Here is a 55,786-nt window from a genome sequence, read left to right as displayed (position 1 = left end):
GAGGCCGAGCCACGTTGCGGTCCGGCGGGTTTGCGACTGTCGCTTGCGCGGCGCAGGGCGTTTCCTGAACTGTCTGCCGTGCTGAAGCGGCAGCGCCCGAAATCGCCTCCTGTTGGACATCGCTTCCCCGCCCCCGTTTGCCCAACCCGGGCTGCGTGTTCGTGGGCCTTGGCCCCGCGAACACGCCGGTTGTGCCTTCAACAGTCTAAACGATCGCTAAAGGCCCGCATGCCGCGCCTTCGCCACAGCGTCAGTGCCTGATCGCGATCTTCGCCGCGCAGCTTCGCCGCTGCTTCGACGAGCAGACCGAGGATCACTGCGCGGTCATCCCCGGTCAGTTCGACCAGTTCGGCCTTCGCGATCAGCCCGCCCAGTTCGATGAGCTGGCGGGTGCGTTCGCGCCGCTTCACTTGCCACGCGCGGGCATCATGCCGCGCCCGGCTCGCCAAGTGGCAGTTGCGCGCTGCCTGGTTCCGCCGCAGCGCTGCCCAAGTTGCTGTGATGCTCGCTGCCAGTTCCTGCGCGAGCGCCTTTGCCGTGCCCTGAAAAGAACGCGGCGCCCCGCTTGCGCCACGCCTCCTTCTTTGCTGCATCGTTGGAGGTGGCAGCATCAAGGAGTGCGCCGGCCAGCACTTCGGCGGAAAGCGCATCGGCACCTGTCGCGTTCACCAGTTCGCCGAGCTGGCTGGTCTTGCGCGTTTTGAGTTGCCGCGCCTTATCGGTAAGCGCTTTGAGTTCGGCGTCATAGTCACGGGGCTTGCGCATCGTCCGTCCTTTCTTTGATCGAGGCGGACGTTTCAGCTATCGGGAGTCTCAGCGCCGAACAATAGCGTGAAATCTTCTGGGATTTCGCGTTCCCGAGTGCGATGAAATCGTTCGAGGGCGCGCTTATACGTCGTGCCGACGTGCTGCTTGAAGTGTAAATGGTTGGCCGTCATGGCGATCTACCACTTCTCGGCCAAAGTCATTTCTCGCGCTACCGGCTCCTCGGCGGTGGCCGCCGCCGCCTATCGTTCCGCCTCCCGGCTGCACGATGAGCGGCTGGGGCGCGATCATGACTTTTCCAACAAGGCGGGCGTCGTCCACTCGGAAGTCATGCTCCCCGAGAACGCGCCCGAGGAGTGGCACAATCGCGAGCGGCTGTGGAACGATGTCGAGGCGGCCGAGAAGCGCAAGGACGCACAGCTCTGCCGTGAGGTCGAGTTCGCCATTCCGCGCGAGCTCGACCAAGTCGAGGGCATTCGCCTCGCAAGGGACTTCGTGAGCCGTGAATTCGTGGCGCGGGGCATGGTCGCCGATCTCAATGTGCACTGGGATATCGGCGAGGACGGCCAGCCCAAGCCCCATGCCCATGTGATGCTCGGCATGCGCGAAGTGACCGAGGAAGGGTTCGGTCCCAAGGTTCGCGACTGGAACCGCACCGAACTGCTCACCCATTGGCGCGAGGCCTGGGCCGATCACGTCAACCAGCGCTTGGCCGAACTCGATATCGATGCGCGGATCGATCACCGCTCGCTGGAAGCGCAGGGCATCGAGCTCGAGCCGCAACACAAGATCGGTCCTGCCGCCTCGCGCATGGCGGGGCATGGGCTGGAAAGTGAAAGGCTCGAAGAGCACCACGCGATTGCCCGCGCCAATGGCGAGAAGATCCTCGCCAATCCGGCAATCGCGCTTGATGCGATCACCCACCAACAGGCGACGTTCACCGCGCGCGATCTCGCCAAGTTCGTGCACCGGCACAGCGATGGGAAGGAGCAGTTCGATCAGGTGCTGGGCGCGGTCCGCGCCTCGCCCGAGCTGATCGCGCTCGGCAAGGACGGGCGCGGCGAGGATCGCTTCACCTCGCGGTCGATGATCGAGACCGAGAGGCGGCTCGAGAAGGCCACGATCAAACTCGATGCCGGGCGGCGTCACGGCGTCAGCCGTGCCATGCAGGAAAAGGCGCTCGCCCGTGCAGAGGCGAGGGGCCTCTCGCTATCGGGAGAGCAGCGCGGCGCGCTCGAACATGTGACCAATGGCCGTGGGCTCTCATCGGTGATTGGCTATGCCGGCACTGGCAAGAGCGCGATGCTCGGCGTGGCCCATGATGCCTGGCACTCGGCAGGCTATGAGGTGCGCGGCGCTGCGCTCTCCGGCATCGCCGCCGAGAACCTCGAAAGCGGGTCGGGTATTTCAAGCCGCACGATTGCCAGCATGGAGCGGCAATGGGCGCAGGATCGCGAGCTTCTGACTGACCGCTCGGTCCTCGTCATCGACGAGGCCGGGATGGTCGGCACCCGGCAGATGGAGCGCGTGCTCTCCGAGGCTGAGAAGCGCGGGGCCAAGGTCGTGCTGGTAGGCGATCCCGAACAGTTGCAGGCGATCGAGGCCGGTGCAGCATTCCGCAGCATTGCCGAGCGCCATGGCAGCGTCGAGATCATGCAGGTGCGGCGCCAGAGCGAAGAGTGGCAGCGCGAGGCCACCCGCGATCTTGCCACCGGACGCACCGGCGAGGCGGTGCTGGCCTATGAGCAGGCTGGGCATGTCCATGTGGCGCCGACCCGCGAGGCTGCGCGCGAAGCGCTGGTCGGACAGTGGGATCGCGATCGGCAGCGCAATCCCGAGGCAAGCCGGATCATTCTCACCCACACCAATGACGAGGTTGGCGAACTGAATACGGCGGCGCGCGGGAAGATGCGCGAGGCTGGAGAGCTCGGCGAGGATATGGCGCTCAAGGTCGAGCGCGGCGAGCGGGCCTTTGCCGTGGGCGACCGGGTGATGTTCTTCCGCAACGAGCGCAGCATGGGGGTGAAGAATGGATCGCTGGGCACCCTGCGCAGCGTCTCGCCCTTCAGCATGGCGGTCATGCTCGATGATGGCCGGTCGGTCGCCTTCGACCTCAAGGACTATGCCAATGTGGATCACGGCTATGCCGCGACGATCCACAAGGCGCAGGGCATGACGGTGGACCGGGTGCAAGTGCTCGCCACGCCGGGGCTCGACCGGCATGGCGCCTATGTGGCGTTGTCGCGCCACCGGGCGCAGGTCGATCTTCATTATGGCAAGGACGACTTTGCCGATCGCTCGAAGCTGGTTCGTGTGCTGAGCCGGGATCGGTCGAAGGATATGGCTTCCGACTACAGCCCGGCCTTCGAGCTGAAGCGTGAGCCGCAAGCCGAAATCGCCATCAAGCGCGATCCTTTTGCCGGGCTCAAGCTAAAGGCGCCGACGATTGCCGCGCCGCCGAAGCCGCTGGAGGTGGCGGTGCAGGCCTACGGGCGCGCGGTGCAGGAAATCCGTCGCATGCAGGCGATGGGGCTCAAACCCATCGGCATGCAGAACCAGGCGTTGGATCAAGCGGCCGACAATCTGGACCGCGTGCGGGAGCATGGTGCCCGCGATCTTCAGGAGGCGATGCGAAAGGAGCCCGATCTCGCCGACGAAGCCGGGAAGGGGCAGACCCGCCGCGCGATCCAGGCGATGATGGCCGAGAGCGAGATCCGCATCGATGCCGACTTGCGTGCCGACCGCTTCGTCAACGAGTTCCAGACCCAGACCCGGCTCCTCATGCGGATGCGCAGGGAGGGTAATGAACTCGGCATGGAACGGGCGGCAGAGCGAATCGATCAGTTCGCCAAAAGTCTCCATCGCGACCCCGAACTCGAGTCGCGGCTGAAGGCGAGATCGTTTGAGCTGGGAATCCCGGTGCGTGAGAATGCTTCGTTATCTCACAATATCCAGAACTGGCTCGGCCGCTCGCGCGATCGTGGAATCGGGATAAGCTGATCGGATGCCCGACATCCACACCCCCCAAGAGCTTGATCCTGCCGCTGCGTTCGAGGCCATGGGCCAGCGTCTCGCAGGACTTACTGCCGCCATCGACGGCCTCGCCGTCAAGTTTCAGGAGATGCATGCCCGCGATTACAGTCCCGAGCTGGCGAAGATCGAAGAGCGTTTCGAGGCGGTGCGCGGGGTCGTCGAAAAACTCAACCATCATCCGGCTATGGCGCTGACGCCCGACAAGATCGCCGGGCAAATTAAGGAGGCAGGCAGGGAGGGGCGTCTGGCCGATCAGCAGGCGTGGGAGCGGGCGCGGAGCGACCTTTGCGTCGGTGTTGCTTCCATCGACAGTGTGGTCACCAAGGCCCGCGATGGGCAGGTGCAGAACAAGTGGATGGCGATCACCGCCAGCGTGACGCTTATTGTTGGGCTCTTCCTAGGGGGTGTCGGTAAGGACGCCATTTCATGGATGGCTCCTGCGAGCTGGCATTGGCCGGAGGAACGGGCGGCGGCGATCCTTGGGCGCGATAAATGGGCTGCCGGAGAACGGCTTTTAGAGGTTTCCGATGCGGACAGGTGGTTGAAAATGCAGGCCACTTTGCGTTCGGGCGAGGACCAAGAGGTCGGATCCGCAAAATCTGCCAACCCCAAAGCAAACCGCAAAGCCAATCGCGTTGGGAGTGGGCGCGCGAACATGCAGCGACTTCACACGTCGGAATGACTGGCTCTGGCCGTGACGAGACTGACCGCTTTCGCCGACTTTGTGGTCGCCTGTGCTGGTTGCCTATCGCGTATTGCGACCGCTTCTAATTGAAGGCAGACAGGTGGCATGAAGCATGACTTATCAGCCGAGCTACGTCGCGAGCGCCGCGCTGTCCTGCGATCATACTCGACATCTTTCATGTCGAATACAAAATGGCGGTCTGTCTTCGATACCTTAGAGGACGATAGCCTCGGCATACGACAGCTTGTAGTCAAGTTTATCGAGACCGAGGACGCAAAGGTTATCAGTTTACCATGGCTCCATGCGCCCCATGTTTTTGCGGACAGCTTTGAATTTGGCCCATTTCCACTTGTCGGGATCGAATGGATTGAGATTCCAGCGGTAGCTGTTTTTCCTCGCAAAAATAATGTACCTGCGGCACACTACACACACGATCTTGCGGCCGTCCGTTCTGCGCTTTTGGCGCTCGGCAGGAAACTTCCCTTGGAAGACATCTCGACTGGCTTACGGGTTGTTGGTCACGTCCGCTGAAGCCTCCAAGCTGCCTGTCGGCTATCCACCCTCGCCGGTCATAGAACTGCCATCGCGGCCACTCTGGATCCAGGTCGGCCGGATTGCGCGATTTTAATCCGAAACTTGCCCTTCCGGACACGCTGACATAGCGGACTTTCCAAAGCCGGTTTAGAAGAGGCTCATGGGACCAATCGTGTTTCTTATATGTTACCTAGTTGCCGCCGGGGTAATTGGCTTCTTCGGAGCGCAATCAACACGTTTTTGGGTGCGCGCAGTCGCGGTTGGTATCGCGGCCAGCTTGCCGATTTTGCTTTGGCTAATGCTAGGCATCAGAGATGCCCTTCTCTTCGGCAATCCCGTTTTTGAGCGTGTTACCGAAGCCGGTCGTTTCTGGTTCTATGCGGGTAGCGGACTTGCTCTTGTCGCGACACCCGTGTGGTTGCTCGTTGGGCTTTGCGGACTTTGGGTTGGTGTTCGCAAGCAGAGGCGGCATGTCAGCTGACCCAACAAAGCGGAATGGCCGATTTTCAGAGTTTTAATCTGATACCTGCCGTTCCGGACGCGCCGACGATGCGGACATAGCCTTGTGGCTCTTGCAGCATCCACAGATGCTTCGCTTCAGCGGACCAAGTCGCCTGAGAGGACTTGCCCATGCTCGAGTGCCACAATCGGTTGCTTCCCACCTGGCAGAGGAGGAATTAAGCGAATCTGTCCTCGTAGCCGTACATTGGGGAGCACAACCTGCTTGCCCTGTAATCGAATAGGGCCAACGCGATCTGGATTCTGAATGTTGTTCGGAATGAGGATCGACTGCTGCTCGCATGTTGGATCAACCAGATAGGCAATTTCGATATCTTGCCGCCAAAGACCCGACAGATTTACCGAGCGCCCTTCAAAGTCGATTGGATGGGCTGTCACTTGGCAAACAGTGAACTCGCCTATGGCTTTAGCTGGGGCGCTCGACGCGCAACCAGCACTCGAAATGGCAAGCGAGCATGAAACAAGCAATTTCCGCATCGATGCTGGATATACCGTCGTAATGAATGCGACAATGTCCGCTTGCCCGACCAAAGGGACGTTCGCTGCCCCATTCGCGCGCCCTGAAAGACGACCTTCGTTCACCAAGCTGATAGCGACGGTGAACGGCTAACTTTGGGACATTTCGCTCGGTCCGGTTCCGAGCAGGTAGCCCAAGAAAGCTGACGCTCCGGGCATAGAAATTGCCATCAGTGCTTTGGCTGCAATGCGCCCATTCCGGTCGCTCGGCGGTTGATTTGACGATAATGGAAGCCGCCCGTCCGCTTTCCTTGTACCGAATGGCCAATGGTAGAACCCGGAGTGGTGCTGGCGCGCTCTTAGCTCAGCTAGAAGTTGGCCTATTGTTTGCTTAAGGCTATTCTCTCGGGAACACGATAGAGCCGGACGCGAGCGGCTCCCATGACACTACGCTCAAGGGTAGCGCTTGAAAGTGTCGCAGTTATGCGCGTGCGAGGGATGTAATCGGGATCTCGGCTAGCTTTGCGCATGAAGTAGACCGCAACGCTTGGAGACAACCGCTCACGCGCCATCTGCGGTTTGCCGAATGTCAGGGTTAGCCCCTCCATTCCAGAGCGAAATTCCCGGGATCTGCCTGCGTAGCGAGTCTGCTAAGCTCGCCTGAGGTTCATGGTTGGGAATTCAAATCATGCGGAGAGCCTGGACTTTAATAGCGCTCGCACTTGGGCTCACTGGACGCCCGGCTTTTGCCGATGAAGCCTATGTGGAGGCCACAGGCGGTGTAAATTGGACAGCCGACGAGACCGATGCGATCGCAGGAGTCGCCGTCGGATACGATGTCGATCTCAACGAGACTTTTTTCGTGGGCGTCGAGGGTACCGCAGAAAAGCTTCTAACGGATGGCACCCGCGTAGCGTGGGGAATCGGCGGACGTTTCGGAGCCGCGGTGCTGCCACGAAGCAAAATCTTCACCGGCGTGAACTGGCAGTCGAAAGATTGTCGAGAATGCGGAAACGCGGTCGGGCTCGGAGCGGGCTGGGAGCAAAGCCTCAACGAAAAGATATATGCGAAAATCGAGTTCAAACACCTTTTCGTGCAACGCGGTGAGCCGAATGCAAATGTCGGGATCGTCGGAATTGGTGTAATGTTCTAATGGCTGTCCGCTCGGCGGGCCTGGATCCATAAGGCCGTCAATGCGCGCCCATCGGGTCGGATGCGACTAAACGAATGCCCGGGATTTCCCTGATTGCAACGCGGGCGGTGTCGAGCAGAATTCGTCCGATGAGCGATAGGAAGTCAGGCAATGGAAGAAGCTTTACATAGGCTAGCGGAGTACATTGCAGCAGCAGTCAACCTGTTTGCAATTCTTTCGATCGCCATTGGCGCTTTGCAAGGTGCGTTTGGGCTTTCGAGGTTACTGATTTTCCACGCCAGTGAAGAGCAGCTAAGGCCAGTGTGGCTGTCTCTCGCGAGATGGCTCGTTGCGGGCCTCACGTTCCAGCTCGCCGCAGATATAGTCGAGACGACTATTGCACCGACGTGGGATGATATCGGCAAGTTGGCCGCGATAGCCGTGCTCCGGACATTCCTGAACTTCTTCCTGGATCGCGATCTTGACGGTTTGCGGGAGAGGGAAGCCAAAGAGATAGAAGCAAAACGTGTCGCACAAGCGCAAATGTCCGATGCCAGCATTTCAAAGTTGTGATGGCAGATATGAGCCCACAGGAATGGTCACTGCAGGTGGCGGCTATATGAGGATTAAGGTGGCCACAACCAGTTCCATGTCGAATGCTAAGTTTGACGCCGTGTGACACGAGGAGGACAGCTCTTCAGCTTGGACCGATAAGCCATACGTCCTTTTTGACCTGCGATGGCACGGCCGTGGCGGCGGTAAATAAGAGCCCGCCAGGCAAAGCCGCCCGATTAGGAAAATGGTTGAACCTCCGGTCCAACCCCGCCCCGCTCACACCCAAAGCGTTCGGCTCGGGCTGTTCTGCCGACTACCGATCGACGGCATGTTCCAAGACCCGTCGGAAAGGTATTGATCTCCGCAATATCGCTGCAGCCGCCAAGCCTACGCTGCGAAACGCATTCTGACAGCGAGACGCGAAAAAATGACCCGGCAGACGAGGCTGCCGGGTCAGTGTCAGGCTTAACTCAAATCGAGTCGCCCTTGGGTCGCGCCGGCATAGTATCCCATTACGGTTATGAAAATGTGACGAATATCACGCTATCACGCCTTGATCATTAATGAACTTCAGCATTTTAACCTGCACTGGATGCAGAATCGTTCATCATAGTGAGCGCCAACGCCGACGAGGCGCACTTCAGAAACAACGGCGAAACTCTGCTACATATTTAAACGCAGCGTAAGGTAACAAGGGAGGCCGATGATTTTTCAGCTTGTCGCAACTCTTGCTGCGTGGGCCGGACTCGGGTGGGTTTGCTCAAAGTTGGTCGGCATTTTTGTGGGCGGAATGACATCAGTAAAGACGTTGCAGTGTATCGCGAGTGCGCGCTCGGAGGTTCTTGCACAGGGCGCCCGGCGCGATCTTGCGAAGCAGCGCCTATCTAAAGGGGTCGGGCTCGCGATGTGCGTATGCACGCTGCTATCGCTTGTCCATTTTTGGAATTGGCGCTTAGCGTTTGTCGGAGCGGCGATTATGCTGTCGCACCTGGCCGATATGCTTTGGAAAGTGTATGGCCAGAGCACTTCCCAGATATTTGCTTTACCAAGGCCTAGTTTCTATCGCGCCTCGACCTTCCTTCGATTAGCAGCGCTGCCAGCGCTTTGGCTAGCGATCCGTTGAAAGCGGGTTTGAGGCCGTGCAACTAGAGCGTGCGGCGGGCCGAAAACGCCAAGCGACTGTCCAAAAGGACTTAGCAGGTTCGATCATGCTCGATTCGCCGTAAGCGGGGCCGCGCACCCACCTTGCGGGTCTGAAGCACAGCGCCGAGTCTGCGCGCCCTGACCGGATAAAGGGCGTTGGTGCTATGACGATGCCATGTGATGATGCTGGCACTAGCCGGGTAACCCGTTTCGAAGTGTTCACTGGTGCGGGGCGGCGGCGGGATTGGCCGCCGGAGGTCAAGGCTTCGATCCTGGCCGAGAGCTTTTCCGGGCAGGAGACGGTTTGCTCGGTTGCGCGGCGGCATGGCATGAGCCCGTCGCAGCTGTTCACCTGGCGCCGGCAACTCCGCAAGCAGTTGGAGAGCCAGGGCGCGGCCGTGCCGGCTTTTGTTCCTGCCGTCGTCGATGCCGTTGCCGCAGAGGAGTTCACGCCTGCGATCCAGCGGCCGAAGAAGCGACGGCGCTCGAAGGCGAGCGCAGTGGAACTGGAGATCGACGGCGTTGCGGTGAAGATCAGCAGCGGCGCCGATGCCGGGGTGATTGCCGCGGTGATCGAAGCGCTCCGGGTCACCCGATGATCGGACCCGGCGCAGGTGCCAAGGTCATGGTGGCCACACGCCCGGTCGATTTCCGCAAGGGGCCCGACGCGTTGGCCGCGCTGGTCGGTGTCGAGTACGGCGGTGATCCCTATTCTGGCGTAATTTACGTGTTTCGGGCCAAACGCAGTGATCGGATCAAGCTTGTCTGGTGGGATGGTACGGGGCTGTGTCTGATGGCCAAGAGGCTGGAGTCCGGCGGGTTCAAGTGGCCGGCCATCCAGGACGGCGTGATGCGCCTGACGGCGGCGCAGTTGGGCGCCTTGCTTGAGGGTCTGGACTGGCGCCGTGTGCATGGCGGACGCCGCCCGATCGCTCCGCAGATTGCCGGTTGACGATGGTTCCTCCTACTGATTCACTCCTTCCATGCTCATGGAAGCGGATCTCCCCAACGACGTCGAAGCGCTCCGCGCGCTCGTCCTCGAGCAGGCCCGTGAGCTTGATGTTCTGAAGGTTTTCCAGGCCGAAGTTGAACGCCTGAAGGCGATCATCGAGGCCCTGCAGCGGCACCGGTTTGGCCGCCGTTCCGAGCAACTCGATCCCGATCAGTTCGAGCTTGCCCTGGAAGAGGTCGAGATGGCCTTGGCCCAGGCCCAGCACGCCGTGGACAAGGCGAGCCGGGCATCGGCGGATCGCCCGCGCAAGGTCAACCGGGGCTCGCTTCCCGCCCATCTCGAGCGGATCGAGCAGGTCGTCGATGTCGAGGATAAGGCCTGCCCCTGCTGCGGCGGCGCGCTCCACCAGATCGGTGAAGACGTGGCTGAGCGTCTCGACGTGGTGCCTACCACCTTCCGCGTCCTGGTCACGCGCCGTCCGCGCTATGGCTGCCGCTCATGCGAGGGCGCGATCGTCCAGGCACCGGCTCCGGCGCGGATCGTCGAGGGCGGCATCCCCACCGAGGCGCTGATCGCGCAGGTGCTGGTCGCCAAGTACGCCGATCATCTGCCGTTATACCGGCAGGCCCAGATCTACGCGCGGCAAGGTGTCCAGCTCGACCGCTCGACCCTGGCGGACTGGGTCGGCCGGGCAGCCTGGTATCTGCGCCCCTTGCGCGATCACATCCTCGAGCGATTGCGACGATCCGGGCGGCTGTTCGCCGATGAAACCACGGCGCCGGTGCTCGATCCAGGGCGTGGTCGGACCAAGACGGGCCAGCTCTGGGCCTATGCTCGCGACGATCGACCATGGGGCGGCGAAGATCCGCCGATGATGGCCTACGTCTATGCCGCTGACCGCAAGGGTGAGCGGGCGGAGGCGCATCTAGGCGACTTCGTCGGCATCCTGCAGGTCGATGGCTTTGGCGGCTACGCTGCTCTGGCCAAGCGCCGGCAGCAAGTGAGCCTGGCCTTCTGCTGGGCGCACGTGCGGCGCAAGTTCTACGAACTGGCCGACAGCTCGCCGGTCGCGACCGAGGTGCTGCGCCGGATCGCAGTGCTCTACGCGATCGAGGAAGAGGTTCGCGGCACTTCGGCGGAGCAGCGCCGCACCGTGCGCGCCGAACAGGCCCGCGTCATCGTGGATGACCTGCACATCTACCTCGAGGCACGACTTCGTCAGGTTAGCGCCAAGAGCAAGCTCGCCGATGCTATCCGCTACGCGCTCACCCGCTGGTCCGGGCTGTCGCTGTTCCTCGAAGACGGCCGCGTCGAGCTGGATTCCAACACTGTCGAGCGATCAATCCGTCCGCTGGCCCTCAATCGCAAGAACGCCCTCTTCGCAGGCTCTGACGAAGGCGGCGACAACTGGGCGGTCATCGCCACGCTGATCGAGAACTGCAAGATCTCAGCCATCAACCCGCATGCCTGGCTCGCCGAGACCCTCTCCAGGCTCGCCGCAGGTCATCCCGCCAACGCCGTTGGTGAACTCATGCCTTGGACCGCCGTGGCCTGAGCACAGCGCTTACGATTCGCCGAAGTGGCATCGGTATTAAATAGATGCGATGATCGGGCACCGCAGCCGCGGTTGGATGGTATTTCCCACCATGACTCATTTCTATACCAGGGGCGACTGGCAATCCGGCTGTGCCTTCCTACACGGCTACAAGATTGTTTCGAATAGCATAGCGGACCAATTGACCAACCGAAGCCAACTGTAATTTTGCCATCACCGCTGCCCGATGAGTTTCTACCGTTTTGGTGGTGATCCCCAAGTTGGCAGCCACCTGCTTATTCAATTTTCCTTCAGAAATCAGCTGAACGATCTGTCTCTCACGCGGTGTCAATGCGGATGGTTCGCTTTCCTGCGGATGCGTAAGCTTTTCAACCAATACATCGGATATCGAGGAGGAGAAATAAGCCTTTCCAAGCTGGACCTTTTTGGCTGCCCTAAGCAGTTCATCATTCTCGTCAGTTTTTAGTACAATACCACGAGCGCCGCATTTGATATAGTCAACTATCATTTCATCGGTGAAACACGACGTATAAGAAATGATCTTGGTGTTTGGAAGTTTGCTCCTTAGCCTGAGCGTAAGGTCAAGGCCGTTTAGCGAAGGCATAGCGTGCTCCACTATGACAATATCTGGCTGTACGTCATACGACACCTCAATTGCCTCGAGGCCATCAGAGGCCTCGGCAACTATGTCGAATCCGTGGTGGGTGGATAGTATGTTGCGAATCCCCAGCCGAAGGACTTCGTAGGGTTCAGCAAGTAAAATTCGTGCCAGCCTTTGAGCCATGAACCACCTTGAATAATTGCTAATTGCAATATCTTGGACGATTATGGCGACCCGATTTCTTAGGGAAACTACCTAAGGGATTGGAGTAGGGGCGCTCCATAGGTAAAAACCCTGACAGGGTTTCGCGGGGGTCCTGACGGGGCGTGCCGCTCGCCACTCAACAGGATCGTTGGGCCGTTCGCTCTACACTCAGTGCCACCCTAGCTGAGACTCGGGGTTTCACCCGATCCCGCTAACAGCGGCAGCTTGGTAACCGTAGCGCTCCCAAAAGCCTATCCGGAGCAGCGAGATGCCCAATGGAAAGCCCAATATTCTCGTCATTTGGGGCGACGACATCGGAATGTGGAACGTGGGTGCCTATACCCACGGCATGATGGGCGACACGCCCAACATCGACCGCATTGCCAAAGAAGGCATGATCTTCACCGATCACTACGGACAGCCCAGCTGCACCGCGGGTCGCGCCGCCTTTATCACTGGCCAGATTCCCCTTCGCAGCGGGATGACCACAATCGGCATTCCCGGATCGGCGCTTGGCCTGCAGAAGGAAGACCCGACGCTGGCAGAAGTGCTCAAGGAAGCCGGTTACAAGACCGGCCAGTTCGGCAAGAACCACCTTGGCGACCGCAACGACTTCCTGCCGACCGTCCACGGCTTCGACGAATGGTTTGGCAACCTCTATCACCTCAATGCCGAGGAAGAGCCGGAGCAACTCGACTATCCCGGCCAGAAGGATCCCGAATACCTCAAGAAGTTTGGGCCGCGCGGCGTGCTGCACGCCTGGGCGACAGAAGAGGATGATGACACGGAAGACGGTGTCTTCGGTCGGCGCGGCAAGCAGAAGGTTGAAAACACCGGCATGCTCACCCGTAAGCGGATGGAGACCTTCGACAAGGAAGTCCTCGACAAGACGATCGACTGGCTGGACCGCAACAAGGAAGGTCCATTCTTCTGCTGGTTCAACACTACCGCGATCCACATCTTCTCGCATCCGGCACCGAAGTACGTACAGATGGCGGTCGACGAAGGGCGGGCTGAAGAAGACGTCGTCCGCGCCCGCATGATCGAGCACGACGAACATGTCGGCGTGCTGCTGAAGTGGCTCGATGACAACGGCCTCGCCGAAGACACGATCGTCATCTACTCGACCGACAACGGTAACGAACTGATGTTCTGGCCCGATGGCGGCTACGCCCCGTTCCGCGCTGAAAAGGGCACGACTTGGGAAGGCGGTGTACGCGTGCCCATGATGGTGCGCTGGCCGGGCCAGATCGAAGCCGGCAGCAAGTCAAATGCTTTGCAGAGCCATGAAGACGCCTATGTCACGCTGGCCGCCGCAGCCGGGCTTACCGACATCAAGGAAAGGCTGCTCAAAGGCACTAAGCTGGGCAAGAGCGAGATCACCTACAAGGTTCATCTCGATGGCTTCAATCAGCTCGACCTGTGGACCGGCAAAACGACCAAGTCGGCCCGAAACGCTTATTTCTACTACGACGAAACCGACCTGATGGCCGTACGCGTCGGCAATTGGAAAATGCACATCGGCGTGAAGAAGGAAAACAGCTGGTGGAATGAAAAGTACTGGCCTTCGGTCCCTTACATCTTCAACCTGCGGATGGATCCGCTGGAAAAGATGGACCCTGAAGATGCCGAATGGGGCTATATCGGTCGCAAGTTCGTGGGATCGAAGTTGTGGGCTCCGAACGCGGCGTCCCCCTATATCGCGGCCCAGATGAAGAGCATCATGGATTATCCGCCGCGCCAGGGAGCGGACTCACTGAGCGTACACGCCACGCTCGAAAAGGCGATGGCGAAACTTCAGAACGCTAGCGCAAGTAGCAACTAGTTTTGTTGCCATTTGGCCGATGAACAAGGAATGGGCCGGCGCCTACACGCCGGCCCATTCTCTTTTCGCAGCAGCAGCTTGATGGGCGCAAGTTTGCCCCCTAGAAATGAGGCGCAGCTATGTCTGCCTTGGCGGAGAACGTTTCCTTGAACCGGAGAGCAGCCGATCCGATCCGCGCGTTTTACACGGCCCACCCTTATCCGCCGCCTCTTCCCGATCTCGAGGGCGTTCGCAAGGCGTGGAGCGATCCCAACCGTGCGCGCGGCGAGTTTCACCTCTTCTGGCCGGATCGCCCCTACCGCACGGATATCGACATCCTTGTCGCCGGTTGCGGCACATCGCAGGCCGCTCGCCATGCGATTTCTTGGCCGGAAGCATCGGTCATGGGGATCGACGTCAGCTCGACAAGCCTGCAGGAAACCGAGAAACTCAAGCAGCGATACGCGCTTGCCAATCTCGAAACCGAACAACGTGCAATCGAGGATCTGGGTAAGCTTGAGCGCCGCTTCGATCTCGTCGTGTGCACCGGGGTCCTGCACCACCTTGCTGATCCCGAAGCGGGGCTCAAGGCCCTTCGTTCGGTACTCAAGCCTGGCGGCGTGCTCTACCTCATGGTCTATGCGCCGTATGGCCGCACTGGCATCTACCTTCTGCAGGATTATTGCCGCAGGCTTGGCATCGGCACCTCGCCCGAGGCAATCGCCGAATTGGTGGAGGCAGTGGAAGCGCTTCCCTGGCAGCATCCGCTGCAACCTGCGCTCCAGCAGTCACGCGATTTCCTCGCACCCGATGCACTCGCCGATGCCCTGCTCAATCCGCGTGACAGGGCCTACAGCGTGCCGCAACTGTTCGACGCCTTGGCCGCCAACGGACTGGCGTTCCGGAGATGGTATAAACAGGCACCCTACCTTCCCGTCTGCGGGGCGATCGCCGAGACTGCGCATAGCGCGAAGATCGCGGAATTGGAGGCGCCGGAGCAATATGCAGCAATGGAACTGTGGCGCGGCGCAATGGCGACTCACAGCATCGTTGTCGGTTGCGACGAAGATGCCCCGGCTGCTGCGATCGATTTTCGGGAGGAGGCCTGGAGGGATTACGTGCCGATCCGCCTTGCTGCGACCTCCTGTGTCGAGGAACGGCTTCCGCCGGGTGCCGTGGGCTTGCTCTTCAATCGGACTCACAAGTTTCACGACCTGATCCTGCCTATTGGTCCGGACGAGAAAGTCATGCTCGATGCCATCGATGGAAAGCGAACGATCGCCGAAATTGCGGATCGGGCGGGCGGGGCTGCATTGCCGCTAGCGCGCGCGTTCTTTGATGCCTTGTGGTCCTACGATCAGGTCATTTTCGACGCATCGGCATCGCGCTGACGTACCGGGAAACCCGAAAACTCAATTCCATGCGATGACCTTTTCTCCGCATGTAGGAGATCCAAAACACGGGTTCTGCGATTCAAATCGATCGCTCTGAGCCGGCTACGGCTGGCCTTATCCGTCCAGCGAAACTCTTCTAGCGGATCGGGAAACCACGACCGAATTCCAAATAGGCCGGTCAACACACCGTCAATGTCACGTACCCATTCCAACGAGCCCACGAACCGTCCCTTTTGAAAGGGCACGGCAAAGCCCGGCTCAAAATCTTCCGAGGTCACCGAGGGGAAGCAGTTCACAAAATGTGGACTGAGCAAACTGGCCGCTACGCCCTCCGGTGGTTGGAGCGCCCGTTGGAACAGCCGCGCAAGCGCGTGCTTGTGTACGAACACGCCCATCATATGCCGTTCAAACTCAATACCCGCAGAACTCCAACGGGGAACAAATCCAATGAGGCAGATGCTGGCGTCCAGCCCATCCCTATCGTCTTCGACAAGCAGCGTGCGCTGCCAGCCGAGGAGCATCTGTTGCCGGCATTTGATGACCTTGGGATGTTGAACGGCCATAACGGCGCGCCGAAACCTGCGCAGCGTCATCTGGCCTTCGAACTCTGCCAGGACCTGCCGGGCAATTTCTGCGCCATCAAGCCTCACGAGATCGAAAACACGGTCAGCATTGTTTTGTGCCCAACGAGGACAGAATGCCATCCTGACAGCTTTCAATATTTCGCAGCGAGTATCGCATCGGAAGTGTGACGGCACCAGCACCCAATAAGGCGGACTGTCGTTGGATGGTGAGGAGGTTCTGCGTGCGGCTGCACCTCACGAATTCCGGATTTCCCGCGCGACCTGCTCTAACCCAGCTTTCACGAAATACCGTTCCTCGGGGCAGCCTCCTTCCCGTCGTATGCGTACGATCACTGCCGTCCTAAGGCGTGACAATGTTGAACCAGAATTCGAAGCTGTCGAGGTTCGTCACCAGATCCTGAAGTTTCGTCTGGTCGCCGGAGACCTTGACGTCGCCCGACGCGACCGCGTCGGAAAGCTTGGTTTGCTGCAAAATGATCTTGTTCAAAGTATCGCGCGAGAGCGTAATCGTGGCGTCCGCATCGCTTGCTGTTCCCGAAGAATGGTTGAGGACGCCATTCTCAAGTTCCAGGAAGTAAGTGCCGTCCTTGCCAAGGTCGAGATTCAGCTTGGCGTGGGCACTCGCCGCCTTTTGCGCGTTGAGGCGCACTGCAAGATAATCGAGGAACATGTCGACCGACATTGCCCTGACCGTGTCCGGACTGGCGGTATTGGGCGTCGGCAGTTTGGCCACTCCCTTCCGCAGTTCCTGGGCGCCTGTCAGGTAAAAGTTACGCCACGGCCCAGACTCTGCCTGGTAGCCCAATTGCTCGAGCGCGTCGGCTTCCAGATTTTTGGCGGCCTGGTTGTTCGGATCCGCGAACACGACATGATGAACGACCTGCGCTACCCAGCGATATTCGCCTTTGTCATAGGACGCCTTCGCTCGCTTGAGCACTTCGTCGGCTCCGCCCATAAATTCGACGTACTTCCTGCTTGCTTCCACCGGCTCCAATTCGTGAAGTGTGGCCGGATTGCCATCGAACCAGCCGAGATAGAGGACATACGTCGCAGCGACGTCATGATAGACGGAGCCGTAATAGCCCCGGTTGGCCCATACGTTTCCAAGGCTGTCGGGCATTTTGAATGACTCTGCGATCTCCCGCATTGTCATGCCTTGGTTGGCCATGCGCAGCGTCTCGTCATTGATATATCTGTAGAGGTCACGCTGGCTTTTCAGAAGTGCGACCGCCTTGCCATTTCCCCAGGTGGGCCAGTGGTGCTGCGCGAAGATCACATCGACCTTGTCGCCCCACATGGCGAGCGCCTGATTCAGGTACTTTGACCAAGGCAATGGCTCGCGAATTTTAGCACCGCGCAGCGAGTAGGTATTATGGAGGGTGTGTGTCGCATCCTCAGCAGACTCCATCGCCCGCTTTTCCTCAATGAACCACATCATTTCAGCGGGCGCCTCGGACCCGGGTGCCATCAGAAATTCGTAGGTAAGGCCGTCGATGACATGCTTCTCACCGGTTTTTGCAACGATGTCAGTTGGAGGAATAAGCGTAACGGTTCCTGCTGACGTAGTAGTCCCAAGCCCCGCGCCAACCTGACCCTTGGGGTCGGGTTTCAACAGGTTGCCGTACATATAGCTGGCCCGGCGGCTCATGGCGTTGCCGGCCATCACGTTTTCGGCCACCGCTGCTTCCAGGAAACCTTCAGGCGCGTAAATCTTCACTTTCCCCGCTGCCACATCCGTTTCGCTGACAACGCCTTTCACGCCGCCATAATGGTCCACGTGACTGTGGGTATAGATGACCGCCTTCACCGGCTTATTCCCGCGATTCTTGAAGTACAGCGCCATGCCGGCCTTGGCCGTCTCCGCAGAAATCAGCGGGTCAACGACGGTCAATCCTTCCTTGCCTTCGATAATCGTCATGTTCGAAAGGTCGGCGTTGCGAATTTGGTAAATTCCCGGCACGACTTCGAACAGGCCGCTGACCGTGATCAGTTGTGCCTGCCGCCAAAGACTGGGGTTCACAGTGGCGGGCGCGGCGGCATCCTGTTTGATGAAACTGTATTGCTTCGGATTCCAGATCACATTGCCGGCTTCGCCCTTGATGGTGCCTTCTGGCAGAGGCGCAATCAGGCCGCGGCGTGCATCTTCAAAGTCCGATTTGTCGGCAAATGGCAAGGTACGAAGCAATGTCTCGTTTGCCTCCTTGGTAGCCTCCGTCGCATCGTTGCGAGGATCCTGACTCTGCGAAGAGACCGGTCCGGCCACCAAAGCGCTCAGCAACAGGCCCGAGATCGAAACTCGTGAGACCGAGACAGATGCTTTCATGCTTCTCTCACCTTCATCAAGATCGCCTGACGCATTCGAATTTGGAAAAATTAAACAGTCTCGACGTCATGAAATAGGCGGAGCCTAATCACCGGCCGGTCGCATTATTCCGGCGAATTGCACGCTGATAGATATGCGCATATTGGTAGTGTTATGTATATTCCTCGGATTTTGTCCTCCGCGCAGTCATTACAGCAATCGGGACCATACCGCTCGATTCGTACTATGCCGGTGGCACTGCCAAGGTGAGATCCATTGCTGCAATAGGCCATTCACGCAAAATTCGTAGTGGGAACGCTGCAGTCATTCGCTTCTGAGCCCGCTTCGGTTGCGATGGCCTTGTGGCAGCTTTCTCAATTATGTCACCGAAAGCTGCCGGTCCCTTCACGGCCAGTCTTGGGCGTTCAGATTGGAAAAGCGGCTGGTCCGCACCTGGGGAGTGAAAATCGGCGGCTGAGTGCCCGGAATGGGTCGAGCGCGGAAACGCGCTACTACGCGCGCCGTTCCTGCCTAGTTGCTATTATTCCGCCGGTTACCTGGCTGCTCCAGATCGAAGGAGGTCGATCGTCTGCCGCTCGAAGGCTAGGGGATTTCGGGCAGCAGTCCGCAACATATCTTCATCCAGCGCCAACGCGATCTTGCCACCCGCAAGCATGAGGCCAGCATCGCAGGCGGAGGCCAATGTTCCAAGGTCATGGAGGGCGGTTATCAGTGTGAGGCCGCCATCAACCATTTGCCGTAGTACCTCGCGAAGATCGAAGATCGCGACGGGATCGAGCCAATTGAACGGCTCATCCAAGATAACGAGCCGGTGACCACCCGCGAACGCTGCGGCGACCGCGATCCTTTGCCGCATCCCGGCGGAGCAATCGCCAATCCAGCGATCGAGCAATGGGGACAAGTCCAATGCTTCATGCAGAGCGCCAAGGCGGACGCGGACATCGTCCATAGTCCCTCCGACGAGTTCGAGAACATCGCGTCCTCGCAACGCATCCGGAAGCTTGTCGGCTGGAGGGGAAAAGCCGAAAAGCATCGCGCGACCGGCGCGATCCCAAGTTTGTTCCTCGCCGTTCACCCAACATGATCCGGATGTGAACGGCAATCTCCCGGCGAGTGCCCGCAGCAGGCTGGTCTTGCCCGATCCATTTGCGCCGATAAGGCCGAACCATGATCCACGCGTGACCGTCAGATCGACGCCTTGTATGACCCGCCGTCCATTACGCTCGACCGCTACATCGACGAGATGGATCGCGGATTTCATGCCAGCAACCATGTGTTTGCGCGGCCCTTGCGTTGCAGCTGCCAGAGCATGGCGAAGGCAACGACGGGGAAAGCCATCGGCATGAAAAAAGCAACGAACATGAGCAGCGCTGCGAATAGGGAGACGAGGAGATCGGCAAGCCGCTTGCCGTGCTGCCGGTATGCAAGGATTCGTAAAGTCAGGAGAAACAGCGCCGCAGCGCATGCAGCAACAACGACGCCAGCTGCGGCCGGCCCGACGATGAGACAACTTCCCGGCATCGCTACAGCAAGGAATGACGCCATACCCCTGCTATGGAGAACAATGATGTGCGACGATCCATGCCCAACGATGGTCATGAAACGGACGGCACTGTCATCGATCATGGTCAATGTTAGGGTGGCCAGTATCGCTTCGATGCCGACGACAACCGTCAGTGCGTTGGTGTCCAGTCCCCACGCTGGCAGCACCGACAGAAACAAGATCACAGCCGCAATGACCCCGGCGATCGGACGGTGCAGCCAAGCTCGAATTGTCCATCCGGGGCGGGGCGTGCCGGTGACGCGCTTCGGTGTCCTGAAGCAATTCGTCAGACCGGCGAGTAGCGCCCCACCTAAATAAGCGGGAACGCTCACGACCAGTAGTGACGGCCGGGCAGCCAGCGTTACCAGGATCAGTAGCGCCATTCCGACGCAGTGCCATGCCGCCATATAGCGTCGGCGCGTCCGTGGATGCAGAGCATCGGCCGCGAATAGTCCGCCAGAGACGTGGAACGCGAGACGCGTCATCACAAGGCGGCCCGCCCCGAGGCCGGTCATGGCAGCAGCCGCGAATGCAACCCAAGCCGCAACCGTCCAAGGCTGGTCGGCAAACCAGGAGCGTGCCACCGCCAAAGCGCCAAGTAGCATGACGACAGCAATCGCCCGATCACGCCATAGTGCGAACGTTACCCGTAGCGTGTTCCACCCGATCATCCTGTCTTGCCGAAACAAGCGGTTCACTTCGTATTCCGTAAGATGAGCGGCTGATACCTTTTACGGCTCAGCACGTCTCCAGACCTGATCCGGGCAAACCTACTCATTATCTTCTGGGCGCCCTCGTGAATTCCAAACTCAATCATTGCATCAACTTAGCTCGGTGGAGTGCGTTGGCAACAATCCCTTGTGTAGCGCCTACAATCACGGGTCAGCGGTTTTCCCAGCGCGTGCATGTAGGATAGAAAAGCGGCCGGTCTGATCCTGGAAAGTAGAAATCGACGATGGAGTGACCGGGAACGGTCGGGGGTTCTCCATCTGACGACCCCGCGCAATGGTTGTCACAGCCAACCATCAAGCATGGGCGCAAGGCACGGACGTATAGAAAATTACTATGGAATTGCAAAATAAGCGTATTTGACCCTTTACGTTTGTAGATGTCATTCACCTTCCCAACAATAGGGGAGATGGTGGATGGCAACTGGCAAATTGGCATATTTTGTTATGGCAACTGCGTGCGTAGCAGCAACAGGGAATGCTGCTGCGCAGCCTGCCGACTATCCTGCACCCGCTCCGGCAAGCGCGCCGGTCGAGACGGGCGCCTTCCCGCTCTATGGCGCCAAGACGCCAGGATCTGCCGCCAACGAGAACTGGGCCCGATACTTCGGTAAGGACTATGGGGTCCGCAATGTCACCCGGCCCACCTTGACCCCAGTTCTTCCCGATCCCGCCAAAGCGACCGGCGCCGCTGTGATCGTGGCGCCCGGCGGCGCTTTCATGGCGCTTTCCATGTCGCATGAGGGCTGGAATGTAGCTCAGGCCCTTGCAGATCGTGGTATTGCCGCGTTCGTTCTGAAATATCGCCTCCTGCCAACCCCCAAGGATGAAGTCGAAGCCGGGAAATATGTCTGGGCCAAGATGATGGAAGGCATTCCCGATCCGACCAAGCAACCGGTGCTCACCAATCCGCAGGCGACTGAAGATGGACTTGCCGCGCTGAAGATGGTGCGCGAACATGCCGCTAAATGGGGCGTCGACCCCGCCCGTGTCGGCATGATCGGCTTTTCGGCAGGCGCCATGACCTCGCTCCAGACCGTCCTTGCCGCGAAGTCGGGCGAACGACCTGCTTTCTTCGGGTACATCTATGGCCCCCAGGCAAAGATCGATGTTCCGGCAGACGCATCGCCAATGTTCGATGCAATCGCTCTCGACGATCCCCTGTTTCCATCGATGGGCTTTCCGATTGCGCAGGCCTGGCTCGCAGCCAAGCGGCCTGTAGAAATTCATGGCTACCAGCAGGGGAGCCATGGTTTCGGGCTCGGAAAGCCAAACACCACGACAACGCTCGTGCTAGACGAATTCATCGCGTGGCTTTCTATGCAGGGATTCCTGACCGGAAAGACAGCTCCCTGACTAGTGAAGCGCCCGAAACCGGCAGGTCTCTTCACGGCCATCCTCTCGGAAGAACGATGGGAAAGCTGCCGGTCCGTTGCTGGGGCGCGAAACTGGAGCGCTGAGTGACCGGGAAGGGTCGGCAGCCGAAACCGCCGTTCTTTGTTGGGGAACGGCGGTTATCCCGACTCCGTGGCCCGGAACCCGCTGACACTTCCTTGCAGGAGGAGTCGTTATCGGGATCGCTGGTACATCATCAAGGCTAAAGCGGGTATCGTCTGCAGCCTGCCTGAGTGGCTGGGTTCTAAAACAGACGATGTGGGCGCTTACCAATCGGTTTGAAACCAGGCGAGCGTCTTCTCCGGCTTGCGCGAGGTGATCTTGTAGTCCTCTAGGACGAGCGGCGCTGCTTTCTCGGCGGAATCGAGATATTGAGCCCACCACACCATCATCTTGCGTCGATGTGGGAGATAGCGTGCCGAATTATAAACGCCTCTTACGCCGCGCGGCATATGGGCCAGTTGCATCTCGATCCAGTCCGGCATGAAAAGGCCCGACTCGTTGAGCACAGTGCTTCCGAGCGATCGAAACCCGTGGACCGTGGCTTTCCCGCGCAGGCCCATCCGGTACATGACGTCGAGCATGCGGTTCTCGCTGATGACATCTGAGCGCGATCCGGCGACCGGAAAGAGGTACTTTCCGAGGCGCTCGTTGCCCGCTTTGCCGAAGGGATTAGCGTCGCGGATCTGGCGCAGCAGTTCTACGGCCTGTGGTGGCAGCGGCACCAAGTGTTCCGAACGCATCTTCATGCGCTCGGCCGGTATACGCCACAGCGGCTCACCGCTTCCAAGCCCTTCGAATTCGGTCCACTGCGCGAATCGGGTCTCCTGAGTGCGAACCATGGTGAGAATGGTCCAGCGAAGCGCGAGATGGCTCAGGCGTGACCCTTCGTCGGCGCTCAGACGGGCGAAGAATTCGGGGAGTTCCTTGATTTCGATCTTGGCGCGGTGGCGGACTGGGGGCGGCTTGATCATTGCGGCAGACAAGTCTCGGCAAGGATCGCTTTCGCAGCGTCCGTCGGGAATGCCGAATCGGAATATCTCGCTGCAATGGTTCTTGATGCGGTGCGCCATCTCATAGGAGCCGCGAGCCTCGATGACGCGCAATACTTCCAGCATCGTGCGGGGGAGGATGGAGCGGATTGGCTTGTCGCCGATGACGGGAAGGATATCGCTCTGGAGCCGCCCTTCGATAAGCCGGGCATAGCGGGGCGACCAGGCCGGGCGGCGAGCCTCGATCCATTCTCGGGTGAGCATCTCGAACGTCGTCTTGTCGGCGGCGACCTGAAACTTCGCCTCCTTTTTATGGGCAATAGGATCTATGCCCGTTGCGACAAGGTCTTTCATTTCCTCGGCCCAAACGCGGGCGCGGTGCAGGCTCACGGCGGGATACTCGCCGCCGTCAACAGTCTTCTGCTTGCCGGCGAAGCGGTAGGCGAGGCGCCACCGCTTTTTTCCGCTCGGCATGGCAACAATATGCAGGCCGCCGCCATCGGATTTCTTGATCTGCTTGTCGCAGGCGTTGAGGGTGGTGAGGAATTGATCGGTCAGCATGGTCGGCACTCCGGCTTTGCCGTCGCGGATCCGAAACCTGCTTGGTCCAGTTTGCTGCCTTCGAGGCCTGTTTTTACCAACAGGTTGGCCAACAAATCGCATGAAACTGTCTGATCGGAATGGCTCCGGTGTGGGACAGAATACGCGAATTAAGCCATTGAAAACAGACTTTTTTATTGAGACCCCTTGAGACCTTGTTGGTCAAAATGGGTCAAAATATTGGCTGGGGCGGCAGGATTCGAACCTGCGAATGCCGGTACCAAAAACCGGTGCCTTACCACTTGGCGACGCCCCAGCAGGGATTGCGCGCTTAGCGGGTTAGCGGCGCGGTGAAAAGAGGCTTTGGGAGAAGTTTTCCGCAGGATCCTTCGCCCCGGAATTTTCCGCCCCGGCAACCCGCGCGTCGCGGTGCGGCAGCGACATGCCGATTCCTGCCGACATCATGGCAATTCCCGCCGCCTGTGCTGCCGCGCTGGGCGTCGAGGCTCCGACTTGCGACCAGTCGCTGCCGATCGCTTGCGCACCGGATGCGCTGGATCGCCACACGGCATCGGCATTGACGCGGGCCCAGTCGGTGAGTTCCCGGCGTTCGGGCCCTTCCGCCATGTCGTCCAGCAGATGGCCGAGGTGAAACGCGAAGACGCCCTTGAAGATCAGCCCGTCCGAACCGATGGGAACCGGCTCTTTCAGGACACCCTCCGGCGTTGAGAGCCGGCGCGCGGCGGCCGTGGCAGTGTTTGCGGCAACGATGCGGTAACGGCTGTCGCCGGTGATCGTCGTCAGATCGGTGAGCCCGCCCAGCAGCACGCCCTGATTATACGTAAAATAGGGCTGTCCATTGTTGCTGCATTGTGCGTCCAGCCCGTCGTTGACCAGGCCTTCCGGGCCGATCATCGAGGAGTGTTCGAACCAGTTCCACGTGCGCAGCGCCCAGTCGCGATAGCCCGGCTCTCCGGTCGCCAGAAACATTTGGGTGGATGCGTAGAGCAGCAGTTCGTTGGTGATCGCGTTCTTGTAGGTGCGCGCCGGATCCCACCACAGGCCGCCCCCGCAGCGGTCGTCCCAATAGGTGCTGACAAGGTGCTGATACGTGGAGGCCGCATAGTCCATCAGCGCGGGATCGCGGTCGGCCTGCCAGGCGTGGATGCTGGCGATGACGGCCCAGAGCGCATCGTCGTTGAGATAGAGGCCGGCACGGTTGCGCACGGCTGCAGCGATCTTGTCGTGCAACCGGCGATCGCCGGTCCGGCGCTGATAGTCGAGCAAGGCGTCGACCACGACGAAGCGCTGCCATGCCTCGATCCCGTTCCAATCGGCGGGCTTGCCCCATTGCGTATCGAGATAGTCGACCGCCATGCGGGTCCGGTCCGGCCATGCCGCGTCTGGCTGCGGGGGCGGGGTCGCCGCCTGGGCAATTGCCGGCGCCGCCATCAGCGCCATGAGCAGGCCGGGCAGCCCGCGCAACAGCGCGCATCGCATCCCGAAAGCAGACACCGTCCGCATCAGCCGTACCTCGAACACGTCAATCGAGAATTCCTGTAGTCCAGACATGGGCCGATCATGGCCGCCTGAGCGCCTCCATAACAGACCCGCGCCGATCTGCGAGTCCACCCCGCCGATAACGCGGATCGCAGGCGCGCTGCCCATCTGCTTGACTCGTGCGCGCGCCATCAACAGACCCGCAGGTCAAGACAATGCGGAAGCGGAGCATGGACGAAAACGCGGCTGACCGGCCAGCGCACGTGTGCAGCGCTATCGCCGCCGGCATCTATCTGGAGGGGCTGGCGGTCGATCATGATCGCGATGCGATCTGGTACAGCGATGTGATCGGCGGCGGCATTCATGGCGTGAGACCGGATGGAACCGCAATCGCCACGCTCAACCCCGCGCGCATGTGGACCGGCGGCGTCATGATGAATGCCGACGGCTGCGTCTTGTCCAGCGGGCAAGGCGGGATCATGTGGAATGACCCGGCTTCCGGTCGATCGGGCTGGTTGATCGATACGCTGGGCGACCGCGCGGTGAATGGTATCAACGAGATGGTATCGGACGGGGCCGGCGGCATCCTGTTCGGCACCATCGACATTGCCAGCGTGATCGCCGGACAGACGCCGGAGCCCACCGAAATCTATCGGCTGACGGCAGATCGGCAAGTCATGCGCGTTGCCGAGGGCATCGGCTTTTCGAACGGCGTGATGTTCGATGCCGCCCGCAGCTACCTCTATTGCAACGACACCTTCCGCGGCACCTGGAGGTTCGACCTTGCCGCCGACTTCACCGTGACGGAGCGCCGTCTGCTGCTGGAGAAGGAAGACGCCGATGGCATGGCGCTCGACAGCGACGGCAACCTCTGGCTTACCGGCTTCCGATCCCGCCATCTGACCTGCCTTGCGCCGGATGGCCGCGAACTGGCGCATCTCGATCTTGAGAAGGGCTCGATCACGCAGCTCCGCTTTGGCGGTGCCCACATGCGCGATCTCTATTTCAACTCGGTACCTGCCGACGGCGGAGATACCTTGAAGGAGGGCGGCGAGATCACCGCACGCAACTCCCACCTCTATCGCACCCACGCGCCGGTCGCTGGGATGCGGCTGGAACCGGCGCGATTTGCGCTGGATTAGCCCGGTATAGCGGTCATCCTAATAGTTAGAGGATGAAGGAGCCACCTTCCCAAGCACGCTGACCCTGCCCCCATCCGCCTCCTTGTGCAGCGCGGCGAGGTCCAGTTTGAATTCAAGGTCTTCGCTGGGCGTCTGGACGCGCGGGTTGCCCGTCCAGTAGATTACCCGGCAAGTCCGCCGAACGATACGCCAGCCTTCCGGCGTGCGGGTCCATTCGTCGTCGTAATAGCCGCTGCCGTCCCACACCGGTGGATCGCCTGCTGCATAGCGGATCAGGCGCCATTGCCCGTAAGTCATCGAAAAGGCGCTGTTACCCTCCACCCGCACGAGGTGATTGCTCATCATGTGCTGGGTGGCGTCGAACAGGGCGTGAAAGGCACCGAACGCGTCCTTGAAGGCACCTAACTCGCTCCAACACGATCCGGGGCCGTAATCGACGGCGGCAAAGGGCAGAAAGATCCGGTCGAACAGATCCCACCGCCGGGTGTCCATGGCGAACCCGTAGAGATTCAGCCGTTCGACGATGTCCTCACGGTCCGCCATGGTGCCCTTCTCCCTTACAGCGGTAGCGAGACCGTGGCGGTGCCCTTCAGGATCGTCGCGCCGTCCTGCGTCGTCATCCGGGTTTCGACCGTGACCACCGGCATGCCGAACTCGCTGGTCTCCTGCTTGTCGATCACGGTGGCGTCCACATAGGTCACGTCGCCCTCGAACGCCGGGCTGCGGAACTGGGTCTTCGAGTGCCAGATATAGCCCTCATGCCCCGCCCAGTAGGCCACCGTGTCCAGATGCCATGCATTCATCGACGAGCCGTAGCCATAGGCGCCGCCCATGCCGACTTTCTCGGCCTTTTCCGGGTTGATGTGGCCGGAACTGGGGCCGTGGAACAGGCCATCCGCCTGACGCGGATCGATCTTGCGTGCTTCGAAATCGTAAGTCATGTCGCCGCCGAAGCCTGCATCTTCCTGCGCCGGATCGTAGACGCCCTCGGGCACATTCCAGCGCCAGGTGCCCCAGATGTTCTGCCGGTGCGCGCGGCATTCCAGCGCGAAAGTGACGCGGCTGTGCGGGCCGATCACGCGGCGCGGCAGCGCGTCGCCCACGTTCACGGCGCTCCAACGCGGCGAAATCCCCTCGCGGCCAGACTTGATCCAGTCCAGCCGGATCTTCGCCACTTCATCCAGTTCCGCCTTGGTCCAAAGCTTCGGCGCGCGGCTTTCCTTGTCATAGACCTTGCGCTTGTTCGCCTCCTCCACGAGGTAGCGGATCGAGGTTGCCCGCTCCTTGGCAACAAGCGCGCCGTGCTGGTTGCGGTGCACGGTATCGCCATCGGCGAACATCGTCGGCCCGGCAAAGCCTGTCTCGGCAATGCGATAGCCAGCGAAGGTGCGTTCCTGCGTCAGCTTGTCTCCGGGGCGGACGGGGTTGCCGTAGAACCACCACTCCTCACCCGCGAAGATCAGGTGAGAGCCGGGAATCTTGCCCACGCAGGACGGGTGGCAACCGTGGCCATAGTCCATCGCCACGGTGAAGCTCTGCGGCGCCACGATGCCGCCGAACTTGCTGGCGCGCGCGAAATTCTCGTCCCAGTGCAAGGGGTTGGCATAGTCCATCGCCTGTGCCCAGCGGCGGATGTCGGTGGCATTGCAGGGGTCCCAGAACTCCGCGAAGATGACGGGCTTGCCCACCCACTTGTCGACGTCGCTGGTGTCCAGCACAACATCCCCTTCGGCCATTTCACTCTCTCCGCATGCTTGTTTGCGTGACGGTCTTCCACTGCCGCCTGTCGCTCGCCTGACCGAAGGTGCAGCCTGATCGGCAATCGGCGCAAGCAGGATAAGGCCATCGCGTGGGAGCGATACTTGCCGCCCGCCCGCATTCTCCCCGCGCGGGCGCCTGCCGAGTTGCGCTAGCCCTTGGCGCAAATACGAATCGTGCCGGGAGACCATTGATGAAGATCGACACCACGCTTGCCGCCGTCGTTACCGGCGGTGCATCGGGCCTTGGCCGGGCGAGCGCCAAGGCTCTGGCCGATGCCGGCGTGAAAGTGGCCGTGTTCGACATCAGCGAGGAAGCGGGCGAAGCTTTCGCGGCCGAAATCGGCGGCGTGTTCTGCAAGGTGAACATCCTTGACGAGGAAAGCGTAGAGGCCGGCTTTGCCAAGGCCCGCGCCGCGCATGGGCAGGAACGCGTGGTGGTACACTGCGCGGTGGTGGCCGGCGGCGGCAAGACCGTTTCGTTCGACAAGGCCACCGGCGCCTACAAGCGCGCGCCGACCGAGCAGATCGCCAAGTCGGCCGACGGCATCTTCACCGCATCCTACCGCGTCGCCTCCATCGCGGCCCTCGGCATGGCCAATTCCGACCCCGTCAATGACGATGGCGAGCGCGGCTGCATCATCCTCACTTCCTCCGCCGCTTCGCAGGACGGCCAGATCGGCCAGGTCGCCTATGGCGGCGGCAAGGGCGCGGTGAATGCCATGGTGCTGCCGATGGCGCGCGACCTGATGGACCTGGGCATTCGCGTCAACGCCATCCTGCCCGGCACGTTCGCCACCCCGCCGATGCTGCGGGTGAAGGAGATGAACGAGGCGGTCTACGAAGGGCTGGGCAAGGCCGTGCCCTTCCCCAAGCGCCTGGGCAATCCGGACGAGTTCGCCTCTCTGGTGCTGGAGCTGACGCGCAACACGTACTTCAACGGCCAGTGCATCCGCCTTGATGGCGGCATTCGCATGCCGCCGAAGTAAGCGGCGGCCCCTACCAATCACATCGTCGCCCCCGCGAAGGCGGGGGCCCCGCTTCCTTCTGCCTCCGCGGAGAAGAACAAGCGGGATCCCCGCCTTCGCGGGGATGACGGGGTGTTTTGGCGATTGGTTTGAGCGAGGTTGAGAAGAATTTCCCCGCCCCTCGCTTGAGAATCGCCGGACATGATTCCAGAGCGCTCCGCATCTGGAGGCTCGCAAACAATGCAGAACGTCATCGACTTCGTCATGGAACTGGACCGGCTCAAGGCCGTCACCCGCAAGGTGAAGCCGATCGGGCTGGACCGTTACGAGAACTCGGCCGAACATAGCTGGCAGATCGCGCTCTTTGCGGTGGCGTTGGCGCCCTATGCCGTGGGTGCGCCCGACATCGGGCGGGTCATGGCGATGCTGCTGGTCCACGACATCGGCGAGATCGAGACCGGCGATGTCATGGTGTTCTTCGAGGAAGGTCTGGCAGACCGCAAGCAGGCCGAACGCGCGGCGATAGACCGGATCTTCGGCATCCTGCCCGATGCCGAGGCGGATTACCTGCGCGGCCTGTGGATCGAGTTCGAGGAAGAACAGACCGCCGAGGCCCGCTTCGCCCACGCCATCGACCGCGCCATGCCGGCCCTGCTGAACTTGCGTAACGAGGGGCAGAGCTGGCGGGAGAACGGCATCAGTCATGATCGCGTAGTGAAGCGGTTGAAGCCGCAGATCAGCCTGGGTGCGCCGGCGCTGTGGGATTACATGGAGCGCGAACTGGCGGTGGCTGAGGCGAAGGGCTGGTTTGGGGCATAAGCCAAGTCCTCCCCTGCAAGGGGAGGGGGACCACCCGAAGGGTGGTGGAGGGGTGTCAGCCTTTCGGTCGCGCCACGACGCACCGGTTACACCCCTCCGTCAGCCCTAACGGGCTGCCACCTCCCCTTGCAGGGGAGGAGCTTCCATCGCAATTCCTCCTTTTCTCCCAACACCCACCTTGACTCTCCCACGCCCTGAGGCCCAATCGGCGGCGATGCGACGTCCCGCCGTCAATGCCCTCAAAGCCCTGGTCGTCCGCCAGCGACGGCGCATGCGCGAAAGCGAACTGGCGTTCATCCTGCTTGCCGTCGGCGCAGGCATCGCCGCGGGCTGGCTGACCAATCTGCAGGGCTTTCTGGCCCACGCCATCCAGCAAGTACTCTACGGCGTCACCGGCAACCGCCTGAGCGCCATCGGCGAAATCCGCCATCCGATCCGGCTGCTCGCCCTGCCCTTGGGTGGCCTCGTGTTGATCGGCATCGCCTATCTGCTGCGCCGCCGCCGCCGCGCGCCGATCGACGTGGTGGAGGCGAACGCGCTGCACAGCGGGCGGATTCCGTTCATCGACAACCTGATCATCTCCGCCCAGACCATCGTTTCCAACGGCGCCGGCGCCTCGGTCGGGCTGGAAGCAGCTTATGCGCAGATGGGCGGCGGGGTCGCCTCGGTACTGGGGCAGTGGTTCAAGCTGCGCCGCGCGGATATGCGCACTTTGGTGGGCGCAGGTGCCGGCGCGGCGGTGGGCGCAGCGTTCGGTGCGCCGCTGGCGGGGGCATTCTATGCCTTCGAGATCGTGATCGGCACTTATACCCCGGCCGCCATCGCCCCGGTCATCGCCGCCGCCTTGGGCGCCGCCTTCATCACCCGGCAACTGGGCGTGGAGCCCTATCTGATTGCCGCATCCAGCACCCGCGCGCTGACCACGCCGGACTATTTCATCTACGCCATCCTTGGCCTTGCCTGCGCGCTGGTGGGCATTCTGGTGATGCGGCTGGTGACCTTCATCGAGATCCATGTCCAGAAACTCACCCGCATCGCGAAGTGGCGCCCGCTGATCGGCGGGCTGCTGCTGATGCCGCTGGCATGGCTTTCGCCGCAGTCGCTCTCCGCCGGGCACGGGGCCATGCACCTCAACCTGGCCATGCAGCCGGCGATCCAGTTCCTGCTGATGGTGCTGGCATTGAAGATCATGGCTTCCGTCATCTCGCTCAGCTTCGGCTTTCGCGGCGGTCTGTTCTTCGCCTCGCTGTTCCTCGGCTCGCTGGTCGGGCTGATCTTTGCCGACGCGGTGCAGATGCTGCCGTTCGGTATCGAGCTGGACCCCACGCAGTCCGCACTGGTTGGCATGGCGGGCGTGGCCGTCTCCATCGTCGGAGGGCCGATGACCTTGGCGCTGCTGATCCTGGAGACCACGCACGACTTCGCGCTGATGGGCGTGGTGCTGACCGCCTCGCTGGTTTCCAGCGCCTTCACGCGGGAGACGTTCGGCTATTCGTTCTCCACGTGGCGGCTGCATATTCGCGGGTCTATCATCCGGTCCCCGCGCGACATCGGCTGGATGCTCAGCCTAACCGCCGGGCGGATCATGCGGACGGACTGGGTTTCGGCGCCGGCCAACCTGCCCCTCTCCGAATTCCGTGCGCGGGTGCCGCTGGGATCCGCCAGCAAGGCCATCCTGCTTGACGGGGACGAGCGCTATGCCGGCATCGTCACGACTGCGTCGGCCTGGAACCCCAACCTCGATCCCGAGACCGAGGTGGGCACTTTGGCGACCTTGACCGAAACCACCCTCGCCCCGGCGACCGACATCCGCGCGATGATCAAGGCGTTCGACATTGCCGTGGCGGACGAACTCGCGGTGGTGGACGGCGTGGGCAAAGTCGTCGGCGTGGTGACCGAGCGCCATGCAAGGCGCCGGTATTTCGAGGAAATCGAAGCTTCCCAGCGCGAGCTGTTCGGCGAGAGCTGACCTAGATCCTCCCCTACCGGGGGAGGTGGCAGCGCGCAGCGCTGACGGAGGGGGCTTTCGGCAGCACAGCGCCTGCCCCCTCCACCACCCTTCGGGCGGTCCCCCTCCCCCGGTGGGGGAGGATCGGCTTTCTTCGTCCCGGCGATGCCTCCCGCCCCACCCTTCCCGCCCCACACCAATCGCCTTACCTAGCGATCACTAGGTAACGAGAGGAAGCCCATGCGCACCCGCATGAACCGGGAGGATCGCCGCGCCGCGATTCTCGACAGCGCCATTGCCGTGATCGGCGAACGCGGCTTTCACGGCTTTTCGATCCGCGATCTGGCGCTGCGCTGCGCGATGACCGACGCCGGACTGCTCCACCACTTCGGCTCCAAGACCGACCTGCTGCTCGCCGTACTGGACCATCGCGACGCGCAGGACGAACACGCCATCGCCGCCCTGTTCCCCAGCGATGCAGCCCCCTGCGACCGCGCGGAAATGCTGCGCGTGCTGGCCGCCATCGTCGCCCGCAATGCGGAGCGGCCCGAACTCGTGCGCCTCTACGCCATGCTGCGGGTGGAGGCGCTGGCCGCCGATCACCCCGCGCACGCCTATTTCGTCACCCGCGACCGACTGGCGCGGCGGCGCTTCGCCGAACTGTTCGCGCCTTTGAGCGGCGCGCCCGAGTGCCTCGCCCGGCAAGTGCTGGCGGCGATGGATGGGCTGGAACTGCAGTGGCTGCTGGAGGACCGCGACTTCGACCTCGTGATGACATGGAATGAAACCGCCGACCGGCTGATCCCGTAAACCGGCGCAAACAGGGAGAGAGTAATGGATCGCAGGACAGTATTGGCCTCCGGGCTGGCGGCCGGCGCGCTGGCCACGCAGGCGGGCAAGGCGATGGCAGCGGCGCCGAAGGCGTTCCCCAAAGGCTTCAAATGGGGCACCGCCAGCGCCGCGCATCAGGTGGAGGGCAACAATACGCTTAGCGACCTCTGGCTGGTCGAACAGGTGAAGCCGACGATGTTCATGGAGCCTTCGGGCGATGCCAACAACTCCTTCGAACTCTGGCCGCGTGACCTCGATCTGGTGAAACAGATGGGGCTCGACACTTATCGCTTCTCGATCGAATGGGCCCGGATCGAGCCGCGCCCCGGCGTGTTCTCGATCGCCATGCTCGATCACTATGCACGGATCATCGAAGGCTGCCATGCGCGCGGGCTGACGCCGATGGTCACGTTCAACCACTTCACCGTGCCCCGCTGGTTCGCCGCGCAGGGCGGCTGGACGCAGAAGGACGCGGCGGACCTGTTCGCCCGCTATTGCGACAAGGCGGCGCGGCGGCTGGCGGCGGGCATGGGCTATGCCACCACGCTGAACGAGCCGAACATGATCCACCTGGTCGACAAGGGCCTGCCGCCGCAGATGGCCGGCATGGTGAAAGCGATGAACCAGGCGGCGGGTGCGGCCTGCGGGGCCAGCAACTTCAAGAACGGCATGCTGCCCGAGCATGACGACATTCCGCTGCTGGAAGAAAACATGCTGGCCGCGCACAAGGCCGGCCGCGCCGCGATCAAGGCCGCGCGTGGCGATCTGCCGGTGGGCGTCAGCCTGACCATGAGCGACGATCAGGCCGTGGGCGCGAATTCGCAGCGCGATGCGATCCGCAAGCAGTTCTATGGCGCCTGGCTGGACCTCGCGAAGCAGGACGACTTCATCGGCGTGCAGAACTATGCCCGCGCGATCTGGAATGCCGACGGTCAGGTCCAGCCGCCCGCCGATGCGCCGCGCAATCAGATGGGCACGGAAATCTACCCCGCCTCGCTGGCCGGTGCGGTCCGCTATGCCCATGAGGCGACCGGGCGCCCGGTGATGGTGACCGAACACGGCATCGGTATCGAGGACGACGCGGTGCGCGCGAAGTTCATTCCCGAAGCGCTCGCCGGGCTGCAGCAGGTAATCGCCGATGGCGTGCCGGTGCTGGGCTATGTCCACTGGACATTGGCGGACAACTTCGAATGGGTGTTCGGCTTCAAGCACAAGTACGGCCTGTGCTCTGTCGACCGCGCGACATTCGCCCGCACGCCCAAGCCGAGCGCGGCCGTGCTGGGCGCGATTGCCAAGCGCAACGCGGTGTAATCCGGCGGGCTTAGCGAAGTTTAGGAAATCTGACAGAACGCGCTGACGAGGGAGTCCGCTCCCCCGTCAGCACTTCACATCACCTCCCCACGCGGGAGAGGCTTCAGTCCTTGGCGATCGGCAGCCACACGGCGCTGGCGGCATCGCCACCATAAGTCACCGTCTCGGTCGCCTTCACATAGTCGCTGGCCTTGGCCTCCATGATCGACGGCACCCACGACTGCGGGTTGCGGTCGTAGAGCGGGAACAGGCTGGACTGCACCTGCACCATGATCTTGTGGCCCGGCAGGAACACGTGATCGACGTTCGGCAGCGACCACTGGAAGCTATAGCCCTTGCCCGATTCCAGCGGCTGCGGCTTGTCGAAACCGTTTACATAGCGGCCACGGAAGATCTCGATGCCGATGCCGAGTTCGTAGCCGGCCATTTCCGGATTGGCCGAGTTCTCCTGCGGATAGACGTCGATCAGCTTCACCACATAGTCGCTATCCTGCCCGGTGGTGCTGGCGTGCAGTTCCACCTTGGGCGCGCCCATGATGTGCACCGGCTTGTCGAGCACGCCGGTGGTGTAGCTGAGCACGTCCGGACGACCATCGACGAAGCGCTGGTCGTGGACGAGCCAGGTCTTCCACTCCTCACCCTGCATATGCACCGGGCGCGGCAGCATCGGCACCGGCTTGGCCGGATCGGACACGTAGCTGTCGCTGCCGCCAGCGGGCTTCGACCACGTGAGGCCGTAATTGCCGGCAAGGTAAAGCGGCGTGTAGTTCCCCGCCGGCCACTTCTGCGAAACCTCCCAGCCGCCCTTCGCACCCACGGCGCCGGTCGCATAGGTCAGCACCGGCGGCGTATCGCATTTCGGCGCATCGGTCTTGAGATGACAGTCGAGGAACGGCTTCATGTAATTGCGGCGGAACTGGGCGCCGGTATCGCCTTCCCACTTCAGCGGGCCCAGCTCACGCGCCTCGTAATTCACCTGCGAGTGGCGCCACGGCCCGATCGCCAGCGAAACCATGTCGTTATTGGTGTCCTGCTGCTCCAGCGCCTTGTAGACCGCCGGGGCGCCATAGCTGTCTTCCTGATCCCACTGGCCCACCACCAGCATCGTCGGCACCGTCAGCTTGCGCGCGGCCAGCAGCTTGTCCACCGCCTGACCCTGCCACCATGCGTCATAACTGGGATGTTCCAGCACCTTGCGCACCACCGGCAGTTGCAGCAGGCCATAGGCCTTGGCGTATTCCATCGCCGATCCGGCATCGAGATAGGCCCGATACTCGTCGCCCGTGCCCTTCGGCACCGCGCCGCCGCCCTTTTTGACCGTCTGGCCAAGGTCGTAATCGAAGCCGAACATGCGGAAGGCGCCGTTGTGGAACCAGTCGTCGCCCATCCAGCCGTCGACCATCGGGCTCTGCGGCACCGAAGCCTTGAGCGCCGGGTGCGGATCGATCAGCGCCATCAGCGAAGTGAAGCCGAGGTAGGACGACCCGGTGATGCCCACCTTGCCGTTGCTTTCCTTCACGTTCTTCACCAGCCAGTCGATGGTGTCGTACGTGTCGGTGGCGTGATCGACCTTCGTGGGATTCAGCGGCCCGCGCAGCGGGCGGTTCATCACGTAATCGCCTTCGGATCCGTCCAGACCGCGCACATCCTGATAGACGCGGATATAACCGTCGTTCACGAAGTCTGCGTCCGCGACCGGCAGGATTTCCTCGATCTTCTGGCTGCGGTTGCGGCTGGTCGACTTGTCGGCGTTGTAGGGGGTACGGCTGAGCAGGATCGGGCCGTCATGCGTGCCTTTGCGCATGACGATCACGGTGTAGAGCTTCTTGCCGTCTCGCATCGGGATCATCACCACGCGGCGGATGTAGTCCGCCTGCGGGCGCACCCAGTCGTACGCGGCGACCTGCTCGTTCGCCATCGTGTCGGTGTGTGCAGCAGTATCCTGCGCGGAAAGCTGCGAGGCAGCGGCGAGAGCGAGCGGCGCGGCGGCGACGCTGATGGCGATCCGAAGGTTTTTTATCATGGCCGCGATTGGTGGCCCGTGCATTTCGCACGGTCAAGCGTGAAGCAGCGCAGGACCGGAAAACTGCCCGGCGATCATCCGCACCGCCACCTGGACGTCATGGCCTGGAACGTGGCGGCGGCCGCCGTGCTGACGGACTATTCCACGCTGGAGGGGCGGCCCGATCTGTCCATGATGGTCTACAATCCGGCGACGGCGGAGATTGCCGGCCGCTTGAAGCGACTGATCGAGGAATTTACTGGGGCCGAGGCAGTGTGAGAACCTCGTTCGCAGGTTATCCGTCAGTTGCCGACGCCGCGCGTGACTTGCGAGCGTTCGATATTCATGCGGTCCTCACGCTTCTGCGCGTCCCACTGGCTTTTGGTGAGGCAGACTTTCTTCACTTTCAGGCGCGATCCGATTTCTTGAATCTTCTCGCAAACCACCGGATCGGCCTTATCGATCGCGGACTGCGGCGCGGCCGGTTGGGCTGCTGCGGATTGGGCCTTGTCGCCTTGCACGACGATGGGCGACGTGGGGGCAGCGCTGGGCGCAGGCTGGCTCTCCTGCGCCAGAGCGGAGCCCGCTGCCAGCGGGAAACCGGCCCCCAGCGCCAAAGCGGTAAAGCCCGCAAGTCCAAGAATGCGCCGCGTATAAACTTTCATCGCCCCAGCCTTCCCATCCACACCCAGGCGATCGGCCCGCCCGGCTTTCGGAAAATCTACGACGACATTGCCGGGCCGACAAGTTCGCAGCATGGCCGCAAGCACAAACGGGCAGGAGAGCCTTCTCCCCTGCCCGCTTGGAGCATTTTCCAATCAGGTGGAATCACCCGATGTCTCGGGAAATGCGCCAACCCAAAAACTTAGAGCGGTTTTCGATCCGACGCAGTCGGGTCGAAAACCGCTCCAATGTTCGGCTTCAGGCTTGTCGAAACCGGCGGATCAGGCCGCCTGCTTCTGCCGTTCGGTCGCTTCCAGGTTCAGCAGGTCCGCCAGTTCGAAAGCGAGTTCGATCGACTGCGCACCGTTGAGGCGCGGGTCGCAGTGGGTGTGGTAACGGTCCTTCAGCGCCTCGTCGGTGATGGCGATGGCGCCGCCGGTGCATTCGGTCACGTCCTGGCCGGTCATCTCGATATGGATGCCGCCGGCGTGCGTACCCTCGGCCCGGTGCACGGCGAAGAAGCCGCGCACTTCGGCCAGGATGCGCTCGTACGGGCGCGTCTTGAAGCCGGTGTCGGTCTTGATGACGTTGCCGTGCATCGGGTCGCACGACCACACCACCGGATGACCCTCCGCCTTCACCGCGCGCACCAGCTTGGGCAGGCCCGCCTCGACCTTGTCATAGCCGTAGCGGCTGATGAGGGTCATGCGACCGGGTTCGCGGCCCGGGTTCAGCGTATCGAGCATGCGCAGCAGCGCGTCAGGCTCAAGGCTGGGCCCGCACTTCATGCCGATCGGGTTGCCAACGCCGCGCAGGTACTCGACGTGAGCGGATCCTTCGAAGCGGGTGCGGTCGCCGATCCACAGCATGTGGGCCGAACAGTCGTACCAGTCGCCCGTCAGCGAATCGCGGCGGGTCAGGGCTTCCTCGTAAGGCAGCAGCAGCGCTTCGTGGCTGGTGTAGAAGTCGGTGCCCTGCAGCTGCGGAACCGAGGTCGGGTCCACGCCGCAAGCCGCCATGAAGTCCAGCGCCTCGCCAATGCGGTCCGCCATCTGCGAGAACTTCTCACCCCAGGGGCTGCGGCCTATGTGTTCCATCGTCCACTGGTGGACCTGGCGCAGGTTTGCATAGCCGCCATGCGCGAAGGCGCGCAGCAGGTTCAGCGTGGCCGACGACTGCGTGTAGGCGCGCAGCATGCGTTCCGGATCGTTGCGACGCGCTTCGGCGGTGCCTTCGATACCGTTGATGATGTCGCCGAAGTAGCTGGGCATCTCCACGCCGCCCACCATCTCGGTCGGCGCCGAGCGCGGCTTGGCGAACTGGCCCGCCATGCGGCCCAGCTTCACCACCGGCTGCTTGCTGGCGAACGTCAGCACGACCGCCATCTGCAGCAGCACGCGGAAGGAATCGCGGATATTGTCGGCGCTGAATTCGGCGAAGCTTTCCGCGCAATCCCCGCCCTGAAGCAGGAAACCGCGACCGGCGGCGACTTCGGCCAGATCCGCCTTCAGAGCACGCGCCTCGCCCGCAAAGACCAGCGGCGGAAACTTTGCAAGCGTGGCCTCAACCTCGCCCAGCTTCTCCGCATCGCCATATACCGGAAGATGGCGGGCTTCCTTAGCCTTCCAGCTTTCCGGGGTCCAATTGCTAGCCACGTTACGTACTCCTGGCGGTTCCTTCGCCTTCTCTCCCCGCGCCAAATGCATGGGGCCAAACCGGCAAGAACCGCAAACAAGGGGCGCGCCATAGCCGCTCCAAGCAATTTTTGCAAAGCCGGTTTAGGCGATCAGCGTGATCGATTGCGCCGCAACACCGGGGCGATGGGTAAGATTGTTGCCGGAGGGTGGACTTGGCGGGCATTTTCGATCCGAGTCGTGCCATCTTTCGCATTTCGCCGCCCGGCGAAGAACGCCAGTCCCCACGTCATGCACGGAAGCGGCCGAACGGCCAGATACCGACATGACAATGGCAGGCATTTAACGCCACAACACCCCGAAATTCTTTAAGACAGCCTATTAGCTAGCCGCTCCCGATTAGCGTACCTTACAACAGGGAGGTCGTTATGAATAATGTCGAGAGATGGACCACAATTCGTCGGCATGGCACGGCATTAGCTGTTGTGGCGCTATTGCATACCGGATTGCTGATTGGGTTGGATCAGGAATTGGCCAAGCATAGCCGTGCCGAGTTGCCACACCGGCAAGGGTGGCCAGAGACGCCCTTGATTGTAATCGCCCCCTTGCCTCCTCTAAACCCTCCAAATTGTTTCATCCCTTGCGGGGGTGACGTGCCGCATGTGCCTGAAAAATATCCGTTGCCACAAAGGCCCGCAGCGCCGCTGAATGATCCTTCAAAATGGATAACTCTGGAAGACTACCCTGTGCAGGATTTGCGGTCGGGCACACAAGGGACGACGGGCTTCCGCCTCGACGTTAATACAACAGGCAAAGTCATCGATTGCAGTGTCACGGCATCAAGCGGTTCCGGCAGCCTCGACACGGCAACGTGTTCCCACATTATGTACCGCGCCCGCTTCAAACCCGTGACCGACAACGATGCGAGGCCAGTTACCGGCGTCTATCGAGGCCGGGTGCATTGGATAATTCCGGACGACAACCTCGACCAAAAAACCACAGACTTCGGTATCGCCCCGGAAGTTAAACACTGACGACGCGGCAGCGGATGACACCCAGCCTGTTTCCCATTGAGAACCGCCAGCACCTTATTTGGCGGCCAGAATTCGCCTCCCCGACACACCGCCTAAACAAAAACGGGAGGCCGAAGCCTCCCGTTTCAATCAGCGCTTGGCTACCGTGCCGGAGCTTTTGCCTTCCGGCATCACCTCAAGCCGCCACGACTTGTCCTTGCCCAGATAGCGCGCGGCCAGTTGCTGCATCTGCTGCGGCGTGACTTGCGTGTAATCGTTGAGGATCGTGCGCACCGTGCCGATGCGGGACGGGTCGTAGGTCGCGCCTTCAAGCTGGCTCATGAAGAAGGCCGTGCTCGATGCCGCGCGGGTTACCTGCTGGCGCATGGGCTCGGTCACCAGCGCCAGTTCCTCGGCGCTGGGCGGGTTGGCGATCAGGTTCTCGGCAATCTCGTCGGCGGTCTGGAAGAACACAGTGGCGGACTTGGGATCGATCTGCGCCATCGCAGTGATCGAACCGCCGGTGTTCATGTCCACCGGCCACTGCGAATAGACGTAGGGCGAATAGGCCACGCCCAGCTTCTCACGCACGGCGTCGAGCAAGCGGTTGGTGAAGAGCTGGGTCAGCACTTCCAGCTTGCGCGATTCGCTGATGCCCATGGCGCCGCCGCCGGTGGGCCAGGAGATCACCGCCGCCGCCTGATCGGGATCGCCGTGGTGGTGCAGCACGATCGGCACGTCCGAAGGCGCGGGCACCTTGACCTCGGCAGCGGGCACGATCGGCGCCGGGCTGCGCGGCTTTAGCGCGCCGAAGGTCTTCTCCAGCGCGCCGATGGCGGCCACCTTGTCGAAATCGCCGTAGATCTGCACTTCCACCGGCCCGCTGGCGAGCGCCTTGCTCCACGCCGCCTTGAAACCCTTGGCCGTGGTGCCGGCCAGTTGCGCCGGTGTTGGCGTGGCGAAGCGAGGGTCCTGCCCGCGCTGATAGAACGTCAGATCGCGGTTCAGCACGCCCTGCGGAGAGGTGGAATAAGTATCGTACTGGATCTTCGCCGCCGCCTTGGCGCGGGTGAACGGGCTGGGATCCCAGCGCGGCAGGTCCAGCTTGGCCGCGAAGAGATAGAGCTGGTCCGCCAGATCCTGCGGGCGGGTTTCCGCCGTGAAGACGAAAGAGGCGTCCTGCGTGTTGAAGTCGAAGCCCATCTTGCGGCCGGTGGAAATCCGGTCGAGGTCTTCCTGACCCAGCGTGGCAAGGCCGGAGCCGACCAGCGCATAGTCCGCGAGCCCCAGATAGGGCGCATCCTTGGGCGAAAACGAGCGGGTACCGCCGCCGAAGCGCACCTTAACAGTCACGCGGCCGGGCTCTTCCTGAACCGGCCAGAGCAGAACCTTCACGCCATTGGCGAAGTCCAGTTGCTCGATATCCAGCAGGCCGGTCGGCTTGTCGGAAATCGCCTTCTGCGGCTTGCCGATGGCGGGCAGTGTGTCGAACGAGACCGGCGGCGCGTTGCTGGCCGTGCGCGTGGCGGCGTCGGGCTTCACCGGCTCCATCAGCGCGGTGCGCAGGGCATCGTCGGTGACGACGCCCGGCTTCTGCGTGGTGAACAGCGCGCGGGTAACGGTGCCGGAGAACAGCTGCTGGGTATGTTCCAGCACCTTGGCCGGGGTGAACATCGGCTTGGACTGGCGGAAGATGTTCAGCACGTCTTCCGGCCCAGCCACCGTTTCGCGAATGTCCAGCGCGTTGACCATGTCGTCGGCCAGCTTCGATCCCGGCAGGATGCGGCGCTGTTCGACGGGGACCTGGAAGCTGACGTCCAGCTCCGCCACTTCGCGGTCGATCTCTTCCTGCGTCGGCGGATGGGTCAGCGCATCGGCGATCACCGCGCGCACATCGCGCAGCGCGGCCTTCCAGTCATCGCCCAGCGGGGTGATCGAGACGAACGTGGCGTCTGCCGAGCGCGAAACGTCCTGCTGGTCGACCGAGGCCGAGAGATAGCTGCCCCCTGCCCGCGCGCGCGTTTCCAGGCGGCGATTGATCACGGCCTGGGCGATGGCATCGACCATCAGGCCCTGGTTATAGGCGATATTGTCCGTCACCTGCCGCCAGGGGCGCAAGGTGGCATAGAGCAGCGAGGGCGGCAGGTCCGGCTCCACCAGCACGCGCGTCTCGCCCACCGGGTTCTTCGGATCGGCATCGGCCGGCGCCGCGGGATCGCCGAAGCTGGGCGCGGTCGCCAGCTTGCCACTGGCCTTCCAGTCGGCGAACCACTTCTTCACATAGCTTTCCAGCGTCGCCGGATCGGCGTCACCCGCCACGATCACGGCCACGTTGTCCGGCCGGTACCAGCGCGAATAGAACGCGCGCACGCTTTGCGGCGTGGCGGCGGTCAGCGTTTCCACCGTGCCGATCGGCTCCCGCTGCGCCAGCGGCTGGCCGGCGTAGAGCACTTGCTGCATCGCCTGCTGCACGCGCTTGGAGGCTCCGCCCCGCTCGCGCATTTCGGCCATGACGATCGGCAGGTCCTGCTTCAGGTTCGACGCCGAAAGCGCCGGCGCAGTGACCATGCCGCTCATCAGCTTGAACGTCTCGTCCAGCGAGGTGGGCGTGGCGTTGGGTAGATCCAACTTGAACACGGTCTGCGTGGTGGATGTCACCGCATTGGTGTCGCTGCCGAAAGTCGCGCCCAGGCGCTGGAAGGCGGCGATGGCGGTGCCTTCGGGAATGTATTTCGATTCGCGGAACAGCATGTGTTCCAGCAAGTGGGCATAGCCGCGTTCCGAATCGGTTTCGTACAGCGAACCGGCATCGACGCGGATGCGGATAGAAACCTGACCCGGCGGCACGCCGTTGCGGCGCACGGCATATTTCAGGCCGTTGGACAGTTCGCCGAAATGCCATTCCTTGTCATGCGGAATGTCGCTGCCGCGGTAGAGCCAGGGATCGGCATCCCCCACCAGCGGCTCATCATCGCCATCCTGCTTCACCACCACCGGCAGCGGGCGCTGGCGCGTCGAAGCCGGCGCACCGGGCTGTTGCTGCTTGGTGCCCGGGGCCGACTTCTGCGCCGTGGCGGCAGCATCCTTGCCGGCATTGGCCGTCGTTCCGGCAAGTGCCGGTGCAAGGAAGGGCTGCGGGAGCGGTGCCAGAAGCAGCAGGGCGGCGAGCGAGCGAGCGGCGCGCGAAGTAGTCGTCATCACTTTTGGTATAAGACCGCGATTGCTTAAGGGCCAGTGAATAGAAATAACACCGGAAACGCACCATCGGTTGCAATCGACGCGCGCAATTTGCAGCATTCCGGCGACGGTGCGGACTTGACCCGAAGCATAGTCCTCCTACATCGCGAGAACCATGTACATCGAAACCGAAACCACGCCGAATCCCGCCACGCTCAAGTTCCTGCCCGGCCGGCAGGTGATGCCCGCGGGCACGCGCGAATTCACCTCGCCAGAGGCTGCCGAAGCCTCGCCGCTGGCGCAGGGCCTGTTCGACCTTGGCGACGTGACCGGCGTGTTCTTCGGCGAACACTTCGTATCCGTTACCGCCGCGCCCGGCGTGGAATGGTCGGACCTGAAGCCGCAGGTCGTTTCGGTACTGCTCGATCACTTCGTGTCGCAGGCACCGCTGTTCGCCGGCGGCACCGCCAGCGGCTTCTCGGTCCCGCCCGAAGAGGACGTGGACTATGGCGAGGATCCCGCCGATGCGGACATCGTGGAGCAGATCAAGGACCTGATCGAAACCCGCGTGCGCCCGGCCGTTGCCAATGACGGCGGCGATATCGTCTATCGCGGCTTCCGCGACGGCGTTGTCTATCTGGCGATGCAGGGCGCATGCTCCGGCTGCCCCTCTTCCACCGCGACGCTGAAGCACGGCATCGAAAGCCTGCTGAAGCACTACGTTCCCGAAGTCACCGAAGTTCGCGCCGCCTGATCCCGACGCTAACGTGACCGCACCCGCCGATAGCCGTGCGCTGGATCTTCCCGGCCTGACTCTCGCGATAGACAGCGCCACCGAGGCTTGCTCGGTCGCGCTGTTCGCCGATGGCAAACTGATCGCGGGCGATTACCGCATGCTGGGCCGCGGCCATGCCGAAGCGCTGGTGCCGATGATCGCCGCCCTGCCCGATCGCGGCCGCGCAGCCCGCATCGCCGTCGCACTTGGCCCCGGCAGCTTCACCGGCGTGCGCGTGGGCCTTGCTACCGCGCGCGCGCTGGCGCTGGCATGGGGCGCCGAAGTGGTGGGCTATCCGACGATGGACCTGATTGCGGCGATGGCGCGCCGGGATCGTGGCGATGTGCCCGTAGCTGTGGCGATGACCGGCGGGCATGGCGAGTGGTTCGTCCAGAGCTTCGACGCGGCCGGCGCCACGATCCGCCCCCTCGCCTCGCTGCGCCCCGATGTGGCAGCGGCCGAATGCACCGAAACGGTGATCGCCGGCACGCAGGCGGAGGCACTCGTCACCGCGCGCGGCAACGGCGATGCCCTGCCGCTCTGGCCCGACGCGCGCTGCCTGCCGCTGCTGCCGGCCGGCGCCCTCACGGCCGAGGCGCATCCCCTCTACGGCCGCGCACCCGACGCCAAGCCGATGGCTGCCCCCGGAGTTCAATAATGACCGGCGCCCGCATGTTCGACGATCTGGACCGCATCATGGATGTGATGGCAGCGGCCTTCGATCCGGCATGGGGCGAAGCCTGGAACCGCCGCCAGGTGGATGACGCGCTGGCCATCGGCAATTGCCATTACCGCCTGATCTCCGCGCAAGGTCTGCCCGTCTCCGAAGACGAAGAAGCGGCCGGATTTTCTCTTTCCCGTACCGGTTACGAAGAAGAAGAACTGCTTCTTCTTGGCGTTAAGCCCGAATATCGCCGACTTGGACTTGGCCGCGCACTGCTGGATGCGCTTCGCGAAGATGCGGGAACACGCGGCGCCCGCCGGCTGCTTCTGGAAATGAGAAAAGGCAATCCCGCAGAATTCCTTTATTGCGGCTTTGGTTTCTATCCCATTGGCGAGCGTAAGGATTACTACCGCATGCCCAATGGCGAGCGGATCGATGCAATCACCTTCGCTTGCGACATTTGCGGCGAAATTGCGACCGACTTGCACTGACATTTCAACCGAACCCGCAGTATTCACGCTGGATTAACGACCGACAATTAAAACAATTACGAACCATTAGGGAAACGTCTTGTTTTCTCCACAGGATTGGTTCATTGCGAACTGCGGAATGTGAATCCCTGTGGCGATTCCTTTCCAATAGGTCGCAAAAATAAGAGGTCGTTAGAAAATGGACACTATCCAGGCTGATGCCAAGGAAACACTGATCACGCTTACTTCTGACATCGTGGCCGCGCATGTCAGCAATAACAGCGTCGGTGTTGAGGACCTGCCCTCGCTCATCACCAATGTCTACGGCGCTCTTGCCGGTCTCGGCAGCACCCCCGTGGTCGAGGAAGAAAAGCCCGAGCCCGCCGTTTCGGTGCGCGCTTCGGTAAAGCCCGACTACATCGTGTGCCTTGAAGACGGCAAGAAGCTGAAGATGCTGAAGCGCCATCTGATGACCCACTACAACATGACCCCGGAAGAATACCGCGCGCGCTGGAACCTGCCCGCCGACTATCCGATGGTTGCCCCGAATTACGCCGAAAAGCGTCGCGAACTGGCCAAGAAGATCGGCCTGGGCCGCAAGCCCAACGCGCGCCGCGGCCGCAAGCCCAAGACCGCCGCCGCCTGAGCGGCGGCGCGCCGAACCATCCGGATTCGCACAAATTGCGGAAAGCCTGATCGTTCGGCCGCCCAAAGGTTGTGATTGGGGGCGCACCAGCCTAAATAGCGGGTGCGCCTCTTTTCATTGATACAGGTCAAACGTGCACCAACCCATCGACATCGAAGCCCTCTGCGCCGAACGCGGCCTGCGTATCACCGAACAACGTCGAGTGATCGCCAAGGTCCTGTCCGAAAGCACGGACCACCCCGATGTGGAGAAGCTGCACCAGCGCGCCTCCGCACTCGATCCCGGCATCTCGATCGCCACGGTCTACCGCACCGTGCGTCTGTTCGAAGAAGCCGGCATTCTTGACCGTCACGATTTCGGTGACGGCCGCGCCCGCTACGAAGCCGCGCCCGAAGCGCATCACGATCACATGATCGACGTCGAATCCGGCGCCGTCATCGAATTCGTCGACCCCGAACTGGAAGCGCTGCAGCGTCAGGTGGCCGAACGCCTCGGCTTCCGCCTCGTCGATCACCGCATGGAACTGTTCGGCGTGAAGATCGAACGCGAGGACGGCGAAAACCGCAAGTGACACAGGCCGCAACGGCCACTCCGGGGCGCGCGATCGCGTTCTGGGGCTGGCCGCTTGTCGCCATCCGGCTGGTCGCGCTTCTGGCCACCCTGCTCGCCAGCCTTGCCGCCTACTACCTGATCGCCATCTTCACGCGCGCCAATCCGGCACCGCGCCTGTTCCTGCGTGCGGTTGCGGCGATTTCCGGCCTGCGCATATCGATGCGCGGCACGCGTCCGGTCGGCCACAGCGTGCTGCTGGCCAATCACGTGTCCTGGCTGGACGTTCCCGCGCTGGCGGGGACGACCGGCACGGCCTTCGTCGCGCATGACGGCCTCGCCGATTTCGGCCCGCTGCGCTGGCTCTGCGAATTGAACGACACGATTTTCGTGGCCCGCCACGAGCGCCGCAGCGTCGCCGCGCAGATCGAGCAGGTCCGCCATGCGATTGCCGATACCGGCAGCCTGACGATTTTCCCCGAAGGCACCACCAGCGACGGCACCGACCTGCTGCCCTTCAAGTCCTCGTTGCTGTCGGCTGTCGAGGCGGGCGGCGGGGAACTGGCGATCCAGCCGGTCTGGCTGGACTATGGGCCAAACGTCGCGGACATGGCCTGGGTGGGCGAGGAACCCGGGCTGGACAACTTCCTGCGCATCCTCGCGCGCTTGAAACCGCTGCACCTCACGCTGCACTTCCTGCCACCACTGACCGGCGACCAGCGCGCCGATCGCAAGACCATCGCGCGACATGCGCGCGAGGCGATCGAGCGAGTGATGGCAGAATAAAAGCGCAAGGTCGCCTGTTGGGGGATCCGCCCACTACTTCACAAGCAGAACAGCCTCCGGTTTCGCCGCGAATTTGGCCGCTCATGGCATCGCTGGTCACGACCATTGGTTGCCATGGGTCAGTCTGTGTGAGAGCCTGAAAGCGGATATCAGCGGTGGGAAGCAGGCGTGCTCGGCAGGATAATCTTTTCGCTTCTGATGTTAAGCACACCTCTGGCGACAGAAGCTCAGGTGCTGCCTCCGCCATCGTTGCCGGGGCAAGCCATTTTGGCGGAGCAACTGGTCCGCACCATCGAAAGCAAAGATGTGGACGGCTACGCCGCCCTCTTGGCTGATGACGTTGCCGTTACCGAAGACGGCAAGGAAATAGCGCATGGCAAAGCCGACTGGATCGCACAATACGGCAAGAAGCTGGCCGCATATGGCGTGTCGTTCAAGGTATCTCCCGGCTTTTCCTCCACGGGCCGCCTGCTGTTCATTGAATATTTCAATTCAGCCGGAAGCTGGGGCACCAACATCCCGTCGCATTGCTGCTGGTCTTATGATGCGGTGGCCTATGATGTGGCCGATGGCAAAGTAACGGCCATCCAACGGCTGCGCGGAGGCGACATGAAACTCGATGAACGCGGAAAGCCCGTAAAATAAAAGGCTTGCGCCCCCGCACGACGCTGCCGCGCGGGGTACAGGCCGTCCACCAACCTCAACGCGTGGCGTTGTATGCCAGCTGGCTTTCATCCAGCTGGAAGCCCACCAGCACTTCGAAGCTGGCGCGCGCCACGGCGCTCTTGACCTCGGGCTGCGACAGCGGATCGACCGCCGCGTCCTGGTCGCCGGCCTTGCGCGGGCGGGTGATGCGTTCGCGAATCTCGGGCGGCAGCGTGGCGGCGGCGCGATCGACATAGGCGGTGCCGGCGAAGTGTGCCTGCGCGCGGTCCTGGCCGGCGGCGAAGCTCACCTGAACCTGGCCGACGCGCTTGGAAACCACGGCCGAACCGCCCTGCAGCACGGTAACGAACACCGGCAGCGTCACCTGGCGGGCGCCCTGCGTATCGTTGCGGCGCGCCAGCACGTCGAAGCCGACTTGCGAGGTAACCTTGTCGTTCGCCTGCGCGCCGTTCTGGTCGCTGCACTGCGAACGCACGTTGGTGATCGCCGCCACGACGTCGATATTGGTCGAGGTCTTGTCATTCGGGGTGCGGAACAGCGTGATGTCGCCGGTATAGTCCGGAACGCCCACGGCCGGGCACGCGGTACGCACTGCGGTGATGCCGACACCCGAATCGACCACGATATCGCCCTTCTTTGCACAACCGCTCAGCGCGGTCACCGCGGCGGCGGAGCAGAGGACGGTAGCAGTCAGGCGGCGTGCATTCATCGGTACATCCCTCGAGTGGCGTGCGCTTGCCCTAGCGGCGCGCGCGGCAAAGCGCTAGAGGCCCATTCATGAACGCGCCCTTTCCGCCTGAGAAGACGCTCGAAACGAACGAGCCCCTGCGCCTGCTGATCGCTGCACCCCGTGGATTCTGCGCCGGTGTCGACCGTGCGATCGAGATTGTCGAGCGTGCGCTGGAGATCTACGGCGCGCCCGTCTACGTGCGCCACGAAATCGTGCATAACAAGTTCGTGGTCGATAGCCTAAAGGCCAAGGGCGCCGTCTTCGTCGAACGCGTGGATCAGGTGCCGGACGGCGTGCCGGTGATCTTTTCCGCCCACGGCGTGCCCAAGTCCGTCCCCGCCGAAGCCAGCGCGCGCGGGCTTGAATGGCTGGACGCCACATGCCCGCTGGTTAGCAAGGTGCACCGCCAGGCCGAACGCCAGATCGCGGACGGCCGCCACATCCTGTTCATCGGCCACGCTGGCCATCCCGAGGTGATCGGCACGTTCGGGCAAGTTCCCGAAGGCAACATGACGCTGATCGAAACGGTGGAAGACGTCGCCACCGTGGACGTGCCCGCCGACCGCGAACTGGCCTACCTGTCGCAGACCACGCTCTCGGTGGACGATACCCACGCGATCATCGCCGCGATCGAGGCGCGTTTCCCCCATGTCGTCGCCCCCAAGGCGGAAGACATCTGCTACGCCACGTCCAACCGGCAGGCCGCGGTCAAGCAGATCGCCCCGCAGTGCGAACTGGTGCTGGTGATCGGCTCCCCTAAAAGCTCGAACTCGCTGCGCCTTGTCGAAGTCGCGGAGCGTTCGGGTTCGATCGGCCGCATGATTCAGCGCGCCACCGATATCGATCCGGCATGGTTCGACGGGATTTCCAACGTCGGCCTCACCGCCGGCGCCTCCGCGCCCGAGGAGCTGGTCAACGAAGTGATCGCCCGCATCGCGGAACTGCGCGACGTGACGGCCGAACAGGTCGTCACCGCCGAAGAGACCATCACTTTCAAGCTGCCCCGCCAGCTCGTCCGCTGAGGATTTTCCAGACATGGCAGTCTATACCCGGCTCGGCGCCGAAGAGATGGCGGCGATCGTCGATGCCTTCGAAGTGGGCACGCTGATCTCCGCCAAGGGCATTGCCGAGGGCGTTTCCAACAGCAACTGGCTGATCGAAACCCAACAGGGCGACGAATCGCGGCGCTTCATCCTGACGGTTTACGAAAGCCGTACCGAAGTGGCGGAACTGCCGTTCTTCCTCGATCTGCTGGACCACCTTGCCGAACGCGGCTGCCCGGTGCCGCGCACCATGCATGACCGCGACGGCGCCAGCCATCGCCTGATCGATACGCCGGAAGGCAAGAAGGCGCTGGCGCTGATCGAATACCTGCCCGGCGTTTCGGTGTCCGAACCCACGGTGGATCAGGCCCGTTCGGTGGGTGCCGCGCTGGCGCAAGTGCACCGCGCCTCCGCCGATTTCCCGATGGACCGCGCCAATTCGCTGGATCTGCCCGCATGGCAGCAGCTGCTGGGCGATTGCAGGCATGACGGGCTGGCCTCCATCGATGCCGATCTGGCCGCGCTGGTGGAGCGCGAACTGCCGGCGCTCGCGGCCGAATGGCCGGCCAACCTGCCGCGCGGCGTGATCCATGCCGACCTGTTCCCCGACAACGTGCTGATGCTGGGCGACCGGGTTACCGGCCTGATCGACTTCTACTTCGCCTGCACCGATCTGCTGGCCTACGACGTGGCGGTGACGCATGCGGCGTGGTGCTTCTCCAACGACGGTACGCGGTTCGACGCTGCACTCTCCGCCGCCTTGATCGCGGGCTACGAAAGCGTGCGCCCGCTCTCCGCCGCCGAACGCGCCGCCCTGCCCGTGCTGGCACGCGGCGCCGCCGTGCGCTTCCTCTCCACCCGCGCTTACGACTGGCTGAACACGCCCGCAGACGCGCTGGTTACTCCCAAGGACCCCATGGCTTTCGCGCGACGCCTTGAATTCTATGCCGATCCGGCGAACCACGGTATCTTCGGCGCATGAAGAAGGTCGACGTTTTCACCGATGGGGCCTGCAAGGGCAACCCCGGCCCCGGCGGCTGGGGCGTGCTGCTGCGCATGGGCGTGCATGAGAAGGAGATGTCGGGCGGCGATCCCGATACCACCAACAACCGCATGGAAATGACCGCCGTCATCAAGGCGCTGAACGCCCTGACCGAGCCTTGCGAAGTCACGCTGCATACCGACAGCAAGTACGTGATCGACGGCATCACCAAGTGGGTGCACGGCTGGAAGAAGAAGGGCTGGATCAACGCCAGCAAGCAGCCCGTTCGCAATGCCGACTTGTGGCACGACCTGATCGAGGCTGCTGCCCGCCACCAGATCGACTGGCAATGGGTGCGCGGGCATTCCGGCCATGTCGAAAACGAACGCGTGGACAAGCTGGCGAGCGACGCGGCGGTCGCAGCCGGCAAGAGCTGATGGTTTGCCGGATCGGGCTCTGACACTCGGCGCCTTTCGGCAGGCATTCCGGCAGGAAGCGCGCGCACTGATCACGCCCGGTCCGCGCATGGCGGACGAGTGGGCCTGCGTGGCCTCGGTCATGCTGGCCATCGTCATCGCGCATCTGATCGGCGCGAAGATGGTCGGCTGGGCGGCCTTCACAGCCTTCGTCCTGCTGAAAAGCGAGGCTTCGGAAACGATGCTGCGCGGGGTGCTGCGCATCGTCGGCACGGCGCTGGGATCGGGGCTGGCGCTGATCGTGGTGCCTTGGGCGGCCCGCTCTCTGCCATTGGCGATGGCCAGCGCGGCGATCGTCGGCACTATCGGCCTCTACGGCATGATCACCGCGCGCCGCGCTTATGCCTGGCTGCTGTTCGGCCTGACTTTCGAGATGGTGCTGCTCGACAAGCTGGAGCACCCCGCGCTCGACACTATCGATTTCGCCCAGACGCGCCTGCTGGAAGTGATCGCGGGCACTATCGCCTGCGTGATCGTCAGCCTGGTAACGGCGACGCTGGCGGGCAAGAAGTGGCTGGACCTGCAGAGCCCCCGTCCGGAGCGGATGGGCTGGCACCCCCATGCGGCGCGGCATGCCGTGCAGGCGGGCATCGCCATTTCGGTATTGCCGCTGCTCCATGCGCTGTTCGACCTGCCGGAAATGGCGCAGGCGGCGGTCACGGTGATGGCGGTAATGATCGTGCCGATCGGCGGCATCGGCGCCAGCGGCTTCGTGCCGGTGACGCGGCGCCTGTTCCTGCGCACGATGGGCTGTCTTGCCGGCGGTGCGCTGGCGCTGACCGTGCTGCTGGTGGCGCAAGGCAGCGCGCCGGTGCTGATCGCGGGCACGTGCCTTGGCATCGTGATCGGCCGCCATATCGAGAACGGCCTGCCGCAGATCACTTACCTCGGCCTGCAGTTCACGCTGACGGTGCTGGTCGTGCTGGTGCCCGATTCCTATGCGGACGCGCATATCCTGCCCGCCATCCACCGCCTGATCAGCATCCTGATCGGCATGGCCGTGCTGGAGCCTGTCCTGCTGATCTGGCACTTCGTGGCGCCCGGCCGGAAACCTGCCGGGCGCTTGGAAGATACTCCCGGTTCGGAATGATTATTCGGTGGTGGTATCGACCGTTTCGGCCGCCGGGCCATTCTTCTTGATCGATTCGATGGCGCTCTTGGCGGAGGCTTTACTGGAGTAGCCCTCGGTCCAGAAAATGGTTTCGGCGTTGTAGAGGAAGTAGGCGACGAACTCGCCCGCCTTGTTCTTCCGGATCTCGAAACGGTGCGCCATCGTGGTTCTCCAGTCGCGAAACGAGCCCCCCGCAGCGATACTTGAACAGGATCCGGCCCGGTGCAAGCAGGACTTCAGGCTGTCACGAAACGTCCTGGCGCGTAAGGCGCGGGGTCGAGATCGCCGCCCTGCCCGCCCATCAGCAGCGCAGCGCCCAGCGTGGCCGCCGCGGGCGCGGTCTGGATGCCGAAGCCGCCCTGCCCGGCGAACCAGAAGAACGCCGGATCGGCAGGATCGAAGCCGTAGACCGGCAAGCGATCCGGCGCGAAGGAGCGCAGGCCTGCCCAGCGATGCTCCACCCGCTCCACCGGCCAGTCCACCACTTGTTCCAGCCGGTCTATCGCCAGCGCCACGTCCAGTTCCTCCGGCGCGGCATCGCAGGGGGCGCTGGGCGCCTCGTCATGCGGGCTGAGCCAGAGGCGGCCGTGCTCGGGCTTGAAGTAGAAGGTTTCGCCCAGATCCAGCACCAGCGGCAGATCGTCGGGCACCGGGCGGCCGACCGCAAGCTGCGCGACGGTGCGGCGATAGGGCGTGATCCCCAGCGGCTGCACGCCCGCCAGTCGCGCCACCGGATCGGCCCACGCCCCGGCCGCGTTGACCAGTATGTCACAGGCCGCCTCGCTGCCATCGGCCAGCGTCAGCGCCCAACCGGTCGCGGTACGCTGGGCAGCGCGCAGGCCCGCACGGCAGCGGATCTCCACGCCTTCCCGGCGCGCGGCGGCAAGGTAGTGCTGGTGCAGCCCGGCCACGTCGATATCGCAAGTGCTGGGTTCCAGCACACCGGAAGTCCAGCCGCCGCGCAGCCCCGGCACACGTGCGGCGATTCCGGCGCGGTCCAGCACATGAACCTCCACGCCCAGATCGCCGTAGACCCGTGCGAACCGTTCGACGTCGGCCTCCTCGCCCGCGCGGCCCAGCGTGAGCGCGGAGCGCGGAGCCAGCACGCCCAGCGCGCGAAGTTCGGGGCCGGACGCCGCCGTCAGCGGCTGCACGCCGGGGCCGCCGTAGCTTTCCGTCCAGAATGCAGCGGAGCGACCCGTGGCGTGATAACCGGGACGATCCTCGTGCTCGATCACCAGCACGGACGGTTTACCTGCCGGGCCGGCAAAATCGCCAGAAAGCCGTGCGGCGAGCGAGGCACCGGCCATGCCGGCACCGACGATGACGATATCGAACCGCGAATCCATAGGGGCCAGCCCCTAGAGCATTTTGAACGCTGGTGGCATCACCTGACGTTCCGGAAAAAGCGGCGATCCATGAATAACCCGCGCACGATCCGCCTCAGGATGGAGCGATCATGGTTTGCCGGGCGCCGTGTCGTTCAGGAAATCCCGGATCGCCGCCATCGCCTGATCGCGCACGGGATCGACTTCCCGCAGGATTTCGTGCCGGCATTCGCGGCCCCAGTCGACCAGCCGGACATGCGGCAACCGCGCGGCGGCACGGCGAATCGCGGGCCATGAGACCAACCCGTCATGGCGGGTCGCCAGCAGCAGCACCGGTATGTCTACCGATTCGAGCACGCCCTTCGCCTCCAGCCCCCGGATCGAGGCCAGCGCCCGTTCCACCCAGCCCCAGCTGGCCGGTCCCATGGCGATGGCCGGGCGTTCCCGCCGCCACCAGCCCTCATCGGCATAACGCGATTCGTCGTGAGTCAGCAGCAGCGCGCGGGCATTCGGGATCAGTTGCGGTTTCTCGTTACCCTTCCACGCCGGCCGGCGCGAATCGCCCAGCGCGGCGATGATCCGCGAAACCGGATGGAGCAGCGCAGCGGGAAGCGTGGTGGGATGGATGCCCAGCATCGGCGCCGAAAGCACCAGCGCATCGGGATCGACGCGCCCCTCGGCGACCGCGCGCATGGCCAGGTGCCCGCCCATCGAATGGCCGACCAGCACGTGCGGTCCGGGAGTCCTGGCAGCCCAATCGGCCCAGAATTGCGCCAGATCGTCGATCCAGAGGGCAAAATCGTCGACATGGCCGGTGGTGCCGTCGCGGCCCAGCCGGCCGCTCAGCGCCTGCCCGCGCCAATCGATCGAACTGACCGCCCAGCCTTCTTCGGCCCACTGTTCCAGCGTCTCCAGCCACTTCTCGTAGCAGTCGCCGCGCCCGGGCAGGAACAGCAACGATCCGCGCGGTTTTTCGGGTTCTGCCCAATCGATCCGGCGGATCGCGGTCTTGCCGTCGGCGGCCAGCCAGCGGCCCTCCACGGCGTCATACGGAATGGCCCGACGGGCCCGGTCCTTCTTTTCCATTACCTTGAAAGGATGGGGAATTTCGCTTGTTTCGATGGTCACGTGGCTAATTCCAGCCTCAGTGCACTGGTTACTATTTGGTAAGTGATACTCGCTAGATCATTCCCCTGTTAAGGGGGGTCCTAACGCATGTACGCCGCGTATTTTGCCTACGCATTGCTGGCCGCATTGGCAACCGCGCTGGTCGTGGCCGCCTTCACCGACCTGAAACGCCGCGAAATAGCCAACACGCTTAACCTTGGCATCGCACTGGCGGCTCCGCTGTGGTGGCTGGCGATCGGCTATGGCTGGACGCAGGCCGGTTTCCAGATCGGCCTTGCGCTGGCGACGTTCGTGGTGGCCTGCCTTCTTTTCATCGTGCGCCAGATGGGCGGCGGCGACGTAAAGTTGCTGACCGCGCTGGCGCTGTGGTTCTCCCCGCCTCATTTCCTGGTGCTGGTGGTGCTGATGGCCGTTGTCGGCGGCGGCGCCTCTGTCGGCATGGCCGCCTTCAACATGCAGCGTCGCCCCGGAGAGCTGGCGCGTGACATCGCTGCGTGGACCTTTGCCGCCGGCTGGGTCTGGCTGGCCGCCGCAACGACCTGGGCATTGGCCACCGGCCATCCGCTGCTGACGCCCGATACATTCGCCGGGATCTCGGCGCTTGCCGCTGCTGCAGGCGCGCTGGCTATCGTCGTCCTGTTCATGCTGGCCTTCGTCCACATCCAGCGCCGCCAGAAGTCGCGGCTGAAGGTGCCCTATGGCGTGGCCATCGCTGCCGCCGCCCTTTGGGTGATCGCGGACCGCACGATCGCGGCGGTTCATACTAACGTCTTGCCGGGCACCCTGTTGGGGTGAACCTGATTTTAACCAATTTACCCGAAGGTACACAGAGTTAGTCGGGGATACTCAGGGGGCTTTTAAGCCATGGATAAGAAGAAGCTGGTGCTGCTGGTCGTCGCGTTGCTTGTCGCAGCCGGCACCGCCTTTGTCGCCAGATCGTTGTTCAGCGGTGCCGCCGCACCGCAGGCCGGCGCCGTTGCCGTACCCACCGGACCCAAGGTTCTGGTGGCGCAGCGCGCGCTTCCGGTCGGCACGATCATCACCGCCGATTCGATCTCCTATCAGGACTGGCCCAAGGAACTGGTGAAGGACGCCTACTTCATCGAGGGCGAGGCCGACATGCAGAAGCTGCTCGGCACCGTGGTCCGCTATCCCATCACCGCCGGCCAGCCGGTCACCCAGGGCGGCCTCGTCGCACCCGGCGACCGCGGCTTCCTGGCCGCCGCACTGGCGCCCGGCATGCGCGCGGTGACCATCCCGGTATCCGCCAAGACCGGCGTCGGCGGCTTCATCTTCCCGGGCGACCACGTCGACCTCGTGCTCACGCAGCAGGTCACCGGCAACGACGGCGGCCAACCGCTGCGCGCTTCGGAAACGATCCTGCGCAACATGCGCGTGCTCGCCACCGACCAGGCTACCGACAACGAAGTGGTGGACGGCAAGACCGTGGTCCACGCCTTCAGCACCGTTACCCTCGAAGTAACCCCGCGCATTGCCGAGAAGGTCGCCGTTGCGCAGGAACTGGGCACGATCAGCCTCTCGCTCCGCTCGATCGCGGACAATCAGGGCGAATTCGAGCGCATCCTCGCCTCCGGCCAGGTCAAAGTGCCGGAAGGTGCGACCAAGGCGCAGGAAGAACAGATCATGCGCACCGCGATGAACCAGCCGATGGAAGGCAATACGACATACCAGACCGGTGGCGACGTCTCGCGCTTCCAGCGTTCCAGCCGTCCCTCGATGTCTGCCCCGTCCGGGCCGATGATCGCCCCGGCACGGATCGCCGCCGGCGGCCCGAGCGTTCCGCTTGGCCCCGTGGTTCGCGTGACCCGCGGCAAGAACGTCACCGTCGAATCCGTGGGCAGCCACTGATGCGCGCGCCGAACCTCAACCGTTTTCACCCGATGAAGGGCAATCCGATGAACACGCGCCTTCTCAAGTCCCTGCTGCGCGCCGCCTGTGTGCTCTCGCCGCTGGCCATGCCGCTTGCCGCCCCGGTCACCGCCCAGTCGGTCGTCCGCCCCGCGCAGGACATCTCGCTCGCGATCGGCAATGGCCAGCTGGTCAACGTGCCCGGCGCGATGACCGACGTGTTCGTCGCCAACGACGCGGTGGCCGACGTTCAGGTCAAGTCGCGCAACCAGTTCTACCTGTTCGGCAAGGCCGGCGGCACCACCACCGTCTACGCCAGCAATGCGGCCGGCGCGGTGGTCTGGTCGGCCACGATCCGAGT

53 protein-coding genes and 1 tRNA gene (2 of these 54 running past the window's edge) are annotated in these 55,786 nt (G+C 62.7%); 33 read left to right on the top strand and 21 right to left on the bottom strand.

Annotated elements, in window-relative coordinates; genetic code table 11:
- The 3 genes from ACZ1JC_RS17255 to ACZ1JC_RS17245 all read right to left on the bottom strand — a co-directional run.
- Positions 1-120: the 5' end (the start) of an excalibur calcium-binding domain-containing protein gene (locus tag ACZ1JC_RS17255; RefSeq protein WP_465135709.1), read on the bottom strand. 279 nt of this gene lie to the left of the window's left edge; the window shows 120 of its 399 coding nt (coding positions 1-120); the start codon lies at positions 118-120; the stop codon falls past the left edge of the window.
- Between the two features lie 77 nt (positions 121-197).
- A complete protein-coding gene (locus tag ACZ1JC_RS17250) occupies positions 198-410 on the bottom strand; it encodes a conjugal transfer protein TraD (RefSeq protein ID WP_465135710.1) in 213 nt (70 codons plus the stop codon).
- Positions 411-426: 16 nt separating this feature from the next.
- The gene (locus ACZ1JC_RS17245) at positions 427-765 is read right to left on the bottom strand and encodes a conjugal transfer protein TraD (protein WP_465135711.1); all 339 of its coding nucleotides are present in this window, start codon (positions 763-765) and stop codon (positions 427-429) included.
- 171 nt (positions 766-936) lie between these two features.
- Here ACZ1JC_RS17245 and traA point away from each other — a divergent pair, with 171 nt between their 5' ends.
- From traA to tnpC, 8 genes are all read left to right on the top strand, one after another.
- Positions 937-3,765, top strand: coding sequence for a Ti-type conjugative transfer relaxase TraA (traA, locus tag ACZ1JC_RS17240; RefSeq protein WP_465138563.1), 2,829 nt, complete (start codon positions 937-939; stop codon positions 3,763-3,765).
- 4 nt (positions 3,766-3,769) lie between these two features.
- Positions 3,770-4,480 (top strand): DUF6118 family protein, encoded by a 711-nt coding sequence (locus tag ACZ1JC_RS17235; protein WP_465135712.1) that lies wholly within the window; start codon positions 3,770-3,772, stop codon positions 4,478-4,480.
- Between the two features lie 180 nt (positions 4,481-4,660).
- Positions 4,661-5,014: a hypothetical protein gene (locus ACZ1JC_RS17230; RefSeq protein ID WP_465135713.1), complete on the top strand. Its 354-nt coding sequence runs from the start codon at positions 4,661-4,663 to the stop codon at positions 5,012-5,014.
- Between the two features lie 1,666 nt (positions 5,015-6,680).
- Positions 6,681-7,145 carry a hypothetical protein gene (locus ACZ1JC_RS17225; protein ID WP_465135714.1) on the top strand — a complete coding sequence of 155 codons (465 nt, stop codon included), beginning with the start codon at positions 6,681-6,683 and terminating at the stop codon, positions 7,143-7,145.
- 150 nt (positions 7,146-7,295) lie between these two features.
- A complete protein-coding gene (locus tag ACZ1JC_RS17220) occupies positions 7,296-7,697 on the top strand; it encodes a DUF1622 domain-containing protein (protein WP_465135715.1) in 402 nt (133 codons plus the stop codon).
- A gap of 1,289 nt (positions 7,698-8,986) precedes the next feature.
- Positions 8,987-9,421 (top strand): IS66-like element accessory protein TnpA, encoded by a 435-nt coding sequence (tnpA, locus tag ACZ1JC_RS17215; protein WP_465169084.1) that lies wholly within the window; start codon positions 8,987-8,989, stop codon positions 9,419-9,421.
- Positions 9,418-9,774: an IS66 family insertion sequence element accessory protein TnpB gene (gene tnpB / locus ACZ1JC_RS17210; RefSeq protein ID WP_086494214.1), complete on the top strand. Its 357-nt coding sequence runs from the start codon at positions 9,418-9,420 to the stop codon at positions 9,772-9,774. The genes tnpA and tnpB overlap by 4 nt, the downstream gene beginning before the upstream one ends.
- A 31-nt stretch (positions 9,775-9,805) precedes the next feature.
- Entirely contained in the window at positions 9,806-11,329 is a 1,524-nt protein-coding gene (gene tnpC, locus ACZ1JC_RS17205; protein WP_465135716.1) for an IS66 family transposase, read from the top strand.
- Between the two features lie 139 nt (positions 11,330-11,468).
- Here tnpC and ACZ1JC_RS17200 read toward each other — a convergent pair whose 3' ends face one another.
- Positions 11,469-12,113: a LuxR C-terminal-related transcriptional regulator gene (locus ACZ1JC_RS17200; RefSeq protein ID WP_465135717.1), complete on the bottom strand. Its 645-nt coding sequence runs from the start codon at positions 12,111-12,113 to the stop codon at positions 11,469-11,471.
- A gap of 289 nt (positions 12,114-12,402) precedes the next feature.
- Here ACZ1JC_RS17200 and ACZ1JC_RS17195 point away from each other — a divergent pair, with 289 nt between their 5' ends.
- Both ACZ1JC_RS17195 and ACZ1JC_RS17190 read left to right on the top strand, forming a co-directional pair.
- The gene (locus ACZ1JC_RS17195; protein WP_465135718.1) at positions 12,403-13,959 is read left to right on the top strand and encodes an arylsulfatase; all 1,557 of its coding nucleotides are present in this window, start codon (positions 12,403-12,405) and stop codon (positions 13,957-13,959) included.
- 146 nt (positions 13,960-14,105) lie between these two features.
- Positions 14,106-15,329: a class I SAM-dependent methyltransferase gene (locus ACZ1JC_RS17190; protein WP_465135719.1), complete on the top strand. Its 1,224-nt coding sequence runs from the start codon at positions 14,106-14,108 to the stop codon at positions 15,327-15,329.
- Here the strand turns inward: ACZ1JC_RS17190 and ACZ1JC_RS17185 are convergent.
- From ACZ1JC_RS17185 to ACZ1JC_RS17170, 4 genes are all read right to left on the bottom strand, one after another.
- Positions 15,296-16,036, bottom strand: a complete 741-nt coding sequence (locus ACZ1JC_RS17185) for a hypothetical protein (RefSeq protein WP_465135720.1) — start codon at positions 16,034-16,036, stop codon at positions 15,296-15,298. The genes ACZ1JC_RS17190 and ACZ1JC_RS17185 overlap by 34 nt on opposite strands.
- A gap of 220 nt (positions 16,037-16,256) precedes the next feature.
- Positions 16,257-18,239 (bottom strand): alkyl/aryl-sulfatase, encoded by a 1,983-nt coding sequence (locus ACZ1JC_RS17180; protein ID WP_465135721.1) that lies wholly within the window; start codon positions 18,237-18,239, stop codon positions 16,257-16,259.
- 532 nt (positions 18,240-18,771) lie between these two features.
- The gene (locus ACZ1JC_RS17175) at positions 18,772-19,500 is read right to left on the bottom strand and encodes an ATP-binding cassette domain-containing protein (RefSeq protein ID WP_465135722.1); all 729 of its coding nucleotides are present in this window, start codon (positions 19,498-19,500) and stop codon (positions 18,772-18,774) included.
- Positions 19,497-20,480, bottom strand: coding sequence for a hypothetical protein (locus ACZ1JC_RS17170; protein WP_465135723.1), 984 nt, complete (start codon positions 20,478-20,480; stop codon positions 19,497-19,499). Before ACZ1JC_RS17170 ends, ACZ1JC_RS17175 begins: the two co-directional genes overlap by 4 nt.
- A gap of 477 nt (positions 20,481-20,957) precedes the next feature.
- On the opposite strand from ACZ1JC_RS17170, the gene ACZ1JC_RS17165 reads away from it, so the two are divergent.
- Positions 20,958-21,866 carry an alpha/beta hydrolase gene (locus tag ACZ1JC_RS17165; protein WP_465138565.1) on the top strand — a complete coding sequence of 303 codons (909 nt, stop codon included), beginning with the start codon at positions 20,958-20,960 and terminating at the stop codon, positions 21,864-21,866.
- A 305-nt stretch (positions 21,867-22,171) separates the two neighbouring features.
- Here ACZ1JC_RS17165 and ACZ1JC_RS17160 read toward each other — a convergent pair whose 3' ends face one another.
- The 3 genes from ACZ1JC_RS17160 to ACZ1JC_RS17150 all read right to left on the bottom strand — a co-directional run bounded on the left by ACZ1JC_RS17160 (position 22,172) and on the right by ACZ1JC_RS17150 (position 25,009).
- On the bottom strand, positions 22,172-23,458 hold the full coding sequence (locus ACZ1JC_RS17160) for a tyrosine-type recombinase/integrase (protein WP_465135724.1): 1,287 nt from the start codon (positions 23,456-23,458) through the stop codon (positions 22,172-22,174).
- A gap of 220 nt (positions 23,459-23,678) precedes the next feature.
- Positions 23,679-23,753, bottom strand: a tRNA-Gln gene (locus tag ACZ1JC_RS17155).
- 23 nt (positions 23,754-23,776) lie between these two features.
- On the bottom strand, positions 23,777-25,009 hold the full coding sequence (locus ACZ1JC_RS17150; RefSeq protein WP_465135725.1) for a glycoside hydrolase family 76 protein: 1,233 nt from the start codon (positions 25,007-25,009) through the stop codon (positions 23,777-23,779).
- A 158-nt stretch (positions 25,010-25,167) separates the two neighbouring features.
- Here ACZ1JC_RS17150 and ACZ1JC_RS17145 point away from each other — a divergent pair, with 158 nt between their 5' ends.
- Positions 25,168-26,079: an SMP-30/gluconolactonase/LRE family protein gene (locus ACZ1JC_RS17145; protein WP_465135726.1), complete on the top strand. Its 912-nt coding sequence runs from the start codon at positions 25,168-25,170 to the stop codon at positions 26,077-26,079.
- Between the two features lie 18 nt (positions 26,080-26,097).
- Here the strand turns inward: ACZ1JC_RS17145 and ACZ1JC_RS17140 are convergent, their stop codons facing one another.
- Together ACZ1JC_RS17140 and ACZ1JC_RS17135 are read right to left on the bottom strand one after the other, a co-directional pair.
- Positions 26,098-26,622, bottom strand: a complete 525-nt coding sequence (locus tag ACZ1JC_RS17140; protein ID WP_465135727.1) for a nuclear transport factor 2 family protein — start codon at positions 26,620-26,622, stop codon at positions 26,098-26,100.
- A 14-nt stretch (positions 26,623-26,636) separates the two neighbouring features.
- Positions 26,637-27,815, bottom strand: a complete 1,179-nt coding sequence (locus tag ACZ1JC_RS17135; protein ID WP_465135728.1) for an FAS1-like dehydratase domain-containing protein — start codon at positions 27,813-27,815, stop codon at positions 26,637-26,639.
- A gap of 215 nt (positions 27,816-28,030) precedes the next feature.
- Between ACZ1JC_RS17135 and ACZ1JC_RS17130 the strand changes: the two genes are divergently transcribed.
- From ACZ1JC_RS17130 to ACZ1JC_RS17110, 5 genes are all read left to right on the top strand, one after another.
- Complete coding sequence (locus tag ACZ1JC_RS17130; protein ID WP_465135729.1) at positions 28,031-28,825, top strand: SDR family oxidoreductase; 795 nt, start codon at positions 28,031-28,033, stop codon at positions 28,823-28,825.
- Between the two features lie 219 nt (positions 28,826-29,044).
- A complete protein-coding gene (locus tag ACZ1JC_RS17125) occupies positions 29,045-29,623 on the top strand; it encodes an HD domain-containing protein (protein WP_465135730.1) in 579 nt (192 codons plus the stop codon).
- Positions 29,624-29,837: 214 nt separating this feature from the next.
- Positions 29,838-31,592: a chloride channel protein gene (locus ACZ1JC_RS17120; protein ID WP_465135731.1), complete on the top strand. Its 1,755-nt coding sequence runs from the start codon at positions 29,838-29,840 to the stop codon at positions 31,590-31,592.
- A gap of 219 nt (positions 31,593-31,811) precedes the next feature.
- Positions 31,812-32,381, top strand: a complete 570-nt coding sequence (locus ACZ1JC_RS17115; protein ID WP_465135732.1) for a TetR/AcrR family transcriptional regulator — start codon at positions 31,812-31,814, stop codon at positions 32,379-32,381.
- A gap of 24 nt (positions 32,382-32,405) precedes the next feature.
- A complete protein-coding gene (locus ACZ1JC_RS17110) occupies positions 32,406-33,713 on the top strand; it encodes a glycoside hydrolase family 1 protein (RefSeq protein WP_465135733.1) in 1,308 nt (435 codons plus the stop codon).
- A 103-nt stretch (positions 33,714-33,816) separates the two neighbouring features.
- Here the strand turns inward: ACZ1JC_RS17110 and ACZ1JC_RS17105 are convergent, their stop codons facing one another.
- Entirely contained in the window at positions 33,817-35,736 is a 1,920-nt protein-coding gene (locus ACZ1JC_RS17105) for a CocE/NonD family hydrolase (RefSeq protein WP_465135734.1), read from the bottom strand.
- A 39-nt stretch (positions 35,737-35,775) separates the two neighbouring features.
- On the opposite strand from ACZ1JC_RS17105, the gene ACZ1JC_RS17100 reads away from it, so the two are divergent.
- Positions 35,776-35,994, top strand: a complete 219-nt coding sequence (locus ACZ1JC_RS17100; RefSeq protein ID WP_465135735.1) for a hypothetical protein — start codon at positions 35,776-35,778, stop codon at positions 35,992-35,994.
- 23 nt (positions 35,995-36,017) lie between these two features.
- Here ACZ1JC_RS17100 and ACZ1JC_RS17095 read toward each other — a convergent pair whose 3' ends face one another.
- On the bottom strand, positions 36,018-36,380 hold the full coding sequence (locus ACZ1JC_RS17095; RefSeq protein ID WP_465135736.1) for a hypothetical protein: 363 nt from the start codon (positions 36,378-36,380) through the stop codon (positions 36,018-36,020).
- A 279-nt stretch (positions 36,381-36,659) separates the two neighbouring features.
- Positions 36,660-38,033, bottom strand: a complete 1,374-nt coding sequence (locus ACZ1JC_RS17090; RefSeq protein ID WP_465135737.1) for a class II 3-deoxy-7-phosphoheptulonate synthase — start codon at positions 38,031-38,033, stop codon at positions 36,660-36,662.
- Between the two features lie 407 nt (positions 38,034-38,440).
- Here ACZ1JC_RS17090 and ACZ1JC_RS17085 point away from each other — a divergent pair, with 407 nt between their 5' ends.
- A complete protein-coding gene (locus ACZ1JC_RS17085; RefSeq protein ID WP_465135738.1) occupies positions 38,441-39,046 on the top strand; it encodes an energy transducer TonB in 606 nt (201 codons plus the stop codon).
- A gap of 129 nt (positions 39,047-39,175) precedes the next feature.
- Here the strand turns inward: ACZ1JC_RS17085 and ACZ1JC_RS17080 are convergent, their stop codons facing one another.
- Positions 39,176-42,223 (bottom strand): M16 family metallopeptidase, encoded by a 3,048-nt coding sequence (locus tag ACZ1JC_RS17080; RefSeq protein WP_465135739.1) that lies wholly within the window; start codon positions 42,221-42,223, stop codon positions 39,176-39,178.
- 154 nt (positions 42,224-42,377) lie between these two features.
- Between ACZ1JC_RS17080 and ACZ1JC_RS17075 the strand changes: the two genes are divergently transcribed.
- The 7 genes from ACZ1JC_RS17075 (at position 42,378) to ACZ1JC_RS17045 (ending at position 46,737) form a co-directional block, all read left to right on the top strand.
- Positions 42,378-42,956 carry a NifU family protein gene (locus ACZ1JC_RS17075; protein WP_465135740.1) on the top strand — a complete coding sequence of 193 codons (579 nt, stop codon included), beginning with the start codon at positions 42,378-42,380 and terminating at the stop codon, positions 42,954-42,956.
- 13 nt (positions 42,957-42,969) lie between these two features.
- Positions 42,970-43,635 (top strand): tRNA (adenosine(37)-N6)-threonylcarbamoyltransferase complex dimerization subunit type 1 TsaB, encoded by a 666-nt coding sequence (gene tsaB / locus ACZ1JC_RS17070; RefSeq protein ID WP_465135741.1) that lies wholly within the window; start codon positions 42,970-42,972, stop codon positions 43,633-43,635.
- A gap of 14 nt (positions 43,636-43,649) precedes the next feature.
- Positions 43,650-44,132, top strand: a complete 483-nt coding sequence (locus ACZ1JC_RS17065) for a GNAT family N-acetyltransferase (RefSeq protein WP_465138566.1) — start codon at positions 43,650-43,652, stop codon at positions 44,130-44,132.
- A 178-nt stretch (positions 44,133-44,310) separates the two neighbouring features.
- Complete coding sequence (locus ACZ1JC_RS17060) at positions 44,311-44,757, top strand: Ros/MucR family transcriptional regulator (RefSeq protein WP_465135742.1); 447 nt, start codon at positions 44,311-44,313, stop codon at positions 44,755-44,757.
- Between the two features lie 133 nt (positions 44,758-44,890).
- Positions 44,891-45,328 carry a Fur family transcriptional regulator gene (locus ACZ1JC_RS17055; RefSeq protein ID WP_465135743.1) on the top strand — a complete coding sequence of 146 codons (438 nt, stop codon included), beginning with the start codon at positions 44,891-44,893 and terminating at the stop codon, positions 45,326-45,328.
- Positions 45,325-46,092, top strand: coding sequence for a lysophospholipid acyltransferase family protein (locus ACZ1JC_RS17050; protein WP_465135744.1), 768 nt, complete (start codon positions 45,325-45,327; stop codon positions 46,090-46,092). The genes ACZ1JC_RS17055 and ACZ1JC_RS17050 overlap by 4 nt, the downstream gene beginning before the upstream one ends.
- Positions 46,093-46,260: 168 nt before the next feature.
- Complete coding sequence (locus ACZ1JC_RS17045; RefSeq protein ID WP_465135745.1) at positions 46,261-46,737, top strand: nuclear transport factor 2-like protein; 477 nt, start codon at positions 46,261-46,263, stop codon at positions 46,735-46,737.
- A gap of 55 nt (positions 46,738-46,792) precedes the next feature.
- Here the strand turns inward: ACZ1JC_RS17045 and ACZ1JC_RS17040 are convergent, their stop codons facing one another.
- Positions 46,793-47,467: a hypothetical protein gene (locus tag ACZ1JC_RS17040; protein ID WP_465135746.1), complete on the bottom strand. Its 675-nt coding sequence runs from the start codon at positions 47,465-47,467 to the stop codon at positions 46,793-46,795.
- A 68-nt stretch (positions 47,468-47,535) separates the two neighbouring features.
- Here ACZ1JC_RS17040 and ispH point away from each other — a divergent pair, with 68 nt between their 5' ends.
- From ispH to ACZ1JC_RS17020, 4 genes are read left to right on the top strand one after another with little or no spacing between them, the layout of a single operon-like run.
- Positions 47,536-48,510, top strand: a complete 975-nt coding sequence (gene ispH / locus ACZ1JC_RS17035) for a 4-hydroxy-3-methylbut-2-enyl diphosphate reductase (RefSeq protein WP_395331693.1) — start codon at positions 47,536-47,538, stop codon at positions 48,508-48,510.
- Between the two features lie 13 nt (positions 48,511-48,523).
- Positions 48,524-49,513, top strand: a complete 990-nt coding sequence (gene thrB / locus ACZ1JC_RS17030; protein WP_465135747.1) for a homoserine kinase — start codon at positions 48,524-48,526, stop codon at positions 49,511-49,513.
- On the top strand, positions 49,510-49,950 hold the full coding sequence (gene rnhA, locus ACZ1JC_RS17025; RefSeq protein ID WP_465135748.1) for a ribonuclease HI: 441 nt from the start codon (positions 49,510-49,512) through the stop codon (positions 49,948-49,950). The genes thrB and rnhA overlap by 4 nt, the downstream gene beginning before the upstream one ends.
- 4 nt (positions 49,951-49,954) lie before the next feature.
- Complete coding sequence (locus ACZ1JC_RS17020) at positions 49,955-51,079, top strand: FUSC family protein (protein ID WP_465135749.1); 1,125 nt, start codon at positions 49,955-49,957, stop codon at positions 51,077-51,079.
- Here the strand turns inward: ACZ1JC_RS17020 and ACZ1JC_RS17015 are convergent, their stop codons facing one another.
- The 3 genes from ACZ1JC_RS17015 to ACZ1JC_RS17005 form a co-directional block, all read right to left on the bottom strand.
- Positions 51,080-51,262: a YegP family protein gene (locus ACZ1JC_RS17015; protein ID WP_465135750.1), complete on the bottom strand. Its 183-nt coding sequence runs from the start codon at positions 51,260-51,262 to the stop codon at positions 51,080-51,082.
- 74 nt (positions 51,263-51,336) lie between these two features.
- Entirely contained in the window at positions 51,337-52,449 is a 1,113-nt protein-coding gene (locus ACZ1JC_RS17010; RefSeq protein WP_465135751.1) for an NAD(P)/FAD-dependent oxidoreductase, read from the bottom strand.
- Between the two features lie 108 nt (positions 52,450-52,557).
- A complete protein-coding gene (locus tag ACZ1JC_RS17005; RefSeq protein ID WP_465138567.1) occupies positions 52,558-53,514 on the bottom strand; it encodes an alpha/beta hydrolase in 957 nt (318 codons plus the stop codon).
- Positions 53,515-53,643: 129 nt separating this feature from the next.
- Between ACZ1JC_RS17005 and ACZ1JC_RS17000 the strand changes: the two genes are divergently transcribed.
- The 3 genes from ACZ1JC_RS17000 to ACZ1JC_RS16990 form a co-directional block, all read left to right on the top strand.
- Positions 53,644-54,351, top strand: a complete 708-nt coding sequence (locus ACZ1JC_RS17000) for an A24 family peptidase (protein ID WP_465135752.1) — start codon at positions 53,644-53,646, stop codon at positions 54,349-54,351.
- A gap of 69 nt (positions 54,352-54,420) precedes the next feature.
- Entirely contained in the window at positions 54,421-55,425 is a 1,005-nt protein-coding gene (cpaB, locus tag ACZ1JC_RS16995; protein ID WP_465135753.1) for a Flp pilus assembly protein CpaB, read from the top strand.
- Positions 55,425-55,786 carry the 5' portion of a type II and III secretion system protein family protein gene (locus tag ACZ1JC_RS16990; protein ID WP_465135754.1) on the top strand. Its footprint extends 1,243 nt past the window's final position, so 362 of the gene's 1,605 nt are visible here — the first part of the coding sequence; the start codon lies at positions 55,425-55,427; its stop codon lies off the right edge, out of view. The genes cpaB and ACZ1JC_RS16990 overlap by 1 nt, the downstream gene beginning before the upstream one ends.

The sequence above is a fragment of the Sphingomonas sp. BL-S-28 genome, from assembly GCF_055521515.1.
This window is presented reverse-complemented; position numbering and strand designations above follow the sequence as displayed.

Coding starts and splice junctions, on each gene's coding strand:
- ACZ1JC_RS17225 (WP_465135714.1), top strand. CDS start 6,681: ATGCGGAGAGCCTGGACTTTAATAGCGCTCGCACTTGGGCTCACTGGA.
- ACZ1JC_RS17010 (WP_465135751.1), bottom strand. CDS start 52,449: ATGGATTCGCGGTTCGATATCGTCATCGTCGGTGCCGGCATGGCCGGT.
- ACZ1JC_RS17105 (WP_465135734.1), bottom strand. CDS start 35,736: ATGATAAAAAACCTTCGGATCGCCATCAGCGTCGCCGCCGCGCCGCTC.
- ACZ1JC_RS17235 (WP_465135712.1), top strand. CDS start 3,770: ATGCCCGACATCCACACCCCCCAAGAGCTTGATCCTGCCGCTGCGTTC.
- ACZ1JC_RS17185 (WP_465135720.1), bottom strand. CDS start 16,036: ATGGCATTCTGTCCTCGTTGGGCACAAAACAATGCTGACCGTGTTTTC.
- traA (WP_465138563.1), top strand. CDS start 937: ATGGCGATCTACCACTTCTCGGCCAAAGTCATTTCTCGCGCTACCGGC.
- ACZ1JC_RS17230 (WP_465135713.1), top strand. CDS start 4,661: ATGTCGAATACAAAATGGCGGTCTGTCTTCGATACCTTAGAGGACGAT.
- tnpA (WP_465169084.1), top strand. CDS start 8,987: ATGACGATGCCATGTGATGATGCTGGCACTAGCCGGGTAACCCGTTTC.
- ACZ1JC_RS17080 (WP_465135739.1), bottom strand. CDS start 42,223: ATGACGACTACTTCGCGCGCCGCTCGCTCGCTCGCCGCCCTGCTGCTT.
- ACZ1JC_RS17200 (WP_465135717.1), bottom strand. CDS start 12,113: ATGGCTCAAAGGCTGGCACGAATTTTACTTGCTGAACCCTACGAAGTC.
- rnhA (WP_465135748.1), top strand. CDS start 49,510: ATGAAGAAGGTCGACGTTTTCACCGATGGGGCCTGCAAGGGCAACCCC.
- ACZ1JC_RS17160 (WP_465135724.1), bottom strand. CDS start 23,458: ATGCTGACCGATCAATTCCTCACCACCCTCAACGCCTGCGACAAGCAG.
- ACZ1JC_RS17220 (WP_465135715.1), top strand. CDS start 7,296: ATGGAAGAAGCTTTACATAGGCTAGCGGAGTACATTGCAGCAGCAGTC.
- ispH (WP_395331693.1), top strand. CDS start 47,536: ATGAACGCGCCCTTTCCGCCTGAGAAGACGCTCGAAACGAACGAGCCC.
- ACZ1JC_RS17135 (WP_465135728.1), bottom strand. CDS start 27,815: ATGGCCGAAGGGGATGTTGTGCTGGACACCAGCGACGTCGACAAGTGG.
- ACZ1JC_RS17095 (WP_465135736.1), bottom strand. CDS start 36,380: ATGAAAGTTTATACGCGGCGCATTCTTGGACTTGCGGGCTTTACCGCT.
- ACZ1JC_RS17065 (WP_465138566.1), top strand. CDS start 43,650: ATGTTCGACGATCTGGACCGCATCATGGATGTGATGGCAGCGGCCTTC.
- ACZ1JC_RS17015 (WP_465135750.1), bottom strand. CDS start 51,262: ATGGCGCACCGTTTCGAGATCCGGAAGAACAAGGCGGGCGAGTTCGTC.
- ACZ1JC_RS17110 (WP_465135733.1), top strand. CDS start 32,406: ATGGATCGCAGGACAGTATTGGCCTCCGGGCTGGCGGCCGGCGCGCTG.
- ACZ1JC_RS17040 (WP_465135746.1), bottom strand. CDS start 47,467: ATGAATGCACGCCGCCTGACTGCTACCGTCCTCTGCTCCGCCGCCGCG.
- ACZ1JC_RS17175 (WP_465135722.1), bottom strand. CDS start 19,500: ATGAAATCCGCGATCCATCTCGTCGATGTAGCGGTCGAGCGTAATGGA.
- ACZ1JC_RS17140 (WP_465135727.1), bottom strand. CDS start 26,622: ATGGCGGACCGTGAGGACATCGTCGAACGGCTGAATCTCTACGGGTTC.
- ACZ1JC_RS17145 (WP_465135726.1), top strand. CDS start 25,168: ATGGACGAAAACGCGGCTGACCGGCCAGCGCACGTGTGCAGCGCTATC.
- ACZ1JC_RS17125 (WP_465135730.1), top strand. CDS start 29,045: ATGCAGAACGTCATCGACTTCGTCATGGAACTGGACCGGCTCAAGGCC.
- thrB (WP_465135747.1), top strand. CDS start 48,524: ATGGCAGTCTATACCCGGCTCGGCGCCGAAGAGATGGCGGCGATCGTC.
- ACZ1JC_RS17130 (WP_465135729.1), top strand. CDS start 28,031: ATGAAGATCGACACCACGCTTGCCGCCGTCGTTACCGGCGGTGCATCG.
- ACZ1JC_RS17195 (WP_465135718.1), top strand. CDS start 12,403: ATGCCCAATGGAAAGCCCAATATTCTCGTCATTTGGGGCGACGACATC.
- ACZ1JC_RS17060 (WP_465135742.1), top strand. CDS start 44,311: ATGGACACTATCCAGGCTGATGCCAAGGAAACACTGATCACGCTTACT.
- ACZ1JC_RS17120 (WP_465135731.1), top strand. CDS start 29,838: ATGCGACGTCCCGCCGTCAATGCCCTCAAAGCCCTGGTCGTCCGCCAG.
- ACZ1JC_RS17075 (WP_465135740.1), top strand. CDS start 42,378: ATGTACATCGAAACCGAAACCACGCCGAATCCCGCCACGCTCAAGTTC.
- ACZ1JC_RS17165 (WP_465138565.1), top strand. CDS start 20,958: ATGGCAACTGCGTGCGTAGCAGCAACAGGGAATGCTGCTGCGCAGCCT.
- ACZ1JC_RS17000 (WP_465135752.1), top strand. CDS start 53,644: ATGTACGCCGCGTATTTTGCCTACGCATTGCTGGCCGCATTGGCAACC.
- tnpC (WP_465135716.1), top strand. CDS start 9,806: ATGCTCATGGAAGCGGATCTCCCCAACGACGTCGAAGCGCTCCGCGCG.
- ACZ1JC_RS17180 (WP_465135721.1), bottom strand. CDS start 18,239: ATGAAAGCATCTGTCTCGGTCTCACGAGTTTCGATCTCGGGCCTGTTG.
- ACZ1JC_RS17245 (WP_465135711.1), bottom strand. CDS start 765: ATGCGCAAGCCCCGTGACTATGACGCCGAACTCAAAGCGCTTACCGAT.
- ACZ1JC_RS17115 (WP_465135732.1), top strand. CDS start 31,812: ATGCGCACCCGCATGAACCGGGAGGATCGCCGCGCCGCGATTCTCGAC.
- ACZ1JC_RS17085 (WP_465135738.1), top strand. CDS start 38,441: ATGAATAATGTCGAGAGATGGACCACAATTCGTCGGCATGGCACGGCA.
- ACZ1JC_RS17150 (WP_465135725.1), bottom strand. CDS start 25,009: ATGTCTGGACTACAGGAATTCTCGATTGACGTGTTCGAGGTACGGCTG.
- cpaB (WP_465135753.1), top strand. CDS start 54,421: ATGGATAAGAAGAAGCTGGTGCTGCTGGTCGTCGCGTTGCTTGTCGCA.
- ACZ1JC_RS17005 (WP_465138567.1), bottom strand. CDS start 53,514: ATGGAAAAGAAGGACCGGGCCCGTCGGGCCATTCCGTATGACGCCGTG.
- tnpB (WP_086494214.1), top strand. CDS start 9,418: ATGATCGGACCCGGCGCAGGTGCCAAGGTCATGGTGGCCACACGCCCG.